Below are 55,364 nucleotides of genomic sequence, written 5' to 3'. Positions count from 1 at the left end.
TGCTGGCGTTCACCTTCAGCTTCGACGATTTCATCATCGCCTTCTTCGTCGCCGGCTCGGAAACCACGCTGCCGATCTACATCTTCTCGTCGATCCGCCGCGGCATCACGCCGGAGATCAACGCCATCTCCACGGTGATCATCTGCGCCTCGCTGGCGCTGCTGTTCACCTCCCGCTACCTGCAGAACCGCCGCACCGGCGTTCAGGCCGCCTGAGGGCCGACTTCAAGGAGACTCGAGGATGCGCGAGCAGCTCTACATCAACGGGCAGTGGGTCAGGCCGGACCTGGGCGGCCGTTTCACCAGCTACGACCCGGCCACCGGCCAGCCGCTGCGCGAAGTGCCGGCGGCCACCGAGGAAGACGTCGACCACGCGGTGCGCGCGGCGCGTACCGCGTTCAATCGTGGCTGGGGGCAGAGCCGTGGCAGCGAGCGCGCCGAATGGCTGGAGGCGCTGGCCGAGGAGCTTGCGCGCAACCAGGACTCGCTGGCCGAACTGGAAGTGCGCGACAACGGCAAGCCGCTGCCCGAGGCGCAGTGGGATGTGGCCGACGCCATCGGCTGCTTCCGCTACTACGCCGAGCTGGCGCGGGAACTGGACGAGCGTCAGGACCAGATTCTGCCACTGCCCGACGAGCGCTTCCGCTGCCGTATCCGCCAGGAACCGGTGGGCGTGGCCGGGCAGATCATCCCCTGGAACTACCCGCTGCTGATGGCGGCCTGGAAGGTCGCGCCGGCCCTGGCGGCAGGCGCCACCTGCGTGCTCAAGCCGTCCGAGCTGACGCCGTTGAGCGCGCTGGAACTGGCCGCTGCCGCAGATGCCATCGGGCTGCCGGCCGGCGTGCTGAACGTGCTGCCAGGGCTGGGCGCGGAGGCCGGCGGGCCGCTGAGCCAGCATCCGGGCGTGGACAAGCTGGCCTTCACCGGCAGCGTGCCGACCGGCTCGCGGATCATGTCGGCGGCGGCCCAGGACATCAAGAACGTCAGCCTGGAGCTGGGCGGCAAGTCGGCCTTCATCATCTTCGATGACAGCGATGTCGAGGCGGCGGTGGAATGGATTCTCTTCGGCATCTTCTGGAACCAGGGCCAGGTGTGCAGCGCCACCTCGCGCCTGCTGGTGCAGGAGGGCATTGCCCCGCGCCTGATCGAGCGGCTGGTGGAAGCCTCCCGTGCCATCAGCATCGGCAACGGCATGGAGCCGGGCGTGCTGCTCGGCCCACTGGTCAGCCAGGGGCAGCACGAGAAGGTGCTCGGTTTCGTCGACAAGGGCCGCGCCGGTGGCGCTCGTTTGCTCACCGGCGGCAAGCGCCCGGCGGGGCTGGAGCAGGGCTGGTTCATCGAACCGGCGATCTTCGACGAGCCGGCCGAGGACGCGTTGATCTGGCGCGAGGAAATCTTCGGCCCGGTGCTCTGCGTGAAGCGCTTCAAGACCGAGGCCGAGGCCCTGCGCCTGGCCAACGACAGCCGCTTCGGCCTGGCCGGCGCGGTGATGTCCGGCGACCCGCAGCGCGCCGCGCGGGTGGCGGACGGGCTGCGGGCGGGGATCGTCTGGGTCAACTGCTCGCAACCCACCTTCACCCAGGCGCCCTGGGGCGGCATGAAGCACAGCGGCATCGGCCGCGAGCTGGGCGTGTGGGGGCTGGAGAACTACCTGGAGGTGAAGCAGGTGACCGAGTACATCTCCGAGCAGCCCTGGGGCTGGTACTTGAAGTGATCGCTTCAGGTCAGGAGCAACTGTCTTTCTCGGGAAGCTCGTGCCGATGCTTTCCCCTCACCCCAGCCCTCTCCCAGGGGGAGAGGGAGCCGTCCGTGCCGACTGTTGCCGACGTTTCATCCTGCGCCGAACCGTCCCCTCTCCCCTAGGGAGAGGGTTAGGGTGAGGGCCGACGCAAGCGCAGAAGTGTCTTGTAGGAGCGGACTCTGTCCGCGATGGTTTCAGGCCGGCCTTGCGGCTGGATCGCGGATGAATCCGCTCCTACAGGAACACCGCGTGCGAACGCGTCAGTCGAGGTTATGCCCGATCCGCCAGAGCACGCCGCTCGGGTCGTGCAGGGTGAAATCGCGCATCTTCCACGGCTGGTCTTCCGGCGTGCCGAGGCGCACGCCGTAGCGTTCGGCCAGGCCGGCGTCGCGCACCCTGGCGTACCAGGCGTCGGCGTCTTCCACCAGCAGGTGCAGCATCAGGTTCTCGGCGAATTCCTTGACGTAGTAGTTCTGCAGCAGGAAGGCGCAGTGATCGCCATGGTGGAAGTAGGCGAGTTCCTCGGAGTTCCACGGCGAGAGGAATCCCAGGTCCTTGTAGAACTGCTGGGAGAGCGCGAAATCGCGGGCGGGGACGAAGACTTTCAGTTCAACGCTGGCAGTGCTCATGGGCAACCTTCCTGGTAAGTCGTGAGCAGGCTTCTCGACGGTGTTCTCTACGGGATCCGGGCGCCTCTGGCGGGCGCCTGGCCGCGAGTCTAGCTCAGAGCTGGCGCTGCATGTAGCGATGGCTGGAGACCCCCGGCAGCGTCGAGACACGCTCCACCTGTACCGCGAAGCCGAAACGCTCGTAGAGTGCCTGGGCCTTGGGGTTGGCCACCGAGACATCCAGCGCCGCCATGGGCAGGCCATTGCTGCGGCCGATCTGCAGGAAGTGCTCGATCAGCTGGCTGCCGAGGCCTTCGCCGCGCAGGCTGGGGGTCACCCCCAGGTGCGCGAGATAGAGCGTCCGCCGGGGCGGCGGGCAGATGATTTTTTCCAATTGCAGGCCGCGGCGGATCACCCCCGCCGAACCCAGCCCGAAGTAACCGAGAATCTGCCGCGTAGCGGCCAGCAGGTAGCCCAGGTTCGTTTCGCCGCCGAACACCGTGCCGGCCGCGACCACTTGCCCGTCCTGTTCGCCGACCCAGTGCTGGCGCCAGCCGAACTGCCCGCCGCCCTGGACGAAGGCGTAGCGCAGGAAGTCCTGCGCGCTATTGCGGCCGGGGCGGGCGAAGGCGTAGTCGAAGGCGTCGGGGCCGGCGCTGTAGATCAGCGGGATGGCGGCGTCGACGTCATCGGGGCGGGCGCGGCGGAAGGTCAGCGGCATGCAGGCGACTCCTGAGTGGGAGTCGAGAATCTAGCACTATGGTTCCAGGAAGTGCAGCGCTCAGTCTTGTGCTTCGAGCCAGTCCAGCGCGCCGCGCCCGGCCGCGCGACCGCTGGCGAAGCAGGCGGTGAGCAGGTAGCCGCCGGTGGGCGCTTCCCAGTCGAGCATTTCGCCGGCGCAGAACACGCCCGGCAGTGCCTTGAGCATCAGGCAGTCGTCCAGCGCCTCGAAGGTCACGCCACCGGCGCTGCTGATGGCTTCGTCCAGCGGACGGGGGCGCACCACGCTCAGCGGCAGCGCCTTGATCAGGCCGGCAAGGCGCTGCGGGTCGGCATAGTCGGCGGCTGTGGACAACTCTCGCAGCAGCCCGGCGCGCACACCGTCCAGGCCCAGGCGGCCGCGCAGGTGATTGGCCATGGACTTGGAGCCGCGCGGCTGCGCCACGGCTTTCGCCACCTGTTCCAGGCTGCGGTTGGGCAGCAGGTCCAGCTTCAGCGTGGCGCTGCCGGCCTGCTCGATTCGCTCGCGAATGGCAGAGGACAGCGCATAGACCAGGCTGCCTTCGATGCCGCCGGCGGTAACCACGAATTCGCCCTGGCGCGGCGCGCCGTCATCCAGCGAGAGCGCCACCGGCTTGACCGGTGCTCCCGCGAACTTGTCGCGGAAGAACTCGCTCCAGCCTTGCACCTCGAAGCCGCAGTTGCTCGGGCGCAGCGGCGCGATATCCACAGCCCGTTCGGCCAGCAGCGGCACCCAGGCGCCGTCCGAGCCCAGGCGCTGCCAGCTGCCGCCGCCGAGGGCGAGCACGGTGGCGTCGGCCGTCACGCTGCGTTGGCCTTCCGGCCCTTCGATCAGCAGCGCGCCGTTGACCTCCCAGCCCAGCCAGCGGTGGCGGGTATGGATGACCACGCCGGCTTCGCGCAGGCGCTTGAGCCAGGCGCGCAGCAGCGGCGCGGCCTTCATGTCGCTGGGGAAGACGCGGCCGGAGGTGCCGACGAAGGTGTCGATGCCCAGGCCATGAATCCACGCGCACAGCGCCTGGTTGTCGAATGCCTCGATCAGCGGCGCCAGGGTTTGCGCGCGCTTCCCGTAGCGCGACAGGAACGGCTCGCGCGCTTCCGAGTGGGTGATGTTCATGCCGCCGACGCCGGCCAGCAGGAACTTGCGCCCGACCGAGGGCATGGCATCGAACAGTTCCACCTGCACGCCGGCACTGGCCAGGACTTCGGCCGCCATCAGGCCGGCGGGGCCGCCGCCGATGACGAGGGCGGTACGGGAGGCGAGGGGGCGCGATACGGTCATGCAGGGGCCAGGCGAAGGTGTGCGGGAAAGGGCGCAATTCTAGCGCAGGGGCGCTGCGGGGCGGTTGCGCATTTTTTGTCCGGCCCTGCGGAAGCCTGTGCGGGCGGGCGCGGCAGGCGCTTCTCCGGCGCTTATCCACAGTCCGCTGCAGCGTTGTCGTGGAAAATCCGCAGGCCTGGGGAAGTGGATTTCCGCACCCTGAATGATGGGGGTTGCGAGAATTCCTACAGGTTATCGGGATTGCGCCGATGTTGGCGCTTTTGTGAATCCATCAGCATGCGGGCCTCTTGCAACCTTGGTCCGATTGTCGATGAAAGTCCGTGATTACCTTCGCTCTCATGAGGCCCACCTGTGGGTGGAGGGCAGCGACACCCGCGTGCGCGTGAATGGCCTCGACATTGTCATCCGCAGCCTTCCCAGCGAGGAGATTCGCACCCTTCTCAACGAGGCGGTGGCCCACATGGTGGTGCGACTGAACAAGAACCTGCAGGGTTCGAAAGTGAAGTTCGAGCAACGGATACTCGAGTTGCTGTCGATACAGATCGCGCTGCACAACCTCTATGTGTTCACCAACTGGAGCCGCCTGCTGCCGCGCTACCTGCAGTATGCAGGTCCGCTGCGTGCCCAGGAGCTGCTGCAGCACCACGTACCGGAGCAGGTGGCGCGCTTCTGCGAGAAGCACTACGCCGCCGATAGCCGTTCCCGGACCGCTGCGCTGCTGGGCTACTCGGAGCATGAACTGCTGCGCTGGGAGCAGCAGCGCCTGCCGTCGCGGATGGACACCAACAATTCGCGCTACCGCAGCAGCTGAAGCTCGCGTGCCACTCGCGCGGCGCTGTGGTGCAGGATGCCGTGGCGCCGGGCCAGCGCGTGGCGGTCCTTGTCATAGCCGCCGCCGATTACGCCGAGCACCGGGATGTCGCTGGACAGGCAGCGGCGGATGACGTGCTCGTCTCGCGCGGCCAATCCCGCATCGGTGAGCTGCAGGTAGCCCAGGGCATCGTCCTTGTGCACGTCGACGCCGGCGTCGTAGAGCACGATATCCGGCTGGTACAGCGGCAGCAGATAGTCCAGCGCTTCCTGCACCACCTTCAGGTAGTCCGCGTCGCCCAGGTGCAGCGGCAGGGGAATGTCCCAGTCGCTGTGCGCCTTGCGCGCGGGGAAGTTCTTCTCGCAGTGCAATGACACCGTGACCGCGTCCGGCACGTTCTCCAGGATGCGCGCGGTGCCGTCGCCCTGGTGCACGTCGCAGTCGAAGATCAGCACGCGGTTGGCCCTGCCGCTTTCCAGCAGGTAGAGGCTGATCACCGCCAGGTCGTTGAAGATGCAGAAGCCCGAGGCGTGATCATGGTGCGCGTGGTGCGTGCCGCCCGCGAGGTGGCAGGCCAAACCGTTCTGCAGCGCCAGTTCTGCCGTCAGCAATGAGCCGCCCACCGCGCGTACCGTGCGCCGCGCCAACGCTTCGCTCCACGGCAGGCCGAGGCGGCGCAGCTCCTCGCGTTCCATCGCGCCGCTGCAGTAGCGCTCGATGTAATCGCGGTCGTGGGCCAGGGCGAGGATATCCACCGGGCAGAGTTGCGGGCGCAGCAATTGCTCGTCAGTGACCAGCGCACTGTCCACCAGGTGGTCGCGCAGCAGGCGGAACTTCTCCATGGGGAAGCGGTGATTGTCTGGGAAGGGCGGACTGTAGTCGTCGTGGTAGACCAGGGGCAGCGGCATGGCGTCGGCGGCTCGGGAATATGCTGCACAGGGTACGTCGGCGCGGCGCGCAGACGAAAGGGCCGGCATCGCGCCGGCCCTCTGCTTTTCAGCCTTCGCTGGAGGCCGTGGCGTTGCGGCTCGCCGCACGGCTGCTGGCCACCGACACCGACCACAGCACGAAGCCGCCGATCGCCAGCAAGCTGCCGACCCAGCCCGGCGAGGTCCAGCCGTAGCCGGCCGCCAGGGCCAGGCCGCCGAGGTACGGGCCCAGCGCATTGGCGAAGTTGAAGGCCGAGTGGTTCAGCGCTGCCGCCAGGCCCTGGGCGTCTTCGGCGACGTCCATCAGGCGGGTCTGCAACACGGTGCCCAGGGCGCCGCCGAAGCCGACGAAGAACACGCAGATCGAGATGGTCCAGATGTTCCCTGCGGTGAACGGGAAGATCGCCAGTACCACCGCACTCCACACCAGCAGGCCGCCGGCGGTGGGCATCACGGCGCGGTCGGCGAGCACCGGGATGAACAGGTTGCCCAGGGTCATGCCGATGCCGAATACCGCCATTACCAGCGGCACGATGCTCGGCGAAACGTGGGTGACGGCGCCGAGGATATCGGCCAGGTAGGTGTACACCGCGAACAGCCCGCCGAAGCCGATGGCGCCGATGCCCAGGGTCAGCCAGACCTGGCCGCGCTTGAGCGCACCCAGCTCGCGCAGCGGGCTGGAATCCGGCTCGGCGGGCGAGTAGGGCGCCAGCAGGCGCACGCAGATCATGGTCAGCACGCCCAGCGCCGCCACCAGGGCGAAACTCCAGCGCCAGCCCACGGCCTGGCTCAGCCAGTTCGCCACGGGCACGCCGATGATGGTGGCAACGGTGAGGCCGAGGAACATCCGCCCGACTGCCACGGTACGCCGGTGCGGCGGCACGATGGAGGCGGCGACCAGCGCGGCGATGCCGAAGTAGGCGCCGTGGGGCAGGCCGCTGATGAAGCGGAACAGCAGCATCCAGTGGTAGGTCGGCGCCAGGGCGCTGAGGCCGTTGCCGACCGCGAACAGTGCCATCAGCAGTACCAGCAGGGTGCGCCGTGGCAGGCGCGCGCCGAGCACCGCCAGCAGCGGCGCGCCGACCACCACGCCAAGGGCGTAGGCGCTGATCACGTGGCCGGCGGTGGGGGCATCGATGCCCAGCGCCGGGGCGAAGTAGGGCAGCAGGCTCATGGTGGCGAATTCGGTGGTGCCGATGGCGAAGCCGCCGACAGCAAGGGCGAAAAGCACCAGAGCCGTACTGCGTTGCAGTCCGGTGGTGGAGGTCGTCATTGGGTTTCCTTGGTCTTTTTCGAGGTGCGCCCGGGCGGCGCGGCTGTCTGCGTGAGCACGGTCAAGGCAGTGACCGACAGCGAAGGTAGGAGAAAAATACCAGATGACGGCGCTCGATGCTGAATCGATTGCGCCTGGTCTGACGGATTGCCTCCTACTGGCCCGTGGCCGGGTATCATGCTCACCTTTGCTGACGCGTGGTGCCGACCATGGATATCCCGAGCCTGACTACCGAGCGCCTGCTGCTGCGCCCCTGGCGTGCGGAGGACCTCGTACCCTTCGCTGCGCTGAACGCCGACGCGCAGGTGATGCGCCACTTTCCCGCCTGCATGAGCCGCGAGGAGAGCGACCAGCTGGCGGGACGCATCCTCGTGCACTTCGACGAGCATGGCTTCGGCCAGTGGATCGTCGAGCGCCGCGAGGATGGCGCATTCATCGGCGTGCTCGGGCTGGCGCGGGTGTCCTTCGAGGCCGCCTTCACGCCGGCGGTGGAGATCGGCTGGCGCTTCAACGTCGCCTACTGGCGCCAGGGCTATGCGCTGGAAGCGGCCCGCGCCGCGCTGGCGTTCGCTTTCGAGCAGTTGCAGCTGGAGGAAGTGGTGGCCTTCACCGTACCGGCCAACCTGCCGTCCCGGGGCTTGATGCAGCGCCTGGGGATGATTCGCGATGAAGCCGGCGACTTCGAGCACCCGCGCCTGCCGGAAGGCCACGCCTTGCGACCCCATGTGCTGTACCGGATTCGCCGCCCATGAAGGCGGAAGACGGCGTGCGCGCCTATCACCAACTGAGCAGCCATCGCCCGGAGCGCTTTGCCCCCGGCCCCGGCCAACTCGACTGGGCGACCCAGCCGGCCGCCTTTCGCCGCTATGCCGGCGCGCGCTGCATCGAGTTGCTGCAGCGGCCGCAGGAAGAGTCGCCGGGGTATGACGACGCCTTCTCCGGCCCCATCGGCCAACCGGCGCCGCTGAACCTTGCCAGCGTTTCGCAGCTGCTCTACGACAGCCTGGCGATCTCGGCGTGGAAGGAGGCCGGCGGTAGTCGCTGGGCGCTGCGGGTCAACCCCTCCAGCGGCAACCTGCACCCGACCGAAGCCTATCTGCTGCTGCCTTCCGGGGCTGTGGATAACGCCGCACTGCTGGCGCATTACAGCGCCGATGAACATGTGCTGGAGGTGCGCGCCGAACTGCCCGCGCCGCTGGCCGATCAACTGAACGGCGCCTTGCCCACGGGCGGCTTCCTGCTGGCACTGGCCAGCATTCCCTGGCGCGAAGCCTGGAAGTACGGCGAGCGCGCCTATCGCTACTGTAATCACGACCTCGGCCATGCGCTGGCCGGCCTGGGTATTGCCGCGGCGATCCAGGGTTGGGAGGTACGCCTGCTGCGTTGCATTGCCGAAGCGCAGCTGGATGCGCTGATCGGTCTCGACCGTGAAGGCTTCAGCGAGCATGAGTTCGCCGACGCACTGCTATGGATCGGCCCGGCGCAGCCGGCCGAATTCCCATTGCCCGATACCCTGCTCAAGGGCCTTGCCGAGTTGCCGATGGAAGGCACGCCCAATCGCCTGTCCCGCGACTATCGCCACTGGCCGGAGCTGGAGCGCGTGCACCAGCTGTGCCGCGCGCCCGTGTTGCCCGCCGGCCAATGGAGCGCCGCGAACGCCGATCCAGCTGTGGATAACCCCGGCCTGCCATTGCGCCCGATTCTGCATCGTCGGCGCAGCGCGCAATCCATGGACGGCCGCAGCGGCATTCACGCCGAGCTGCTATATGCCTGGCTGCGCCGCCTGATGCCCGAGCGCTCGCCGGTCCCCTTGGCCTGCACCGGTGAGCCGGCGCGAATCGACCTGCTGCTGTTCGTCCACCGCGTCCAGGGCCTGGAACCGGGCCTGTACTGGCTGGGCCGCAGCGGCCGAGCGGCAGGCGGCTTGCGTGAGGATTACCTGTGGCAGGCGCTGGAGGAGAGCGGGTTGCCGCTGTACCGCCTGCTCTCCGGCGATGCCCGCGGGCTGTCGGCGTTCCTTTCCTGCGGGCAGGACATCGCCAGCGACGGCTGTGTTGCCTTTGCCATGCTGGCCGACCTCGACGCCGCGCTGACCGAGGGCGCCTGGACTTACCCGCGTCTGTACTGGGAAGCCGGCCAGCTCGGCCAGTTGCTCTATCTGGAAGCTGAAGCGGCGGGCCTGTCGGGCACCGGCATCGGCTGCTATTTCGATCCGGCAGTACACCAACTGCTGGAAGGGGGTCCGGACTGCCCGGTCAGCCTCTATCATTTCACCATCGGCCGCGCGGTCTGGGATGAACGGCTCACCAGCCTTCCCGCCTATCCGTCGCCACGCCGACCCCCACTTCAGCAAGACCGCAATTGAGGAAACAACGCGCATGACCCAGATCCTGGACAACCTGGTGGCTCTGCTGAGCCTGGAGCAGATCGAAGAAAACCTGTTCCGCGGCACGAGCCAGGACCTCGGGTTCCGCCAGCTCTACGGCGGACAGGTGCTCGGCCAGGCGCTGTCGGCGGCCAGCCAGACCGTCGAGCCGGAACGCCATGTGCACTCGATGCACGGCTACTTCCTGCGCCCGGGCGATGCCAGCAAGCCGGTGGTCTACCAGGTCGACCGCGTGCGCGACGGCGGCACCTTCAGCACCCGCCGCGTCACGGCGATCCAGAAGGGCCAGCCGATCTTCGCCCTGAGCACCTCGTTCCAGACCGACGAGGAAGGCTTCGAGCACCAGATCAGCATGCCCGACGTGGTCGGCCCGGAAAACCTGCCCACCGACCTCGAACTGAAGAAGGCCGGGGCGGAGAAATTTCCCGAGCGCATCCGCGACAAACTGCTCTATCCCAAGCCCATCGAGATCCGCCCGGTCACCCAGAACGACCCCTACGAGCCCACCGTCGGCGAGCCGATCAAGTACCTCTGGCTGCGCGCCGACGGCAAGCTGCCGGACGTCCCGGCGCTGCACAAGTACATCCTTGCCTACGCCTCGGACTTCGGCTTCCTCACCACCTCGCTGCTGCCCCACGGTCGCTCGGTTTGGCAGAAGGACATGCAGGTCGCCACCATCGACCATTCCGTGTGGTTCCACCGCGACCTGCGCGCGGACGAATGGCTGCTGTATGCCATCGACAGCCCCTGGGCCGGCAATGGCCGTGGCTTCGTGCGCGGCAGCATCTTCAACCGTGACGGCCAGCTGGTCGCTTCCTCGACCCAGGAGGGCCTGATCCGTCGCCGCGAGGACTGGGCATGACGCTCGCCCTGCCACTGGGAGAGATTCGCCACTGGGTGTTCGACATGGACGGCACCCTGACGCTCGCGGTGCACGATTTCCCGGCGATCAAGCGGGCGCTGGGGATACCCCAGGAGCATGACATCCTCACCCACCTGGCTGCGCTGCCGGAGGATGAGGCAGCAGCCAAGCACGCCTGGCTGCTGGAGCACGAGCGCGAGCTGGCGGTGGCGTCCAGGGCGGCGCCGGGCGCCGTGGAACTGGTGCGCGCGCTGCATGGCGCCGGTTATCGCCTGGGCATCCTGACGCGCAACGCCCACGAGCTGGCGCTGATCACGCTGGCAGCCATCGGCATTGGCGATTGCTTCCTCACCGAGGATGTTCTCGGCCGTGGCGAGGCCGATCCCAAGCCCAGCCCGGACGGCCTGCTGCGCCTGGCCGCGCGCTGGGACGTGGCGCCGCAGAAGATGCTGATGGTCGGCGACTACCGCTTCGATCTCGATTGCGCGCGGGCTGCTGGGGCGCAGAGTGCGCTGGTGAATCTTGCTGAGAATCCCTGGCCGGAGCTGACCGACTGGCACGCGCAGGACTGCGCGGAGCTGGGGCGGATGGCGGGGGTACTGGCGTAACCCGAACGCTCACTGTAGGAGCGCCGATAGGCGCGATCGCGGGCATCGCCCGCTCCTACAGTCTCCGGGGAGCTTGATCGTAGGATGGGTGGAGCCTAGGCGATACCCATGCTGGCAGTGCCAGGCACGATGGGTATCGCTTCGCTCCACGCCATCCTACGAAATGCCTTGCGCCCTACAGCTCCGGCGTCCAGGTCACCGCCAGCAGCGCGGTGCGGCCGGGTTCGCGGTAGGGGCGGGCTTCGCCCATGAAGTCCATCGGGCTGGTCGGGCGCAGGTAGTCGCCCAGGGTGTAGTTGCGGTCGAGGGCGTTATCCAGCTTCAGGTCGAAGCGGATTTCATTGCTGGCCAGCCAGCTGCTGCGCAGGTCGAGCACGCCGTAGCCGGAGAGTTCGCGGGTGTTGGCTGCGTCGTCGTAGCGCTGGCTGACCGCGCGCCAGGTGCCGCCGACGCCGAAGGCGCCGAACTGGCGATCCAGGTCCAGGCTCAGGGTGCGGCGCGCGCGATAGGGCAGGGTGTGCCCGGTATCGCGGTCGCGCGGGTCGATCAGGCTCAGGCCGAGGGCGGCCTGCCAGCCCAGCACGTCGCGCGCAACGCTGGCCTCGAAGCCATTGATGCGCGCCTTGTTGATGTTCTCCGGCTGATTGCTGGTGCTGTCCCAGGCGATCAGGTCGTCGATCTCGGTGCGGTACAGCGAGGCTTCCAGGTGTGTGCCTTCGATGTCGCCGCGCCATTGCAGCTCATAGGTCTTCGAGGTCTCGGCCTTCAGGTCCGGGTTGCTCGCGCCGGGGTAGTAGAGGTCGCTGAAGGTCGGCGCGCGGAAGCCCTCGCCGTAGCTGGCGATCCAGGTCTGGTTGTCGCCGACCGGCAGGCTGAAGGCGGCGTTCCAGCTGTTCTGGCTGCCGTAGGCCTGGTTGTTGTCGTGGCGGATGCCCAGCTCGGTGCCGAAGTTGTCGCCCTTGAAGCTGTGCTGGGCGAAGAACGCGCGGTTGCTGCGCTGGTCGTCGGCGAAGGCGGTGCTGCCGTCGACCTTGTCCTGGTACCAGTCGGTGCCCAGGGCCAACTGATTGGCCTCGTCGAGCTGCAGGCGGTTGATCCAGCTCGCCGAGTGGCGGGTGGTTTCCAGGGTGCCGTTGTTCCAGCTATCGGCGGCGCCCACGGCCTTGTTGCGGTCGAAGCTGCGGCCGAGTTCGAGGCGGCTGTTCCACATTTTTGTGATCTGGCCGTCGAGGTAGGCGCTGTAGCTGCTGACGCGGAATTCGTCCTGCGGCGTACCGGGCTCGAAGTTGTAGGCGTCGTCGTATTCGTTCTTGCCGCGCTGGTCGTTGAGATTCAGGCCGGCTTTCCAGTCCTCGCTGAAGCGATGGTCCAGGTTCAGGTGCAGGGCCTTGTTGCGCTGGGCGTCGTGGTCGTTGTCGGCGCCGACGTTGTCGCTGGTGCGGTCCCAGCCCTGGCTCTCGTCGAGGCTGCCACCGAGGTTGTAGCGGGTCTGCTCGTTGCCGCCGGAAAGGCTCAGGCTGCGCTCGAAGGTACCGTGGCTGCCTGCGGCCAGGCGCACTTCCGGATGCAGCCCGGCTTCGCCGCGGCGGGTGAAGATCTGGATGACCCCACCGATCGCATCGGCGCCATACAGCGCGGAGCGCGGGCCACGGGTGACCTCGACGCGTTCGATGCTGTCGACGCTCAGGTAATCCAGGCGGGCGATGCCGCTGCTGGCCGAGGCGATGCGCTGGCCGTCCACCAGTACCAGGGTCTGCGCGGTGCTGGTGCCGCGTACGGAATAGGACACCACGCCGCCGGAGCTGCCCATCTGCACGCCGGGCACGCGGGCGAGCAGGGCGGGGACGCTGCGCACCTGCAGGCGTTCGATATCGGCGCGGGTAAACACGCTGTTGGCCGAGGTGGCTTCGGCGCGCGGCTGGGCCTGGCGGGCGGAGGTGATCACCTGGTCGGAGAGCGTGTAGATGTCGCCAGCGGCGAAGGCCATGCCGGGCAGCAGGCTGGTGGCCAGGGCGAGTCGGGTCAGTTTCATGGAGCGTCCTCAAAAGCGGTCGGATGACTTTCGAGGAGGGCGTGACAAGGGCGGACGATGCAGCACCGCGCTTGACGGTGCGGCCCTCCGCAACACCTGTCGGGGCGTGTCGAGGGCGGTCTCCGGGCTGCCGGCATCACATCGCCGCCTTCCCGCGTTCATGCAGTGGCGGATGGCGATGTTGCACCCCCGCAGGGAGTGCGCCGGTTACCGTTGCGGGGGCAGCGCAGGTCTTTCACCTGCTTCCCGTTACCTCGAACGAAAACGGGGCGAACCTTACGAGCTAGTTCCGGTGCGGGCAAGTACCAGCAGTCCCCCCATTGCCAGGCGGGCAACCCGGGCAGGCGCCTTCGCGCCGCATTGAAAGCTGCGCCACGGCAGGGCCCGCCTCGCTTTCCCGAACTGCGACGAAATCGCTCAGACGGCGTGACGATCAGCGCGAAAGTTGACCGGGCGCAAGGGTGCCGCGGCAGCGCTGCAGATTTGCCGGAAATAGATAGGGCCTGTCGATCCTTGCTCCTTAGCCTTCGGGTCAAGTCAGGAGGGCCAGGCAATGTCCAGAGAGCGAATCATCCAGGAGTTTGTACCGGGGAAGCAGGTCACCCTGGCGCACCTGATCGCCCATCCGCAGGAAGACCTCTCGAGCAAAATCGGCGTCCCCGGCGCTCAGGCCATCGGCATCATGACGCTGACCCCCGGAGAGACCGCGATGATCGCCGGTGACTTCGCCACCAAGGCGGCCGACGTGCAGATCGGTTTCCTCGATCGCTTCAGCGGCGCCCTGGTGTTGCACGGCAGCGTCGGCGCGGTGGAAGAGGCGTTGCAGCGGACCTGCGAGGCGCTGGGCCGGCTGCTCGACTACAGCGTCTGCACGGTCACCCGGAGCTGATGATGAGCACCTTGCGATACGCCCTGGTGGGTGGCGTCGGAGCCGGCAAGACCACCCTGTTCAATGCACTGCGCGGGCGCGACGAAGCCGCCCGCAAGACCCAGGCGCTGGATTACGACCCCTGTGGCGCGCTGGATACCCCCGGCGAATTCGTCAGCCATCCGCGTCTTTATCGCGCGCTGATCACCAGTACCGATGACGTCGACGTGCTGGTCTACGTGCACCCGGCCGACTCGAACGAATGCCGGTTGCCGCCGGGCCTGCTGGACATCCATGCCGGCAAGCGCGTGCTCGCGGTGATCAGCAAGTGCGACCTGCCCGGTGTCGATCTGCCCGCCGTCGAGAGCCTGCTGCGGCGCCACGGCATCGAAGGCCCCTTTGTCCATACCACGCGCGACGACCCCGCCAGCATTGAACGCTTGCGCCAACTGCTGAGCGAAGGCCATCGGATCGAGGAAGAGTTGAAATGAAGAAGCTGATTACCGCCGGGACCATCCGCGAGGCCGTCGCTGCCGGCCAGACTGCGCTGCAGGTCGAGTTGCCGCACTGCATCGTCACACCCGAGGCGCGAATGATCGCCGAGGAAGCGGGGCTGGCACTCATCGAGCGGGTGGTCGGCGTGACCGCGCAACCCGCGATGACCGTCGAGAAGCAGGAGACCCCAGGGATTGCCGGTGAAAACGACCTGGCACAGATTCGCGCCGCGGTCATGGCGCGGCTGCCGGCCGGTGTGGATGAAGCCCTGGTGGAGCAATTCGTGCGCAAAGCCGCCCAGGCTGGCCCTGCCCAGGCCAGCGCCGCGCAGGCCGGGTTCGAGGCCCGCACCGGTTCGGGCGGGATCAAGCTGGTCAAGGGTGACTCGGTGCGCTTCGGCCTGCTGGATGGCGTCGAGGGCGGTGGCCAGATCGGTATCACCGACGTGGTCGGCAGCGAAGATGGCAGCAGCATGGGCGCCGGCTTCATGCAGTGGGAGAACGCCTTCTTCCCCTGGACGCTGAACTACGACGAGGTTGACCTGGTGCTTGAAGGCGAGCTGCACATTCGCCAGAACGGCGAGACGCTGATCGGCAGGCCAGGCGATGTGCTGTTCATTCCCAAGGGCAGCCACATCGAGTTCGGTACGCCCAGCCGCGTGCGCTTCCTTTATGTGGCCTGGCCGGCCAACTGGCAGGAACAGTGAGGCAGCCATGAGCACCTTCATCACCGAAACCTGGTTGCGCGAGCGCCACGGCCTGAGCGAGGGCACCGAGCTGCGCCTGCCGGCCGACGCGAGGCTGACGCCGGCCGCCCGCACGCTGATCGAAGAGCGGCGGCTTTCGGTGAAGTTCCTCGATGAGCAGGGGCGCCTCTACCGTGAAGTACAAGGCGAGGAGGGCGCCCAGCTGCAACCCGTGCACGGGCTCACCGGCAGCGCCGAGAAACCGCGCGCTTGCTGCCAGCTGTGTGGCCACGCCCCCGAGCGCAAGCCGGCGGGAATGACGCACCTGAGCGCCACCGAGCTGGTTGCCAAGAGCGACCCGCGCCTGCGTTTTCGCGCTGAGCTGGATGCGGCGATCGCGCTGGCCGTCTGGCTGCAGGTGGAGTTGCGCGAGCCGAGCGAGCTGGCCCTGTGGCTCGCCGATATCCGCTCGGTGCTGGGGCAACTGATGCGCGCCGACGCCGTCGATGAACCCTTGGCCGGTTTCACGGTGGGCGGGCTGGACGACGCGCTCATCCACCGGATTTCCCACGCGCCGCTGAAATACCTGGGGCATGACCATGTCGTCCCCGAACTGGGCCTCGGCCGTCCGGCGGCCTTGCTCAACCTGTTGCGCGCCAAGGTGCGTGAAGTGGAAATCAGCGCGGCCCAGGTGTTCACCGCACCCGGTTTCCAGGTCCGCCGCGCGGACCTGCTGCACGTGCTGAACCGACTCTCCAGTGCCCTCTATGTGGCGATGCTGATGAGTGCAATGAATCTGCGTGGCAAGCCCTGGCCGAACAGCCAGACGCTGCGCGAGCGTGTCGAAGGAGAGCGGCCGTGAGCCTGATCGATGAGTGTCGCCGGGCTGCCCGGCTGAATCCGCCGCGGGTGGTTTTCCCCGACGCCCTGGACCGCCGGGCTATCGAGGCCGCGCAGTACCTCAAGTCCGAAGGGCTGGCCGAGCCATTGCTGGTCGCGGACCCCTTCGCCCTGCGCAGCTATTGCCTGGAGCGGCGTATCCATCTCGGCCAGGTGCCGGTGCTCGATCCGCGTCACTCGCCGTGGCGCCAGCGTTTCGCCGAAAGCCTGGCGCAGCGTCAGAGCCGCCTGACCCCGGAGCAATCGCTGGAGCAGCTGGGCAATCCGCTGTGGTTTGCCGCGGCGATGCTGGAGGCCGGGCAGGTCGACCTGTGCATTGCCGGCAACCTGAGTTCCACCGCCGACGTACTGCGCGCCGGGCTGCGCGTGGTGGGCCTGGAGCCGGGCAACCGGACACTGTCCTCGGTGTTCTTCATGTTGCCTCCGGGCGACGGCCAGGTACTGGGCTTCGCCGATTGCGGCGTGGTGCCACGGCCGACGGTGGAGCAACTGGCGGACATCGCCATCAGCTCGGCGGCCAGCTTCGAACGCGTGACCGGCGAGCCGGCGCGGGTGGCGATGCTGTCGTTCTCCAGTAATGGCAGTGCGCGGCATCCCGATGCCGATGCGGTTCGCGAGGCCTGTGCCCTGGTACGCCAACGCCAGCCCCGGTTGTGCATCGATGGCGAGCTGCAGTTCGACGCCGCCTTCGTCCCGCAGGTAGCTGCGCTGAAGGTACCGGACAGCCCGCTGGGCGGTGCGGCCAACGTGTTCGTCTTCCCCAGCCTGGAGGCGGGAAACATCGGCTACAAGATCGCCCAGCGACTGGGTGGGATGAGCGCCATCGGCCCGATGCTGCAGGGCATGCGCGCGCCATTGCATGACCTGTCGCGCGGTTGCACGAGCGAAGAAATGATTCAGACGGTTCTGCTGGCCAGCAAGATGGGCGGCGGTTCCACGGAGGTGGAGCGCGTCGCCTGAGCGACCGTTCCGAAGCAGACGGTGCCCCCGCCGTTCCGGGGGTGAGGCGAGTGGTCAGCCACTCGATTGAAGTCCGCAAGGGCTGTCGATTGTGAGGAGTGAGTTATGGAAGCTTTAGGCATGATTGAAACCAAGGGCCTGGTGGCGCTGATCGAAGCGTCCGACGCCATGGTCAAGGCTGCCCGCGTCAAGCTGGTGGGCGTCAAGCAGATCGGTGGCGGCCTGGTGACCGCGATGGTCCGTGGCGACGTTGCCGCCTGCAAGGCCGCTACCGATGCCGGCGCCGCCGCTGCCCAGCGTGTGGGCGAAGTGGTTTCGGTGCAGGTGATCCCGCGTCCGCACTCGGACCTGGAAGAAGTGTTCCCGATCAAGCTGACCAGCGATCGCCTGGTGGATTGACCGGCCGTTCGCGAAGTCCCGTGCAAGGGGCGCTTCGCGCCTTGTACCGGATAACGCGCCGCGTACTTCCCGCCGCCTCTCCGCGTCGGTGGCCCACGACGGGCACCGACGCTGGCGAGCGGCCTAGCAAGGATATTGGCAATGAAACTGGCAGTGGTCGTGGGACAGGTGGTCTGCACCGTCAAGCACCCGGGGCTCGGGCTGGATCGCTTGCTCCTGGTGCAGGGCATCGGTGCCGATGGCCAGCCCGCCGGCGAGCAGCAGGTCGCGACCGACACCATTGGTGCCGGTAACGGCGAATGGGTGCTGTTGGCCAGCGGCAGTTCCGCGCGCCAGACCAGCGCCGATGGACGCGCACCGATCGATCTGTGCGTGGTCGGCATCGTCGACGAGGCGGTGATCGACGGCGGAGTGTTCTACCGCAAGTAGCGGTTGCACCCCACAACACGAGCGCCGACAGGCGCCGACATTTTCTGGACGCTCTCTCTGCTGGCCCTCGCCGGACGGAGTGGGCCGACTCATCCCTGAATTCTGTGAGGCATGACGTGGATATCAACCCGAAGGAAATCGAACAGGTGGTCAAGGCGGTACTCGCTTCGATAGGGGCGAGCTCCGCGACCGACGCGACGCCCGCACTGGGCGAGACCTGCGCGCCGGGCGTTTTCCTCGAGCTGGATGACGCCGTCGCCGCTGCCACCCAGGCACAGAAGTCGCTGCATTCGGTGGCGCTGCGTGATCGCGCCATCGCCGCGATTCGCGCGGCCGGCGAGCGCCATGCCCGCGAGCTGGCCGAGCTGGCGGTGGAGGAGACCGGCATGGGCCGTGTCGACGACAAGACCGCCAAGAACATCGCCCAGGCTCTGCATACGCCCGGCACCGAGTGCCTGCAGGCGCAGGTACTGACCGGCGACCACGGCCTGACCCTGATCGAGAACGCGTCCTGGGGGGTGATTGCCTCGGTGACGCCATCGACCAACCCCGCGGCCACCGTGATCAACAACGCCATCAGCATGATCGCCGCCGGCAACAGCGTGGTGTTCGCCCCGCACCCGGCTGCCAGGCGCGTGTCGCAGCGCACCATCAGCCTGCTCAACGAGGCGATGGTTGCCGCCGGCGCACCGGCCAACCTGATCACCACGGTGAAGACCCCCGACATCGAGACTGCCCAGCGCCTGTTCCGCTATCCGGGTATCGGCCTGCTGGTGGTCACCGGCGGCGAGGCTGTGGTGGAAGCCGCGCGCAAGCACACCGACAAGCGCCTGATCGCGGCCGGCGCCGGCAACCCGCCGGTGGTCGTCGACGAGACTGCCGACCTTGCCCGCGCCGGCCGCGATATCGTGCGGGGCGCCTCGTTCGACAACAACATCATCTGCGCCGACGAAAAGGTGCTGATCGTGGTCGACAGCGTGGCCGACCGCCTGAAGGCCGAGATGCTCAAGCACGACGCGGTCGAGCTGAGCGCCGAGCAGGCTCGCCAGTTGCTGCCCCTGCTGCTGCCGAAAATCGACGAGCACGGCCGCGGCTCGGTGTCCCGCGACTGGGTGGGCCGCGACGCCGTGAAGATTGCCGCGGCCATCGGCCTGCAAGTGCCGGCGACGACCCGCCTGCTGCTGGTGGAAACCCCGGCCGAGCATCCCTTCGCCATCACCGAAATGATGATGCCGGTGCTGCCGCTGGTGCGCGTGACCAACGTCGACCAGGCCATCGACCTGGCGGTGAAGCTCGAAGGCGGCTGCCACCACACCGCCGCCATGCATTCGAGCAACCTGCGCAACCTGGACCGCATGGCCAACGCCATCGACACCAGCATCTTCGTCAAGAACGGCCCGTGCATCGCCGGCCTGGGCTTTGGCGGCGAAGGCTGGACCACCATGACCATCACCACGCCCACCGGCGAAGGCGTGACCTCGGCGCGGACCTTCGTGCGCCTGCGTCGCTGCGTCATGGTCGATCAACTGCGCATCGTCTGAGGCCGCCATGCAACGCGATCTGCAGCAATGGCTGCTGCCACGCCTGCGGCGTGCAGCCTTCTACCTGTCCGAGCCCGAGCAGGCCGTCGTCGAGCCGGGGCCACTGACCCTGGGCATCGACCTGGGCACCTGTGACGTGGTGTCGATGGTGCTCGACGCCGATGGCCTGCCGGTCGCGGTGCGCCTGGACTGGGCCGACGTGGTACGCGACGGCGTGGTCTGGGACTTCTTCGGCGCGGTGAACATCGTGCGCCGGCAACTGGACAGCCTGCAGGAGCAACTGGGCGTGCGTTTCACCCAGGCAGCGACTTCCTATCCGCCGGGCACCGAGCCGCGCATCTCGATCAACGTGCTGGAAGCGGCGGGCCTGGATGTCAGCTGCGTGATCGACGAACCCTCCGCCGTCGCCCGCATGCTGCAGCTGGAAAGTGCCGCCGTGGTCGACATCGGCGGCGGCACCACCGGCGTGGCCATCGTGCGCGATGGCAAGGTCATCCACTCCGCAGACGAACCCACCGGCGGGCATCACATCAGCCTGGTGCTGGCCGGCCATCTCAAGGTGTCGCTGGAGGAAGCCGAGCAGCGCAAGCGCGCGGACGGCGAAACGCTCTGGCCGCTGGTGCGGCCGGTGTTCGAAAAGATGAGCGACATCGTCCGCGAGCATCTGACGGGTTTCGAGGTGGCGGAAATCTACCTCTCCGGTGGTTCCTGCGCCCTGCCCGGCGTGCAGTCGTTGTTCGCTGCCGCTTTCCCCGCCCAGCGCGTGGTGCTGCCCGCGCCGCCACTGTTCACCACGCCATTGGCCATTGCCAGCTGCGGCCTGCGGGAAACACAAGGAGCTTCGCGATGAATGCTCAGGATGTCGGGCGGGTCATCTACCGCGCCCTCGATATGCTCAATGCTCGCGCCGTGCGCGAATTCCGTGTGCCGCCCAGCACCTACATCGGCTCCGGCGCCATCGTGCGCGCCAGCGAAGCGATCCAGGCCTGCGGCATCAGCCGGGTCTTCGTGATGGTCGATGGCCTGCTGCACGAGCACGGCCTGGACCAGGGGCTCTTGCGCTCGCTGGAAGATGCCGGCGTGGTCTGCGAATACCTGATCTATCCCGGCGGCGAGCCGCACAGCGAAACCGTGGAAGCCGCCAGCCGGCAACTGCTCGCCGCCCATTGCGATGGCGTGCTGGCCTTCGGAGGCGGTTCGGTACTGGACGCGGCGAAGGTCACCGCCATGCTCGCCGCCAACCCGGGCCACGACCTCGGCAGCCTGGGCCAGGATGGCCGTGCGGTGCGCCGCCGCGTACCGCTGATCGCGGTGCCGACCACGGCCGGCACCGGCTCCGAGGCGACCAATGTCGCGGTCATCACCGACAGCCTGCGCCAGGTGAAGCAGGTGCTGGTCCACAGCGACCTGATTCCCGACCTGGCGATCATCGACGCCTGCCTGACCATAGGTGTGCCGCCGGGCGTCACCGCCACCACCGGCATCGATGCCTTGACCCATGCCATCGAGGCCTACGTCTCGCCCACGGCCACACCGCTGACCCAGGGCCTGGCCTTGCGCGCCGTGGCACTGATCGGCGAGGCCCTGCCGCTGGCGGTGGGGCAGGGCGGCAACATCGCCGCCCGCGAGTCGATGATGCTCGCCTCCTACATGGCCGGCATGGCGTTCGCCAACTCCGGCCTGGGCCTGTGCCACGCCACCGCCCACCCGCTCGGCGCGCGCTACGGCATTCCCCACGGGCAGGCCAACGCGCTGATGTTGCCGGCGGTGATGCGCTTCAACCAGCTGGTCTGCAAGCGCGCCTACGGCGAGATCGGCCACGCCCTGACCCGCGACACGCTGGATAGCGAAGCGAGCATCGCGGCGGTGCAGCAGTTGATCGACGAGGTTGGCGCCGGGCGCGCCCTGGCCTCCTTCGGCGTGCTGCGCGAAGACTTCGCCGCCCTTGCCGAAGTAACCCTGCAGGACCTTTGCCTGGCCGGCAACCCGCGCTCCGCCAGCGCGCCACAGATCATCGGGATTTACCAGGATGCCTGGCAGCGCTGAGGCGGCTGCCGCGAAGGAATTAAAAGTCGTTCAGGAGCAGTAGCAGTCATGAGCATCAATGAAATCATCATGGTCGTCATGATGGTCTTCCTGCTGATCGCAGCGGTTGACCGGATATTCGGCCAGTTCGGCGGATCGGCGAAGGTCCTCGGCCTGATCGGCCTGGGCAAGGTTGGCCGGAGCATCGAGGGGGCCGGCTCGCAATTCGAGGAAGGCTTCATGGCCATGGGCGCCCTGGGCCTGGCGATGGTTGGCATCACCGCGCTGGCGCCGGTGCTCGCCACGCTGCTCGGGCCGCTGGTGATACCGCTTTATGAAAGCGTCGGCGCCAGCCCGGCGATGTTCGCCGGCACCCTGCTGGCCAACGACATGGGCGCGTTCTTCCTGGCCAAGGAACTGGCGGGCGGCGATACCGCGGCCTGGCTGTACTCGGGCCTGATCCTCGGCGCGATGATGGGACCGACCCTGGTGTTCATCATCCCCGTGGCGCTGGGCATCATCGAGCCCTCTGACCGGCGCTTCCTCGCCATCGGCACGCTGGCCGGCATCGTCACCATTCCGCTGGGCTGCATCGCCGGCGGGCTGGTGGCGATGGTCTCGAACATCGAGGTCAACGGGCTGCCGGTGGAGTTCACCGTGGCGATGATCTTCATCAACATGGTGCCGGTACTGATCGTCGCCGGGCTGATCGCCCTGGGCCTGAAGTTCTGCCCGGAAAAGATCATCGCCGGCTTCGAAGTCTTCGCCAAGATCCTGGTCGGCCTGATCACCGTCGGCCTCGCCGCCGCCGTGGTGCAGTACACCGTCGGCTGGACGCTGATCCCCGGCATCGACCCGATCTTCATGAGCAAGGGTGACCAGCCCGGGGAAACCATGCGCGCCATCGAGGTGATCGGCTCGATCGCCTGCGTGCTGCTGGGCGCCTATCCGATGGTGATGCTGCTGACCCGCTGGTTCGGCACGCCGCTGATGAAGGTCGGCAACCTGCTGGGCATGAACAAGGACGCCGCGGCCGGCATGGTCGCGAGCTTGGCCAACGTCATCCCGATGTTCGGCATGTTTGGCAAGATGGACAACCGCGGCAAGGTCATCAACTGCGCTTTCGCCGTGTCCGCCGGCTTCGCCCTGGGCGACCACCTGGGTTTCACCGCGGCGAACATGTCCGCGATGATCTTCCCGATGATCGTCGGCAAGCTGATCGGCGGCATCACCGCGGTGATCGTGGCGATGATGATCGTGCCCAAGTCCGAGCCGGCCACCCTGACCGCCGATGCCCCGGCATCGCTGCCGGCCAAGTAGGAGGCGCGGCGATGAGCAGGAAGGAGTTGCGCAGCGTCGGCATCGACATCGGCACCACCACCACGCAGGTGATCTTCTCCCGCCTGGTGCTGGTCAACCGCGCCTCGCTGTCGCAGGTTCCGCACTACGAGTTCGCCTCGCGGGAGGTCACCTACGAGAGCCCGGTGACCTTCACCCCGATCGATTTCGAAGGGCACCTGCGCGAGGAGGAACTGCTCGCCTTCATCCTCGGCCAATACCGTGCTGCCGGGCTCTCGCCGGAGGATATCGAGTCCGGCGCGATCATCATCACCGGCGAAACCTCCAAGGCGCGCAATGCGCGCCCGGCAGTCCTGAAACTGGCCGAACGGCTCGGCGATTTCGTCGTGGCCAGTGCCGGCCCGCACCTGGAATCGGTCATCGCCGGGCGCGGAGCGGGCGCCGCCGAGCTATCCAGCGCCACGGCCGGTCGCGTGCTGAACATCGATATCGGCGGCGGCACCGCCAACTATGCGTTGTTCGAAGCGGGACGGGTGGTGGCATCGGCCTGCCTGAATGTCGGCGGCCACCTGGTGGAAGTCGAGGCGAACGGGCAGATCAAGCACCTGCACGCACCGGCTCGGGCCATCTGCGAGGAACTCTTCGGCCACGTCGACGAAGGCCGGGGGCTGTCCATCGAGCAGTTGCGCAGGGTGGCGCAGCGCATGGCGCGGTTGTTGTTCGAGGTGATCGACGGCGACCTGTCGCCGCTGGCCCGGCAACTGCTGATGACCGAGCCGTTGCCGCCGCTGATGCCGTTGTACGCGGTCACTCTCTCCGGCGGCGTCGGCCAGTGCTACTACCAGGACCGTGGCGAGGCTGCATTGCGCTTCGGCGACATCGGCCCGCTGCTGGCGACGGCGCTGCGCGAGGATGCCGGATTCGCCGGGCTGCCCATGCGCGAGCCGAGCCAGACGGTGCGCGCCACGGTGATTGGCGCGGGCGCCCACAGCCTGTCGCTGTCGGGCAGCACCATCTGGCTGCGCGACCTGCAACTGCCGCTGCGCAACGTGCCGGTCGTGCATGGCATGGCCGGCCGGACCGCGGTCGATGCCTGGCTTGCACGCCTGCAGCAGATGGACCTGCGCGCCGGCGAAGACCTTTACGCCCTGGCGCTCCCGGCCGACCTGCCGGTGGCCTACCAGGCCCTGCAGCGCTGCGTGGAGCAGCTCGCCGAGTTCCAGCGGCGCTATCCCAACCCCTATCCATTGCTGGTCGTCGCCAGCCAGGACCTTGGCAAGGCGCTCGGCATGTTGCTGCAGCCGCACCTGGCCGGACGCGCCCTGGCAGTGATCGACGAAGTGGCGACCAGCGATGGCGATTACATCGATATCGGCAGCCCGATCTTCGACGGCGAGATCCTCCCGGTCACCGTCAAGTCCCTGGCTTTCCCTTCCTGAGCTTTCTGATTGAGGCAGTGCGATGAAACTCAAGACCCAGTTGTTCGGCAAGATCTACCAGTTCGGCAGCGTCAAGGAGGTTCTGGCCAAGGCCAACGAACCGCGCTCGGGCGACATCCTTGCCGGTGTCGCCGCCAGTACCGCCCAGGAACGCGTGGCGGCCAAGCAGGTACTGTCGGAGCTGACCGTTGCTGATATCCGCATGAACCCGGTGATTCCCTACGAGGAAGACTGCGTCACGCGCCTGATCCAGGACGGCATCAATGAAACCGCCTATGCCCGTGTCGCCAACTGGAGCATCGGCGAGCTGCGCGAATACATCCTCGCCGACAGCACCGACACCGATGCCATCGCCTTCCTGCGCAAGGGCCTGAGCTCCGAAGTGGTCGCGGCGGTGGCGAAGATCTGTTCCAACACCGACCTGATCTACGGCGCGAAGAAGATCCCGGTGGTCAAGCGCGCGAACAACACCATCGGCCTGCCGGGACACTTCAGCGCCCGCCTGCAGCCCAACGACACCCGCGATGACGTGAAGAGCATCGCCGCGCAGATGTACGAAGGCCTGTCCTACGGCATCGGCGATGCGGTGATCGGGGTCAACCCGGTGACCGACAACGTCGAGAACACCACCCGTGTACTCAACACCGTCTACGAGGCCATCGACAAGTTCGACATCCCGACCCAGGGCTGCGTGCTGGCCCACGTCACCACCCAGGTCGAGGCGATCCGCCGCGGCGCGCCGGGCGGGTTGATCTTCCAGAGCATCTGCGGCAGCGAGAAGGGCCTGCGCGAGTTTGGCGTGGAACTGGCCATGCTCGACGAGGCTCGTGCCGTGGGCGCCGAGTACAACCGCATCGCCGGCAGCAACTGCCTGTACTTCGAAACCGGCCAGGGCTCGGCGCTCTCCGCCGGTGCGCACTTCGGTGCCGACCAGTTGACCATGGAAGCGCGCAACTACGGCCTGGCCCGGCACTACGACCCGTTCATGGTCAACACCGTGGTCGGCTTCATCGGCCCGGAGTACCTCTACAACGATCGCCAGATCATCCGCGCCGGCCTCGAAGACCATTTCATGGGCAAGCTCAGCGGCCTCTCCATGGGCGTCGACTGCTGCTACACCAACCACGCCGATGCCGACCAGAACTCCAACGAGAACCTGATGATCCTGCTCGCCACCGCCGGCTGCAACTTCATCATCGGCATGCCGATGGGCGACGACATCATGCTCAATTACCAGACCAGCGCCTTCCACGACACCGCCACCATCCGCCAGCTGCTCGGCCTGCGCCCGGCACCGGAGTTCGAGCAGTGGCTCGAGCGCATGGGGCTGATGCACAACGGCCGGCTGACCCCGCGCGCGGGCGATCCCTCCATTTTCTTCTAATAGGTGAACTGACATGCATCAGCAGCAGATCGAGGACATCGTTCGCTCCGTGCTGAACGAACTCAAGGGACGCCCGGCCAATGCACCCCAGGCGGAGCCGGTGAGCGTGCAGGCGGGCGTCGAGGATGGCCTGTGCTCCTGGGACCTGGGCTCGGCCGAGGCCCGCCAGTGGATCGGCATCGACAACGCGCAGCGCCCGGAAGTGCTCCAGGAATTCCGCAAGTCCACCGCCGCGCGCGTCTGCCTTGGGCGCGCCGGTGTGCGTCCGCGCACGCAGGCGCTGTTGCGCTTCCTGGCGGACCACTCGCGCTCCAAGGACACCGTGCTCAAGGAGGTGTCCGCCGATTGGGTGAAGCAGCAGGGCCTGCTGGAAGTGCAATCGGAAGTGGAGTCCAAGGACCAGTACCTGACCCGCCCGGACATGGGCCGTCGCCTGGGCGAGAAGGCCGTGGCCACGCTGCTGGCGGAGTGCAAGAAGAACCCGCAGGTCCAGGTGGTGATTTCCGATGGCCTGTCCACCGATGCGGTGACGGTGAACTTCGACGAAATCCTTCCGCCGCTGCTGCAGGGCCTGAAGAGCGCCGGGCTGGATGTCGGCACGCCGTTCTTCGTGCGCTACGGCCGCGTCAAGGTCGAGGACCAGATCGGCGAGCTGCTCGGCGCCCAGGTGGTGATCCTGCTGGTGGGCGAGCGTCCGGGCCTTGGGCAGTCGGAAAGCCTGTCCTGCTACGCCGTGTACAAGCCGACCCTGGCCGGCACGGTGGAAGCCGACCGCACCTGCATCTCCAACATCCACCGTGGCGGCACCCCGCCGGTGGAAGCGGCGGCGGTCATCGTCGACCTGGCCAAGCGGATGCTGGAGAAGAAAGCCTCCGGTATCGCCCTGAATCGTTGAGAGAGTAATCCTGATGAGCATCCTTGATCCGATCAAACCCAGCGTTACCGCGATGCGCCTGATCGCTTCGCTGCAGGACGATTTCCGTCGCGAGCTGAAACTCCCCGACGATATCCGCAGCCTCGGGCTGATCAGCGTCGACTCCGACGATGTCGCCTACATCGCCGCCGACGAGGCCACCAAACAGGCCCTGGTCCAGGTGGTGTATGGCCGCTCGCTCTATGCCGGCGCTGCCAATGGCCCGTCGCCCACCGCCGGTGAGGTGTTGATCATGCTGGGCGGGCCGAACCCGGCCGAGGTGCGCGCCGGCCTCGACTCGATGGTTGCCACCATCGAAAACGGCCCGGCATTCCGCTGGGCCAACGAGGCGCAAAGCATTGCCTTCCTCGCCCACGTGGTATCGCGTACTGGCAGCTACCTGGCACAGACCGCCGGGATCAGCGAAGGCGACCCTATCGCCTACCTGGTCGCCCCGCCGCTGGAAGCCACCTTCGGTATCGATGCCGCGCTCAAGGCCGCCGATGTGCAACTGGTGACCTACGTGCCGCCGCCCTCCGAGACCAACTACTCGGCCGCGTTCCTGAGCGGCAGCCAGGCCGCCTGCCTGGCCGCCTGCAACGCGTTCCGCGAGGCGGTGCTGGACGTGGCGCGGCAACCGATCCAGTTACGCTGAGGAGGTAAAGCTCATGCTCAATGCCATCGGTTTACTGGAGGTCCGGGGGCTGGTCATCGGCATCGAAGCCGCCGATGCCATGCTCAAGTCGGCCTCGGTACGGCTGCTGCGCCAGACCATCACCAACCCGGCGCTGGTCAGCCTGGTGGTGGAAGGAGACCTCGCCGCCTGCCGGGCCGCGCTGGATGCCGGTGCGGCAGTGGCGCTGCGGGCAGGGGCGCTGGTCAGCCGCAAGGAGATTGGCCGGCCGGAAGACGACACCGCCGAGCTGGTGACTCGCCTGCTGGCGCCGGAGCCGCCGAAAGCGCCGCGTGCGCCGATGGCCGTCGCCGAGGCGATGTCGCCGGTAGCTGAGCGCCCTTCGTTGCCGACTGTCGATGTGCCGGTCGAGGCGCTGCTGGCGTTGCTCGCGCGCAACCGCCAGGGCTGCAGCGCCAGTGAAGTATCGGCGGCCTTCGACGTACCGGTGGAGACCGCGCGCGCCTTGCTGGATCGGCTGTGTGACGAGGGGCGCCTGCGCAAGCGCGGTAGCCGTTACCGGCGAGCGGGGGGCGCCAGCGCATGATCGACATCCGCAGCCCGGGGCGCGAGGAGATCCGCCGCCGGGTATTCGAGGCGGGCGTGGTGGGGGCCGGCGGCGCCGGCTTCCCGACCCACGTCAAGCTCAACGCCGAAGCCGAGATCTACCTGGTCAACGGCGCCGAATGCGAGCCACTGCTCAAGGTCGACCAGCAGATGGCCGACGAGCAGGCCGAGTGGCTGCTCAAGGGCTTGCTCTATGGCATGGCTGCCACGGGTGCCGCGCAGGGCATCATCGCGCTCAAGGCGAAGTACCAGGCCGCCATCGATCGTCTGACCCCCTTGCTCCCCGAGCGCGTGCGCCTGCACATCCTGCCGGACATCTACCCGGCCGGCGATGAGGTCATCACCATCTGGCTGGCCACTGGCAGGCGCGTACCGCCCGCACAACTGCCGCTGTCCATCGGCGTGGTGGTGAGCAACGTGCAGACCCTGATCAACGTCGCGCGCGCGGTGGAGCTGGAGCAACCGGTAACCCACCGCACGCTGACGGTGAATGGCGCGGTTGGCGAACCACTGACCGTCAGCCTGCCGCTGGGCACGCCGCTGCGCGAAGCCCTGGCGCTGGCGGGCGGGCCGAGCGTGGCCAACCCGGCCTACATCAATGGCGGGCCGATGATGGGACGCCTGGTGGACGATCTGGACGAGCCGGTGACCAAGACCACCGGTGGCCTGCTCGTACTGCCGGACGATCACCTGCTGGTGCGCCGTCGACGGCAGAGCATGAGCACCGTCCTGAGCATGGCGCGCAGCGTCTGCGAGCAATGCACCCTGTGCACCGAGTTGTGCCCGCGGCACCTGATCGGCCATGAACTGCCGCCGCACCTGATCGTGCGCGCGACCAACTACCAGCACCTGGCCCAGCCCAGCGTGCTGCTCTCGGCACTGACCTGTTCGGAGTGCGGCATCTGCGAGGCCTACGCCTGCCCGGTGGAAATCTCGCCGATGCGCCTGAACCAGGCGCTCAAGGCGCGCCTGCGCGCCGAAGGTGCTCGCTACGAAGGCACGTTGCGCGATGCCGACCCCATGGCCGAGTACCGCTTGTTGCCGGTCAGCCGGTTGATCTCTCGGCTGGAACTGAAACCGTTCAATCACAAGGCGCCCATGCGCGCTGCCGCCCATGCCCCGCGTGAAGTCAGCCTGCCTCTGCGCCAGCACATCGGCGCCGCCGCGCAGCCCTGCGTCGTGGCCGGGCAGCAGGTACGCCTGGGCGAATGCATCGCCACGCTGCCCGACGGCCAACTGGGCGTCCCGCTGCACGCCAGCATCGACGGACGGGTGGCCGAAGTCGGCGCCGACGTCATACGCCTGGTTGCCCATGCCACCGAACCGAGTCTCACAGGAGTGCCGCCATGCACCACGCCATCGGCTTGATCGAACTGACCAGCATCGCCCGCGGCGTCCAGGTTGCCGACCTGATGCTCAAGAGCGCCGATGTGCAATTGCTCTCGGCCAAGACCATCTGCCCCGGCAAGTACATCGCCATGGTCGGCGGGCAGATCGCCGCGGTGCAACAGGCCGTGGCGACTGGCGAGGAAGCGGGTGGCCACATGCTGGTCGACCGCTTTGTCCTGCCGAACATCCACGAGTCGGTGCTGCCGGCGATCAGCGGCGTCACCCAGGTCGAGCGCACGCAGGCGCTGGGCGTGGTGGAAACCTTCAGTGTGGCGGCCTGCATCGAGGCCGCCGATGCGGCCGTCAAGGCGGCCAATGTGGTGCTGGTGCGGGTGCACATGGCCTTCGGCATTGGCGGCAAGTGCTACCTGGTGCTGACCGGGGATGTCGCCGATGTGGAGACAGCTGTGCGGGTCGCCTCGCAGAGCGCTGGGGAAAAGGGCCTGCTGGTTCACAGCATGACGGTGCCGAGACCTCACATTGATCTGTGGCAGCACCTGCTTTAGCGCCAGATCCCAGGCTGGTCAGGCGGCCGCAGAGTCGCCCCCCGTGAGTCCGAGACGTTGTGCCTTGCATGAGAAGTTGGCGTTTCGACGCCTGATTTCGTTGTTGCCCCGTGTGGGGGCGTGGCAAGGCAAGCATGTGTAACAAGAAGCGCGATATCGATCTGCACCACCTCTGGCTGGCGCGACAGGCCGGCGAATCCTCCGAGGCTCCCCTGGGCCGCAGCGACAGCGTCAGGTTGCGCCGCACCGAGGATGTCTATGCGCATGCCTGCCACATCACGGCCTGGCAGCAACTGTATGACCAGCTCAAGCCCGGTACCTTCCAGGGCGAACTGAACGAAGTCTGGCTGAAAGGCCTGCAGTTCTTCCGTGAATACACCAGCCACGCACTGCACCAGTCCTGCATGGTCTGGCCGGATGCCTTCTGGTTCGGCATTCCCTGCGCCACTCAGGCCCTCGGCTACATCGGCCGGCGGCAGATCGACACCCAGTCCATCGCGGTGCGCCCCGGCGGCCGTGAGTTCGAGCTGAGCACTCCGGACGACTACAGCATTCTCGGCCTGGTGGTGAACAAGCAACTGTTGCAGGAACAGGCGGAATTCCAGGGGCTGCCGAACCTGGCGAGCCGGCTGGACGACAACACCCTGCTGCACATTGACCCTGCACTCAAGCAACGCCTGTGCGCCTTCGTCGACGAGGCGCTGCGGGTCGCCGCGGCCGCGCCGGCGAGCATGGCGGCGCCGGCGGTCGGCAAGCAGCTCGGTCACGAACTGCTGCTGGGCCTGCTGCTGGCGTTGCAGGGCGCCGAAGTGGTTCGCCAGGAGTGCTCGGCGACCCTGCTGCGCAAGCGGCAGGTCGTTTCCCGGGCACGCGAGTACGTGCTCGACAACCCCAGTGAATCGGTAACCGTGCTCGACCTCTGCCAGCGCCTGCATGTCAGCCAGCGCACATTGCAGAACTGCTTCCTGGACGTGATCGGCAGGAGCCCGATCGCCTATCTCAAGGCGGTGCGCCTGAACGCCGTGCACCGCGAACTGGGCAGCCCGTACTCGTCGTTCCACACGGTGCAGGACGCTGCCATGGCCTGGGGCTTCTGGCACATGGGCCAGTTCGCCCGCGATTACCTGATGCATTTCGGTACCCGGCCCTCGCACACCCTTGCCGAGCGTGATCGGCTCTGCGGCGCCTGGTAGCCACTGGTTTTCCCTCTTCCACCTCTCTGCCCGACTCGCGCCTGCCCCGCAGGCGTGATGGGGCGCCTTTAATCCAGGAACCACCGATGTCCACGCGAAATATCCTTGTCATCAACTGTGGCAGCTCTTCCATCAAGTTCGCGCTGGTCGCGGAGGGTCGCAGCCAGTTCAGCGTCTCGGGGATCGCCGAGCGCCTTGGCTCTCCCGAAGCGCTCTTGCGGGTACGCGAACAGGCCAGCGAAGAGTGCCTGGCAATCCCCAACGCCGGGCATGCCCAGGCCCTGGGGCGACTGCTGCCGCTGGCGCGGCTGGCGGCAGGAGGGGAGCTGCACGGCGTCGGCCACCGCGTCGTGCATGGTGGCGAGCATTTCACCCGCGCCTGCCGGATCGATGGCGCGGTGGTGGACACCATCCGCGCCACCATCGATCTTGCACCGCTGCACAACCCCGGCGCGTTGGCAGGTATCGAGGCGGTACTGGAGTTGTTCCCGGCGCTGCCCCAGGTCGCCGTGTTCGATACTGCTTTCCACCAGACATTGCCTGCGCACGCCTATCGCTACGCCGTGCCGGATGCGCTGTATAGCGAGCATGGCGTGCGCCGCTACGGATTCCACGGCACCAGCCATCGCTGCGTCAGCCAGCGTGCCGCGATGCTCTGCGGACTGCCCATCGATGACAGTTGCTGGCTCTCGGCGCACCTGGGCAACGGCAGCTCCACCTGCGCCATCGTCGATGGCTACAGCCGCGATACCAGCATGGGCATGACGCCCCTGGAGGGGCTGGCGATGGGCACCCGTAGCGGCGACGTCGATCCCAATCTGCACATCCACCTGATGCGCACGCTGGGCTGGTCGATCGAACGGGTCGAGCGCCTGCTCAACCATGAAAGCGGCCTGCTTGGCCTGTCCGGATTGTCCAACGACATGCGTACCCTGGAGCAGGCCCGTGCCGACGGGCATGAAGGCGCGACGCTGGCCATCGAAGTGTTCTGCTACCGCCTGGCCAAATCGCTGGCGGCAATGAGCTGCGCCATGCCCCGTGTCGACGGCTTGATCTTTACCGGCGGTATCGGTGAAAACTCCGCGCTGGTGCGCTCGCGCACCGTGGCACACCTGCGTGCGCTGGGCTTCGTCCTCGACGAACAGGCCAACGAGGTGCGCGGCGCGGACGGCGGGCACCACATCCACGCGGCAGGCAGCCACCGCGTACTGGTGATTCCGACTGCCGAGGAGGAAATGATCGCCATGGATACGCTGATGCTCCTCGGCTGAGGAGCATCAGGCGCGGCCAGCGCCGCTTGCCGGCGCTGGCTTACAGCAGGTTCAGGCGCTGCTCGACCGCCAGCCGGATGCCGGCCTCGTCCAGGCCGCATTCGGCCAGCATCTGCGCGGGCTTGGCGTGCTCGACGTAGTAGTCCGGCAGGCCCAGGTGCAGGATCGGCTGCAGCAGGTTCTCGCGAGCGAGGAACTCGCTGACGGCGGCGCCGGCGCCACCCATCACCGAGTTTTCCTCGATGGTCACCAGCAGGTCGTGGCTGGCCGCCAGCTGGCGCACCAGTTGCTCGTCCAGCGGCTTGACGAAGCGCATGTCGGCGACCGTGGCGTCGAACTGCTCGGCGACTTTCAGCGCTTCTGCCAGCTGCACGCCGAACACCAGGAAGGCGACCTTGCCGGCCTTGCCTTCACGGCGCACCACGCCCTTGCCGATTTCCACCGGAGCCAGTTCGGCCTCGATGGCGGCGTTGGGGCCGGTGCCGCGCGGGTAGCGCACCGCCGCCGGGCCTTCGAAGTGATGGCCGGTGGTGAGCAGCTTGCGCAGTTCGTTCTCGTCGCTGGGGGTCATCACCAGCATGCCGGGGATGCAGCGCAGGTAGGAGAGATCGAAGCTGCCGGCGTGGGTCGGGCCGTCTTCGCCCACCAGGCCGGCGCGGTCGATGGCGAACAGCACGTCGAGGTTCTGCACCGCGACGTCGTGGATCAGCTGGTCGTAGCCGCGCTGCAGGAAGGTGGAGTAGATCGCCACCACCGGCTTGGCGCCGTCGCAGGCCATGCCGGCCGCCAGGGTCACGGCGTGCTGCTCGGCGATGGCGACGTCGAAGTAGCGCTCCGGGAACTTGTCGGCGAAGGCCACCAGGTCGGAGCCTTCCTTCATCGCCGGGGTAATGCCGACCAGGCGCGGGTCCTGGGCAGCCATGTCGCACAGCCATTGGCCGAACACGCTGGAGTACTTCGGCCCGCCGGCCTTTTTCGGCACGGCGTGGGCGGGGGCGCCCTCGGGTTCCAGCTTGGTGATGGCGTGGTAGCCGATCGGGTCGATCTCGGCGGGACCGAAGCCCTTGCCCTTCTTGGTCACCACGTGGAGGAACTGCGGGCCCTTGAGGTCGCGCATGTTGCGCAGGGTGGCGATCAGGGTCGGCAGGTCGTGGCCATCAATGGGGCCGATGTAGTTCCAGCCCAGTTCCTCGAAGAGCGTGCCGGGGACCAGCATGCCCTTGGCGTATTCCTCGGTGCGGCGGGCGATTTCCCAGGCGCCGGGCAGGCGCGAGAGCACCTTCTTGCTGCCTTCGCGCATGCTGCTGTAGGTACGGCTGGAAAGGATCTTGGCCAGGTAGTTGGACAGGCCGCCGACGTTGTTGGAGATCGACATGTCGTTGTCGTTGAGGATCACCAGCATGTCGGCCTTGACCTCCGACGCGTGGTTGAGTGCCTCGAAGGCCATGCCGGCGGTCAGCGCGCCATCACCGATCACCGCCACCGACTTGCGGCCCGAGCCCTGCATGCGCGCGGCGATGGCCATGCCTAAGGCGGCGCTGATGGAGGTGCTGGAGTGGCCGACGCCAAAGGTGTCGTATTCGCTTTCCGAGCGGCGCGGGAAGGCGGCCAGGCCGTCCTTCTGGCGCAGGCTGCCCATGCGCTCGCGGCGCCCGGTGAGGATCTTGTGCGGGTAGGCCTGGTGGCCGACATCCCACACCAGACGGTCATCCGGGGTGTCGAAGACGTAATGCAGGGCGACCGTCAGCTCGATCACGCCGAGCCCGGCGCCGAAGTGGCCGCCGGTCTGGCCAACGCTGTACAGGAGGTACTGGCGCAGTTCGTCAGCGAGGGTCAGCAGCTCCGCTTCCCCGAGCCGACGCAGTTCGACCGGCGTGCTGGCGCGGTCGAGCAGGGGCGTGGCAGGGCGCTCGCGGGGAATCTCGTGGAACGTCGTGGGCATCAGGCTGATCGTTATGAAAGGCAAAGATGCGGAAGTTTACCTGATGCTCCGGATTGGCCCAAGCAACGTAGGGCCAATCCTTCGGACGACCGGATGGTCGGGATCTGGTCGCCAGGCTGTGCCGAAATCGTCGTCGCCCCTGCCGATTGCAGGCAAGCCAGCCCCGGCGCCAGGCGCCACTGTAGGCACGATGACCGACCGGCGGCGGATTGCCGCAGCCTTTTGTAGCAATCGAGGAGGATGGCGTGACCCGACTGAGCCTGGAAGAACTGCGCGAATTGTCCGAGGCGATCCTGCGTCGCCACGGTTTCAGCGAGCCCCACGTGCAGGGCGTGAGCGAGACGGTGCTGGCCGGCGAGCGCGATGGCTGCACCTCCCACGGTGTCTGGCGCCTGCTCGGTTGCATCCATACGGCGCGCGCCGGCAAGGTCTCGCTGGATGCCGTGCCAGAGCTGTCGGAACCGGCTCCGGCGCTGGTGCGGGTGGACGCCAAGGGCGGCTTCTCGCAGTGCGCCTTCGACCTGGGCCTGCCGACACTGGTGGAAAAGGCGCGCAGCCAGGGCATTGCCGCGCTGGCGGTCAACCATTGTGTGCACTTTTCGGCGTTGTGGGTGGAGATCGAGCGGATCGTCGCCCATGGCCTGGTGGCCCTGGCCGTCACTCCGGCCCAGGCCTACGTGGCGCCGGCGGGCGGCACGCGGCCGCTGTTCGGTACCAACCCCATTGCCTTTGGCTGGCCGCGTGTCGGGCAGAACCCCTATGTGTTCGACTTTGCCACCACGGTCGTGGCGCGCGGGGAAATCCAGCTGCACGAGCGCGAAGGCAAGGCGATTCCGCTGGGCTGGGGGATCGATGCGCAGGGCAACCCCAGCACTGACGCAAGCGCCGTGCTCGACGGCGCCATGCTCACCTTTGGCGGGCACAAGGGCTCGGCGCTGGCGACCATGGTCGAACTGATCGCCGGCCCGCTGATCGGCGACCTGACCAGCGCCGAGTCGACGGTATTCGACGAAGGAACGAAATCCTCGCCGTACCACGGCGAACTGCTGATCGCCATCGACCCGGCGCGCTTCCTCGGTGCCGAAGCGCCGCAACACCTGGCGCGGGCCGAGACGCTGTTCGAATCCATCCTCGACATGGGCGCGCGCCTGCCGTCCCAGCGGCGTTTCACGGCACGTGAGCGCAGCCTGAAAGAGGGCGTGGAGATCAGCGATTCGCTGTATGCCGATCTGCGCGCGCTGCTGGCGTAAGTCTGTAGGAACGAGGGGGACGCCTGGTTCCAGCTCGCGAACCGACCTCCGCGGCGGGGCTCATCACGTAGGGCGAATAACCTGGAACAGGTTATCCGCCATTGGCTGGTCGGCGGATAACGCTGACGCGTTATTCGCCCTACGTAAGGCGGGATCGCTGTGGCCGCCCTGCAGGAACGAGAGGGACGCCTGTTTCTTGCTCGCGAACCGACTTCCGCGGCGGGGTTCATCACGTAGGGCGAATAACCTGGAACAGATTATTCGCCGCAGGTTCGGCGGCGGATAACGCTGGCGCGTTATGCGCTCTACGTAAGGCGGGATTGCTGTGGCCGCCCTGTAGGAGCGAGGGGGACGCCTGGTTCTTGCTCGCGAACCCAAGTTCCTCTGCGGATGCCGGTTCGCGAGCAAGCTCGCTCCTACGAAAAGCACCACATAAAAAAGCCCCGGCGCAAGGCCGGGGCTGAGCATCGGCGCGGGACTGGCCGACAGTTCACTCCCGCGCCGACGAACCTTCAGCGGGAAACCGAATCCCGCGTCGTTTCGCCGTCCACCAGCCGGGCGATGCCCAGCGGATTGGCGTCCTTCAATGCGTCGGGCAGCAGAGTGTCGGGGTAGTTCTGGTAGCACACCGGGCGCAGGAAGCGGTCGATGGCCAGGCTGCCGACGGATGTGCCGCGCGCATCGGAGGTCGCCGGGTAGGGCCCGCCGTGAACCATCGCGTCGCAGACTTCCACGCCGGTCGGGTAGCCGTTGATCAGCAGGCGCCCGGCCTTGCGCTCCAGCACCGGCACCAGGGCGGCGAAGTGCGAGAGGTCGCTCGCTTCGGCGATCAGCGTGGCGGTGAGCTGGCCGTGCAGGCCGTCCAGCGCACGGCGCAGTTCGGCCTCGTCAGCCACTTCGACGACGATGGTGGTCGGGCCGAAGACTTCTTCCTGCAGCAGTTCCTCGCCCTCCAGCAGCAGGCTGGCCTTGGCCTGGAACAGTTGCGGGAACGCCTGCCGGCCCTCCTGCGGGTGCCCGGCGAGGTGGCGCAGGCCGGGGTGGGTGAGCAGCTTGGCGATGCCCTTCTCGTAGCTTCGCAGGGTGCCGGCGTTGAGCATGGTCTGCGCCGGGCGCTGGCCGATTTCGGCGATCAGGTTGGCGGTGAACAGGCTGAAGGCCGGCGAAGCGATGCCAATCACCAGGCCGGGGTTGGTGCAGAACTGGCCGCAACCCATCACGACGGAATCCACCAGCTCGCGGGCGACCTTTTCGCCGCGCGTTTGCAGGGCGGCGGGCAGCACCAGCACCGGGTTGATGCTGCTCATCTCGGCGAACACCGGGATCGGCTGCGGGCGCGCGGCAGCCAGGTCGCACAGTGCGCGACCGCCCTTGAGCGAGCCGGTGAAACCGACCGCCTGGATCGCCGGGTGCCTGACCAGCGGCTCGCCCACGCCGGCGCCATAGATCATGTTGAACACGCCGGCGGGCATGCCGGTGGATTCGGCGGCGCGGACGATGGCTTCGCCGACGAGTTCGGCAGTCGCCATGTGGCCGCTGTGGGCTTTCACCACCACGGGACAGCCGGCGGCCAGCGCGGCGGCGGTGTCGCCACCGGCGGTGGAGAAGGCCAGCGGGAAGTTGCTGGCGCCGAACACGGCTACCGGACCGACGCCGGTGCGGTACTGGCGCAGGTCCGGGCGGGGCAGCGGCTGGCGTTCGGGCAGTGCGCGGTCGATGCGCGCGCCGAGGAAGTCGCCACGGCGCAGGACCTTGGCGAACAGGCGCATCTGGTTCGCCGTGCGGCCACGCTCACCCTGGATGCGTGCGGCGGGCAGGGCCGTTTCGCGGCAAACGATGGCGATGAACTCGTCGCCGAGGGCTTCCAGTTCGCTGGCGATGGCGTCGAGGAACTGCGCGCGGCGTTCCGGCGACAGCGCGTTATAGACAGGGAAGGCGGCTTCGGCGGCGCGGGCGGCGGCGTCGACTTCGGCTTCGGTGGCCTGGAGGAATTCGCGCGGCAGGGCTTCGCCAGTGCTGGCGTCGAGGCTCTGCAGGCGGGTGGTGCCGGCGCCTACGCGCTGGCCGGCGATGAAGTTCTGGGCGGTCATGGGTGGGCTCTCCGGTGGAAAAGTGCAGGCGAGGAACGAAAACCCCTCACCCCAGCCCTCTCCCGGAGGGAGAGGGGCCAGACCGAGCGACCGGAGACGCTGGAGTCGGCCGGCCATACAGTGCTCGGAAACCGCGACCGTACCGGCGAGCACCAGGGTTCGAGCCGGCACGTACGGTCCCCTCTCCCCTTGGGAGAGGGTTAGGGTGAGGGTGGTTCAATCGCCACTCAGAGTCCGACGTCAGGCAGCTTCGGCCGGTTCGCCAGCGCCTTGGCCATGATCGTCTCCACGTGCTCGCGATCCGCGCCTTGCAGCGCCAGGCGCGGCGGGCGGGTGAGGGCGGTGCCGCGGCCGGCGATCTCTTCGCAGAGCTTGATGCATTGCACCAGGTCCGGGCGTGCGTCGAGGTGGAGGATCGGCATCAGCCATTCGTAGATCGGCATGGCCTCTTCGTAACGGCCGGCCTTGCACAGGCGGAAGATGGTCTCGCCTTCCTGCGGGAAGACGTTGGACATCCCCGAGATCCAGCCTTCGGCGCCCACGGCGATGCTCTCCAGCACCACGTCGTCGAGACCGGCGAAGAGGATGAAGCGGTTGCCTACTTGATTGCGCACGTCGATGAAGCGGCGGGTGTCGCCGGAGCTGTCCTTGAAGCAGACGATGTTCTCGCAGTCGGCCAGGGAGATGAGGATGTCCGGGGTGACGTCGTTCTTGTAGATCGGCGGGTTGTTGTAGACCATCACCGGCAGGTCGGTGCTGGTGGCCACGCTGCGGAAGTGCGCGGCGGTTTCATGGGGCTTGGAGGAATAGACCAGCGCGGGCATCACCATGATGCCGTCGACGCCGACCTTCTGCACCGCCTTGGCCACCTGCGAGGCGCCGTGGCTGGTGAACTCGGCGATGCCGCAGATCACCGGCACGCGGCCACCGGAGGCGTCCTTGGCGACTTCGGTGACGGCCATTTTTTCCTCGATGGACAGCGAGGTGTTCTCGCCCACGCTGCCGCACACCACCAGGCCTGAGACGCCGTCGCGCACCAGGTTGGAGATCACCTTGTGGGTGGCTTCCAGATTGACCGAGTAATCGTCGTTGAACTGAGTGGTCACCGCGGGGAACACGCCACTCCAATTGACCTTCTTGCTCATGTTTTTCTCCAATTGTCGTATTTCGTATACGAAACGTCTGAAGGAAATCCCGCAGCATTTCGTCGTCGGGTGCCGCTACGCGGCGAATCAGGGGTGAAAGGGGAAATCAGTAACCGTTGGGCCAGGTGTCCGAGAGCCGGTAGCCTTCGGGCCAGGGATCGCTCGGGTCGAGCAGGTGCTGGTGGGTGCCGGTGATCCAGGCGCGGCCAGAGATGCACGGGTGGATCGCCGGTTTGCCGCCGACGCTGGTGAGGCCGTCGATGCGACAGTGGAACTGGGAATCGATGATCGAGTGGCCGACGAAGCGCTCGCCGTCCTTCAGCTGGCCCTTGGCATGCAGCACCGCCATGCGCGCCGAGCAGCCGGTGCCGCAAGGCGAGCGGTCGATCTTGCCGGGGCGGATGACCACGGCGTTGCGGCCGTGCAGCACGCCGTCGATGCGCTCCACCGGCGCGGTCAGCTGGCAGAAGGAGATGTGCGCCCAGTCGTGGTTTTCCGGGTGCTTGAAGCCCAGTTGCTGGTTCGCCGCCTGGGTGATCTTCAGGCCGGTGGCGACCAGGTCGGCGGCCTCCGAGGCGTGCAGGGTGAAGCCCAGTGCGTGGGCGTCGGCCAGCACGAAGCTGTCACCGCCGTAAGCGGTATCCACCTGCAGCGAGCCCAGGCCTTCCACTTCGATCCAGGCGTCGAGCTTGTCGGCAAAGGAGGGCAGGTTGCGCACTTCCACGCGCTGCACCTTGCCGTCCTTGCAGTCGGCCACCGCTTCGATCAGCCCGCCCGGCGCTTCCAGGGTCAGGCGCGTCTGCGGTTCCTGCATCGGCAGGATGCCGCTGTCGAGCAGCACGGTGCTGACGCACAGCGAGTTGGAGCCGGACATCGGCGGCACGTCGGCCGGCTCCATGATGATCCAGGCCATCTGCGCGCGCGGGTCCTTCGGCGGCACCAGCAGGTTCACGTGGCGGAACACGCCGCCGCGTGGTTCGTTGAGGACGAAGTTGCGCAGCACGTTGTCGCTGGCGATGAAGCGCGACTGCGCCCACACGGTGTCGCCCGGCGGCGGGGCGACGCCGCCGACGATGACGTCGCCGACTTCGCCTTCGGCGTGGCAGCTGACGACGTGGATGATCTTGCTCGAACGCATTGTCTTTCTCCCTACGTTGTGGAGCCCGGCCTCCCTCACCCCAGCCCTCTCCCAGAGGGAGAGGGGGCAGGCCGTGCCGGCTGACGCTGTGGTTTTGTCCTGCACCGCTCGGTCCCCTCTCCCCTTGGGAGAGGGTTAGGGTGTGGGGCTCTTGTTTCCCGTTCGCCGACGGCCTAGTTCACCGACCTCAGAAACTCCGCCGTCTCCGCCCGCTGCGGGTTGCCGATCACCTGCTCCGGCGAGCCGATCTCGTGGACCAGCCCGTCTCGGAAGAACGCCACGCGGTCGGACACATCGCGGGCGAAGCGGATCTCGTGGGTCACCAGGACCATGGTCATGCCCTCTTCGGCGAGCAGGCGCATGGTGTCGAGCACCTCGCCCACCAGTTGCGGGTCGAGTGCCGAGGTGGCTTCGTCGAACAGCATGTAGTCCGGCGACATCGCCAGTGCGCGGGCGATCGCCATGCGCTGCTGCTGCCCGCCGGAGAGCTTTTGCGGGAACACCTTGAGCTTGTCGCCCAGACCGACGTGCCTGAGTTGCTTCACCGCCATCGCCTCGGCTTCTTCCCTGGACAGGCCGAGCACCTTGCGCGGGGCGAGCATGACGTTCTCCAGCACGGTCAGGTGCGGGAAGGCGTTCCACTGCTGGAAGACGATGCCGATCTTCTGCCGCAGCTTGTTCAGGTCGGTGGTCTTGGCGTGGACCTCGATGCCGTCGACGCGGATCTTGCCGCGCTGGATCGGCTCCAGGCCGTTGATGCACATCAGCAGGGTGGACTTGCCCGAACCCGAGCCGCCGATGATCGAGACTACCTCGCCCTTCTTCACGGTCAGGCTGACGCCCTTGACCACTTCCAGATCGCCGTAGGCTTTGTGCACGTTGTCGATTTCAATCATTTTCCTGCCACCTTTTTTCCAGCCGGGCACCGAGGCGCGCCACGACCCAACTCATGAGGTAATAGATGACCCCGGCGACGCACAGCACCAGCAGGGGTTCCTGGATGCGCGTCACGATGGTCTGCGAGGCGCGGAGCAGTTCGACGATGCCGATCCACATGACCAGCGCGGTGTCCTTCATCACCCCCAGCACCAGGTTCAGCCAGCCGGGGAAGGCCACCCGCGCGGCCAGCGGCAGCACGATGTAGCGCAGGTCCTGCCAGTAGGTCAGGCCCAGCGAGCGGCTGGCGCGGCGGATGTTCGGGCCGACGGCGAGGATGCCGCTGCGGATGATCTCGGTGCAGAACGCCGCCGCGTACACGCCCAGTACCAGGCAGCCGACGGTGAAGGCGCTCCAGTTCAGGCCGACGATGCTTTTCAGCGAGTTGAACAGCACGAACTGGATCAGCAGCGGCACGCTTCTGAAGATGTCGAGGAACCAGCCGACCGGCATCGTCGCGCGCGGCAAGGTGGCGCGCAGCCAGCCGAGCACGATGCCGGCGAGGGTGCCGATGAGCATGGCGCCGACGGTCAGCTTGACGGTGACCCAGGCCCCTTGCAGCAGGAACATCAGGTCGTTTGCGGTGAAGCTCGTGGAAAACATGCGTGCTTCTCCTAGTAGCGGAACAGTCGCCAGCTCAGCAGGCGGGCGACCACCACGATGACCTTGGCGATGAGGTAATAGAGCACCGCGGCCAGGGCGAAGTACTCGAAGGTGCGGAAGGTGCGCACGTTGAAGTCCTGGGTCACGCCGGTGAGGTCGTTGTTCAGGCCCACCACCACGCCCAGCGAGGTCATCAGCACCGCCCAGACCATTTGGTTCGTCAGCGGGTAATAGACGATGCGCAGCAGCTGCGGAACGATGATCATCCGGTACGCCTGGAAGGCGCTCATGCCCAGCGAGCGCGCGGCGCGCATCTGGGTGTCCGGCACGGCCTTGAGGCCGCCGCGGAAGTTCTCCGCGAGGTAGCCGGCGTTGTTGAAGGTGATCCCCGCCAGCAGCGCCACCCAGGAGCTGACATGCAGGCCGAAGGAGCCCAGGCCGAAGTACAGGATGTAGATCTGGAACAGCGACGGGGTGTTGCGCGCGATGGATACCCAGGTGTCGGCGAAACCCTTGAGCAGCGGATTCTTCATCTGCCGCATGACGGTCAGCAGCAGCGCGATGAGCACGCCGAGGATCATCGACAGGGCGGCGGTTTCCAGCGTTACCCAGGCGCCGCCGAGCATGTCCGGCAGGGCCTTGAAGGCGGAGCGCCAGTGGAAGCTGTAGTTGAACATCAGCGCACCCCTTCGCTCAGCCAGCGCGGCACACCAGCGTCACCGCGCCCGCTGCAGGCCGCCTCGACGCACGCGGCCAGGCTGCCGAAATGCACCTGGCGCCCGGCCAGGCCCGGACCGTAGTGGGCGTACTTCGCCGAGTTGGTGATCAGTGTGGTGCAGTCCGGCGGGATCACCGGCTCGCCGATCATGCACCAGCAGGTGTCGTTGAGCAGTCGCGCGCCGAAGTCTTCCAGCACCTTCACGTCACCAGCGGCGCGGGCCTTTTCCTGCACGGCGCGGCCGAGGGCGACGACCAGCGCGACGCCCGGATGCTTGCGGCGCCCGGCGACCAGCCTGGCCAGCTCGGCACACTCGCTGGCGGAGAAGTGCGGGTTGCCGAGGGACACCAGTTGCACGCTGGGTTCTGCCGCGTGGTCCAGCTCGCGCCAGGAGGCGATCAGGTCCGCCGGGGTGACGCGCAGGTGTTGCTGCGGGGCCTTGCCGCCCTGCGCGGTAGTGACGTCCGGCGCTTCCGGGGTGACGCCGGCGATGTGGAACATCGGCGCAGCGGAGGTGGTGGCGAAGGCCGCGCCGAAGGCTTTCAGCGCGTCGCTGTCCGGCGCCAGCGGCTGCAGGCCGTCGACCACCGGGATGCGCGAGCCGCACAGCTCGCCGATGTGATAGCCGAGCAGTGGGAAGATCGATTCGTCATGTTCGGCCGGCAGCTCGACATCGATCCGCAGCACGGCCAGCCGGCCTTCGTCGCGGTGGCTGCCGACGTTCGGCGCGCGGCCGGTGAGGGCGATGCAGATATCGAGGTAGTCCGGGTATTTAAGGGTCCGCGCGCCGAGCACGCTGTTGGCGTAGACCACGGCGTTGGACTCGGCCCACACGACCTGTTCGCCGAGACTCGGCTTGCTGTCCAGCAGGTAGGGCGCACAGGTGTAGCTCATCTGCGCGCCCATCTCCATGTAGGCATCGCCCAGCGCGGCAGCGGGCTCGCCGAAGGCCTTGTCGACGCCCAGTTCGCGCCAGCGGCGGTGATCCACGGAGATGGAATTGAGGGTGGTCGGCACCTTCACCTTGCCGCCCCAGTCCGCCAGTTGGCGGGCGAAGCGCAGGCTGGCGGGGCCGGTATAGATGCAGCCGTCGATGTGCGCCTGGGCGATGTCCAGCAAGTCCTTCGCGCCTTGCAGCGCGGCCATGCGCAGGACGATCTGCATGGCGGCCTGGGCGGCCTTGCCGTGCTGGCCATCGAGCAGTTCATGGTCGCCGGCGCTGAGCGCCAGGCCTTCCGGCAGCGGGCCGGCATCGCTGGCCATCACGCCCTGCCAGCCATCGGCAGGGCGCTCGGCGGTGAGTGTTACCTGTCCGTCTTCGATACGGGCCCAGCCGCCCGCGGACAACTGCTCGAAGCCCTCGCTCCCCAGGCACAGCACCGGGATGGAGCGGCCGAACAACGCCTGCGCCACCAGCACGCCGAGGGTGAGGATCTCGTCCGGCTCGGCCAGCAGCAGGGCTGCCGGCGCGTGGCCGTTGAGCAGTATTTCCAGCATCACGCTGCTGCCGGTACAGGAGCCGCGTCCGCTGGGAATCGCCAGCACCCGTCCGGGCAGGAAGCTGCCGGAGAGCGGATGGTGGCGGTCGATGACCTCGCCCGTGAAAGGCTCGACGCCTCCCCAGAAGCTCAGCCCGGTGTCGGCATGGAGTAGCGCCCCTTCGGCGCTACCCCCCATCAGGACCCGCCCTGTCAGGCGTGAGTCCCGCACCCTTGAAGCCTGCATCGAAGACATGTCGCACCCGCTGTCAGTAGTACACGTGGGGAACGGTGAGATCGACCGGGGCGCCGCCCACCCACTTCTCGTACAGCTCGGCGTAACGGCCGGTGCGGACCTGCTGGTTGACGAAGAGGTTGAGGTAGTGGATCAGCCCGTACTCGTTGCGCGCGGCGGCCAGCGACACGTAGTCGATCACGTAGGGTGCGTTGCCGACGACCTTCAGGCCCTTGTACTTGCCGGACTTGAGGGTGGAGGCGGCGACGGTGTTGGTGACCACGGTGGCGTCGATGTGGCCCTGGGCGACGGCGAGGATGGTGTCGTTCTGGCTCTGGTAGGCGCGGAAGGAGCCCTTGCCGGCCCATTTCTTCACGTCCTTCTCCAGCGCGATGGCTTCATAGGTGCCGCTGGTGTTGCCCACCGGGCGGTCCTTGAGGTCGTCGTACTTGGTGATGCCGGTGTCCTCGCGGGTCAGCACCACCATCTGGAAGGCGAAGTAGGGGATGGTCATGGCGACCGTCTTGGCGCGCTCCAGGGTGTCGGAGGTGGAGGCGACGATCACGTCGGCGCGGCCGGAAACCAGTGCGGGGATACGATCCGGGAAGGGCGTCTCGACCACTTCGGCGGTAACACCGAGGACTTTCGCCAGGTCGTTGCAGTAATCCACGTCGAAGCCGACCGGGTTGTTCTGCGCATCGCGCGAGCCCATGGGCGGGAAGTCCAGGGTGACGGCGCAGCGCAACTTGCCGGATTCGATGATGTCGTCGAGCTTGTCGGCCTGGGCCTGGCCGGCGAGGAACACAGCGGTGAGGGCTAGAGCAATTCGGGTGAATTTCATGGGGGCCTCTCTGAGTCAGTGTTGTGCAGCGATTTTTGTATTATGGATTTCGTATACGATATTTCTTAGAGCAAGGCATGTGCCAGAAACCACCCGGGCGTGACTCATGGGTCGCAGGGCCCGGTGTTTGGGGGATTGCTGGCAGAGAGCCTGCCTAATCAACTGTAGGAGGGTTCCGCGCGCTGTTACCAAATGAAGCAGGAGCGTGTTCCGCTGCCCCGTATGGGAGCACTCACGTGCCGCACGCTGATCGGGGCTGACGAGTGTTCGCGAGCAAGCTCGCTCCTACGAAGAGCCGCCGCCGCGCAGGCCTTCTGTAGGAGCGAGCTCGCTCGCGAACCGCCCAGGCACAAACTTTCAGGACGTGTAGTCCCGTAGGGCGAATAAAGCGACACGCTTTATCCGCCGTTTGCGCATTCGTGCCTTGGCTGGCGGCGGATAACGCCACAGGCGTTATTCGCCCTACGCGGAGGGAAGTGTTCAGTTGGGCGAGGTTTGTGACTCGCGATACTGCGTCGGCGACAGCCCGGTCAGCGCGCGGAACTGCCGGCTGAAGGCGCTGTGGTCGGTATAGCCGCAGCGCAGGGCGATCTCGGTGATCGGCAGGTCCTCGCCGAGCAGCCGCGTGGCTGCACCCAGGCGCGCCTTGTGGATCATCTGCCGGGGCGTGAGCTGGAAGATGCGCTTGCAGTGGCGCTCCAGCTGGGCAACGGAGAGGCCGGCCAGCTCGGTCAGTTCGGCAAGGTTGATCGGCTTGTCGAAGTGCTCGCGAATATAGGCGTCCACCGCTGCCAGACGTTGATACGCCGGGTGCGTGGATTGCGCCGCCTGCAGGTCGCTGGAAATCCCCGCCATGCCGATCACCACGCCTTGCGCATCGCGCAGCGCCAGCTTGTGGGTCAGGCACCAGCCCGGCAGGCGGCCGGGGTAGAGGTGCAGTTCCAGCTGATCGCTGAGCTGGCCGCCGCTTTCCAGTACGCGGCGATCCTGCTCGGTATAGATCGGCCCGAAGCGCGACGGGAAGACTTCCTCGGCGGTGCGTCCGAGCAGCTCGCGGGCATCCTTCACGCCGCAGCGTCGCGCCAGGGTCTGGTTGACCAGCACGTAGCGCGCCGCGGTGTCCTTGATGAAGAACACCACGCCGGGCATGGCATCGAGCAGCGGGGATATCTGCGCAAGGGTCTGCAGCAGGCTGTCCAGGTCGCGGGCGTCCTGGGGGATCAGGTCGTGCATCGGGAGGCGAGTCGGCTGTCGGAACATGGAGAATACGGGGCGAAGGGCCTTCGTGGTAGGGCGAATAACGCCTCGGGCGTTATCCGCCGTGGTCAATTTGCAGAGGCAAAGGCGGCGGATAAGGCGTGCCGCTTTATGCGCCCTACGGAGTGTGATGCGTAGGGCGCATAACGCCCCAAGCGTTATCCGCCATCCTTCAGTCTTCGGCGAGCTGCAGCAGGGTTTCCACCCGCGCCGGGCTGAACGGCGGGCGCGGCGCTGGCGGTTGCCAGCCGAACAACTGCTTGGCCGCCGCGCCGCACACGCGGCCCTGGCAGGCGCCCATGCCGCAGCGGCTGGCAAGCTTGGCGGCGGTCCAGTCCGGTTTGCCGGCGAGCGCGGAGTACGGCACGTCTTCGCAACGGCAGACGAGGGTGTCCGCTTGGGCGAGCTGGTTCAGGCGCGGGTCGAGGGCAAAGTCCTTTTTCAGTGCGCCGGCGAAGCCCTGCCAACGCTGGCGCTGCGACCAGAGTTCGCGGGCGCGGTCGTGTTCTCCCACGGCGGCATGGCCGGCGATGCGGCCTTCCACCAGGGCTTTCTCCGAGCCGCCGAAGCCGGTGCATTCGCCCGCGGCGTAGATACCGTCGCGGCTGCTTGCCTGCCAGGAGTCGACGCGGATTGCGCCGTCGTCCACCGCGCAGCCCAGCGCCTGGCCGAGTTGCACGTTGGGGATCAGGCCGAAGCCGCAGGCCAGCCGGTCGCATTCGATTTCCTTCAGCTTGCCACCCTGGCTGATTCGCACGCCTTCCAGGTGCTCGATCCCCAGGGCGGCGATGACGTGGCTGTCGGCACGGTAGGCCGGGTCGTACAGGCCGAAGGACTGCAGCAGCTTGTTCGGCCAGCGTGGCAGCTTCACGGCGAAGCTGGCCAAAGCGGCCCACGAGGCCTGCTCGGCGATGCGCACAATCCTTGCGCCGTTGGCGCGGGCGGTGGCGGCGCTGGCCAGCAGCAGCGGGCCGCTGCCGGCGATCACTACACGCTGGCCGTCCACCGGCACGCCGCCTTTTACCAGAGCCTGCAGCCCGCCTGCACCGGTGACGCCGGGCAGCGTCCAGCCGGGGAAGGGCAGCAGCAGTTCGCGGGCACCGGTGCAGAGGATCAGTTTGCGATAGTCCAGCCGCCAGCCACGTTCGAAGTCTTCCAGCAGCAGGCCGCGTTCGCCGGCCAGGGCCACCACACGGGTGGCGTTGTGAATCCTGATGTTGGCGCAGGCGGCGACCTTTTCGCGCAGCTCTAGAGCGGCGCGCGGCAGGTGCGCATTGGGCCCGTCGCGCCAGATCTGCCCGCCGGGCAGCGGGTTGTCGTCGAGGATGACGATGCTCGCGCCGCTGGGCGCGGCGGCGAGGGCGGCGGACATTCCCGCCGGCCCGGCACCGATGATGAGGATATCGACGGACTCGCTCATGGGCGCGTCTCCACCTGCATGCCGTCGCGGCACAGCGTCTGGCAGGCCAGGCGGCGCTGGCCATCGATGGTCACCCGGCACTCCTGGCAGACACCCATGCCGCATAGCGGCGCGCGGCGCTGGCCACTGACCGAGGTGCGTGTAGTGCCGTCGCCACCGAGGGCAAGCGCGGCGGCCACCGTGGTGCCGGCGACGACACGCAGTGGGCGGCCGTCAAGAATCAGCTCAGGCATGGACGGTGGCTCCGAGGAAGCGGCGCGGGGAATAGGGTTCGGCCGGCAGCGGCAACGGCTCGTCGCACAGCTGCGCGGCGAGCAGGTCGGCGGTTCCCGGTGCGGTGGTCACGCCCAGGCCTTCGTGGCCGACAGCGAGCCACAGGCCGGGGCGCTGCGGATGTTCGCCCACCAGCGGCATGCCGTCCGGGCTGGCGGCGCGGAAGCCGGCCCAGCTGCGGATCACGTTGAGGTTGGCCAGGCCGGGCATGTAGTCGACGGCACGGCGCAGCATCTTCGCCAGCATCCAGCCTTCCACCTGTGGGTCGGTGGTGCCGAACTGCCGGGATGCGCCGATGAACAACTGGCCGGTGGGGCGCGGCTGGATGTTGCAGGCCACCGAAGGCCCGCTGGCGTTGTGCGCGCTGGTCACGTAGCCCAGCTCCACCAGGGTGCGGCGCACCTTGCCGGGGTAGCGGTCGGTAATCAGCAGGTGGCCTTTCTTCGGTTCGATGGGCAGGTCGGCGCAGAGCTGCGTGGCCTGGATGCCATTGGCCAGGACGATGGCCTTGGCGCTCAGCCACTGGCCGTCGTCCAGGCGCACGCGGGGTTCGTCGATTTCCACCACCTTGGCCTGGCGCTGGCGGATCGGTTTCAGCGCCGACTCCAGCAGCCAGGCGGCGGCGCGCGGCGCGTAGAGAATGCCGTCGCCGGTGATCTCCAGCCCGCCGTGCAGGTCGTTGCGCAGCGCGGGTTCTTCCTGCTGCAGCTCCGCGCTGTTCAGCAGTCTTGCGGCGACGCCGTGCTCGCGCAGCACGGCAAGCTTGCGCTCGGCTTCGGCTATCTCTTCGTCATTGGCCGCCAGCCACATCGTGCCGTTGCTGCGGTACGCGCATTCGGCGGGCATGTCCTGGCCCCACTCGCGCCAGCGCTGCAGCGAGTAGTTACTCAGCGCCAGTTCGGCGGCATTGTCGTCGAGCACCAGCAGGTGGCCCATGCCGACGGCGGTGGCGCCGGGCAGGCGCGCGTCCAGCACCAGCACATCCAGGCCGCGGCGGGCCAGGGCGTGGGCGCAGGCGGCGCCGACTATGCCGGCGCCGATGACGATGATGTCCGCATCGCTCACGAACGGATGCCCCAGGCGAACGGGTCGTCTTCTTCCAGCAGCAGGATGGCCTCGGCGCTGATGTTGGCGCGCCCGCGGATGGTCGGGATGATGCGCCCCTCGGCAGGCTCGCCGAGCCACTCGAAGCGGCCCTCGAACTGGCTGCCGATCACGCTGGCCTGGCGCCAGGCGGCGCCGGCGGCGAGTTTGCCGTCAGCGGCCAGGCACGCCAGCTTGGCGCTGGTACCGGTGCCGCAGGGCGAGCGGTCGTAGGCCTTGCCGGGGCAGAGCACGTAGTTGCGGCTGTCTGCTTCGGGGTCGTCGGCGAACAGTTCGATGTGATCGATCAGGCCACCGTCTTCGCCGCGGATGCCCTGGTCTTCCAGCGCCTTCTGCACGGCGACGGTGTAGGCAGTCAGCTCGTCCAGGTTGTCGCCGGCCACGCGCAAGCCGTGATCGGCGATCAGGAAGAACCAGTTGCCGCCCCAGGCGATATCGCCGTGTACCAGCCCGTGGCCGGGCACTTGCACCGGTACCTGCTTGCGGTAGCGATAGGAGGGGACGTTGCGCACGCTCACCGAGCGGTCGTCGTGCAGGGTTGCTTCGACGGTGCCCACCGGCGTCTCGATCTTGTGCGTGCCGGGACCGATGCGCCCCAGGTGCGCCAGCGAGACCACCAGGCCGATGGTGCCGTGGCCGCACATGCCCAGGTAACCGGTGTTGTTGAAGAAGATCACCCCGGCACAGGCGCTCGGGTCCACCGGCTCGCAGAGCAGCGCGCCGACCAGCACATCGCTGCCGCGCGGCTCCAGCACGGTCGCGGCACGCCAACTGTCGTGCTCCCTGGCCAGCAGCGCGCGGCGCTCGGCCATGCTGCCCTTGCCCAGATCGGGAAAGCCGTCGAGCACCAGGCGCGTGGGTTCGCCGCCGGTGTGGGAATCGAGAACCTGGATGCGTTTCATGCTGCCCCCTGAGGTGGTCTTGTGGTTGACCCTAGGGTGGCGCGGGGCGGGAATCGGAGCTTGAGGGTTTTCCGCCGGGCCGATGATGAAATCGGCACAGCGGGCCTTTTCGATCAGCTCGGCGTTGGCCGGTTCGGCAGGTGCTCGTAGAGCGTGCGGCAGACGCCGTTGATGTGCTCTTCCAGCAGGCGCGCCGCACGATCGGCATCGCCGGCACGGCAGGCGTCGAGGATGTCGTGGTGCTCGTGGTCGGCGCGTTCCTTGCCGTCGGACATGCTCATCTGCAGGCGCAGGTAACGCTCCACCTTGTCGTGGATCGAGCGGATCAGCCCGACCAGGTATGGTCGCTGCGCCGGTTCGTAGAGGCAGGCGTGCAGCTCCCAGTTCAACTCGGCCCAGCGGCCGATGTCATCCTCGCCGACGAACTCGGCACAGATGCTCTCGGCGCGGGCAAAGGTCTGCGCGCTCATGTTGGGGATCGCCAGGCGCAACGCCTGGACCTCGAGGACCACGCGCACTTCGAACATCTGCGCCAGTTCAGGCTCGGAAATCTTCGTCACCAGCGCACCCTTGTTGCGCTGGAACTCCACCAGCCCCTCGGCCTCCAGACGCTTGAGCGCCTCGCGCACAGGGATCTTGCTGACGTTGAAGATCTGCGCGATGTCGTCCTGGCGGATCGGCTCGTGTTCCGCCATCTGGCCGGAAATGATCGCCTCGCGCAGGTGCTTGGCGATGGTCTCCGAGGCGGAGGGGACGATACCCAGGTTGGGGGCGTTGCGTAGCGGCACGATGCTGTCCGGTCAGGTGGCTAGTGTCGGATATGGTATACGAAATCCCTGCAATGCAGTGAAGCACCGGCAAGCGCTCATCGCAATCGGCGTATCACGGGATTTGCACACGCAATGCGCGTGCCGGGGAATCAGTTGCGGCGTTCGACGATGTAGCGGGCGAGCGCACGCAGCGGTTCGGCGGTGTCGCCAAAGCCTTCCAGCGCGGCCAGTGCCTGGTCGCGCAGGGCGAGGGCGTAGGCCTTCGCCGCGTCGAGGCCGAGCAGCGCGGGGTAGGTCGGCTTGTCGTGGGCCTGGTCCTTGCCCTGGGTCTTGCCGAGGGTGGCGGTATCGCTTTCCACGTCGAGGATGTCGTCCTGCACCTGGAACGCCAGGCCCACGGCCTCGGCGTAACGGCGCAGGGCTTCCAGCGCGTCGGCGTTGGCGCGGCCGCTGGCCAGGGCGCCGAGCTGCACGCTGGCTTCGATCAGCGCGCCGGTCTTGTGCCGGTGCATGGTTTCCAGCGCCGTCTGGTCGATCCTGCGGCCCACGGATTCCAGGTCGATCGCCTGTCCGCCGACCATGCCGGCGGAACCGGCGGCGCGGGTGAGGATCATCAGCATGTCGAGACGGGTCTGGGCATCCTGCGGATTGAGCTGGGCGTTACCGATCACCTCGAATGCCAATGCCTGCAGGCCGTCACCGGCGAGAATCGCGCAGGCTTCGTCGAAGGCAATGTGGGTAGTCGGCTGGCCGCGGCGCAGGGCGTCATCGTCCATCGCCGGCAGATCGTCGTGTACCAGGGAGTAAGCGTGGATCAACTCCACCGCGCAGGCCGCGCCGTCGGCACGTTCGGCTTCGCCCCCGAGGGCTTCGCAGGCCGCGTAGGCCAGTAGCGGACGCACGCGCTTGCCGCCGTTGACCACGCTGTAGCGCATGGCGGCGTAGATGCGGGTGAGTTCTTCGCGGGGGGCGACGAAGAGTTTTTCCAGCGCAGCATCGACACGCGCCTGGCAGCGCGCCTGGTAGGCCGAGATCATGCGTCTTCGCCTTCCGGATCGAAGGGTGCTTCGCTCAGCTCGCCATCGCGTTCCAGCAGGATCTGCACCTTCTGCTCCGCCTGGGTCAGTGCCGCCTGGCAGTCACGGGTCAGGCGAATGCCCTGCTCGAAGGCACCCAGCGAGTCCTCCAGCGACAGCTCGCCGCTTTCCAGGCGCTCTACCAGCGTTTGCAGCTCGGCGAGGGACTGTTCGAAGTCGAGGGAAGCTTTCTTGCGGGCCATGCGGACATCTCGGCGGGGGTATTCGGAAACCTCGCGACACTAGCAGAGACGGGCCTTGCGGGCAAATCCCCGGTCAGCCGACAGCCCGCCGTGCAAGCAACGCGGGCGGCTTTCCGGGGCCGGCTGTCTAGTCGCCGGCGTCGCGGACGCCCTGATGTTCCGCCACCAGTTTCAGCATGCGCAGCGATTCGAAGGGAGCGTCCACCACGAACTGGTTCGCCAGCCAGGACGGCACGCTGCCGCCGGGTTCGCCACGCATTTCATAGGTGACTTCGGTGAGCTTCGGGCCCTTCGGGACCATCTGCCAGGTGCCGGAAACACTGGGTACGCGGATGCGACCCTGCACCGGCGGGATGTAGTCCGGTGCGGCCTGCAGGTGGCGGATCATGCCGCCGTCCGGGGTCTGCTCGGTGCTCACCTTCAGCACCAGGTCACGCGGGGCGGCGGGCCAGGGGAGCTTGGTGTCGAGGTAGACCCAGATGGCTTCGTCGCTGTACTTGAGCAGGCGCATCTGCGCGCAGGCATAGAGCCACGCGCAGGAAACGCGCAGGTTCTCCTGCAAGTGGCCGAGCGTGGCGACATCGGCCTTCACCAGCGTCACGCCACGGAAGCTCTTGTAGCGCGAACCAGGCACTTCGCTGAGGTAGACCCGCACGCCGTCCTGGTCCTTGGCGAGCTGCCAGTCGCTGCCTTGGGCCTGGACGAACAGAGGCGTCATGAACGGTATGGCGAGTAACAGCAGAATAGATTTCATGACGAGGTCACCACGAAAGACGTTGGTCGACTCCAAGTGCGTACCCTGGCAACTGCGTGCATGAGAACTCTAACCTGCAGTCGGGGCCCTCTGCGCTGTGCCGGGCTTTCTTCAAGGTCGGAAGTCATGTGTAATGGCCGGCTATTCGTGCTGGTTTTCGCATGTGTCTGTGCGGCGCAGGCTCGGTGTCTCTATTCGAATGGCGGTCCGTATCCTGTGTCGACTCTATCCCCACTGTATCGCCGATTTCGGCGTAGTGCCTGGATGATTCCGCTGCTGGCACTGCTGGGGGTAGTGGCGGTGAATCTGCTTTGCCTGTTTGGCGCCAGACTGCTGGCAAGCTATGGGTTCTGGCAAGAGAACAAAGTGTGGAAAGGGCTGCTGCTCGACGTTCAGAGTCCGCCGCCCGACGTCGTAATAGTCGGTTCATCGCGGACGTTGAACCAGTTCGATACTGTGCTGATGAACCGTTCCGGGATGCGCTTCTTCAATTTCGGCATACCCGAGGTTTTGCCCGATGAGATGCCCGGAGTATTGGAGCGGGCCGCCCGTCGTGCGCAACGAACCGTGGTTATCCCGGTACCGGCACAGTTTCTGTTCTCCGCTCCTTCATGCCCTCGGATGTGGACGTGGGACGATCTCCGCTTCTACGCATCCCATGCCCCGCAATGCGTCGGCTCGCTGTCGCTAACGGATTGGTTCGGGCTGCTGCCGATCAATACGCTGTTCACGGCGGTGACGCCGGATATACGAGCCCTGCCTTGCCGGAGAGCAGGGTTGGCCGATGAGTTGGCGCGCCTCGGCGCCATTCTTGGCGGTAACCCTTGTGACGATCCGCGCAGGCCGATGCTGCTGCGTGGTAACGCGCAGCGCAGCGTTGTGGTGTATGCCAACGGAGATGGTGTCATCGTTTCCACGAGCACTACTGACTGGCAGCGGCAGGTCGTTTGGAGAGATCGCCGGGATGAGGCCTATGACTTCGAACGGGTTGCGCAGTTGCGCAACCTGATTGCGATCGTTCGCGGGCATGGCAAGGAACCGGTACTGCTCATCGAGCCTGACCCGATTGAGCATTCACTCATTCGTCAGGATCTTGGGGCACTGTTGGGCGTTCGGACGCTTTATCTGAACGAGTGGACCTTCGGCAACGACGAGATTGCCGATCTCCATCACCTCAACCGCAAGGGCGGTGTGCGAGTAAGCCAATACGTTGCCAATGAACTGTTGCCTTAGCCGATAGGCGAGGTCTCCAGTTCCCGGAGCGGAATCAACTGTCTGCTCATTACCGGCGTGTGATCGAAGCGGGCTGGCAGATCGCCCCAGAACAACTGGTGCCACAGCTTCCACAATTGCAGCCACTGATCGAAATCCTTGCCCCGCCGGGAGCTGCGAGTCTGCCGTTGCAACGCGCTCCCCAGCGACTGCGCATACAGACGGCAAGATTGGCAGGCGATGTTGGGAGTGCAGCATTTCACTTCACCGGCGTCGCTGAGGTCGACGTGAAAGTGCCGATAGTGGTGGGTAACGCGGGCGGCGCAGTTGGTGGCGATGCCCGTCTGCGGGTCGATGTCATACAGGCTGTTCTGGTGGACCCACTGGTTGAACCGGGCGTTGTATAGAATGTGCCCGGGGTACTCTTCCAGCGCCTCTGCAATGAGCGATTGCGAGCGGGCGAGATGTTCCGGTTCGAGCAATAGATTGTCTTGGTCATCGCTGAACCGGAAATAATCGGAGCGCTCCCTGGCGCCTTGCTGCAAGCGGGTTAGATAGTCCTGGGTCGGGCTGTAGTGGTTGAAGCTGAGTCGGACGCCTTCATCCGCACAGAATCTGGCCATCTCGGGAATGCTGGAGATGTTCTGGCGCGTTACCGTGAAGACGAATATAGCTCGCGGGTCGTTGCGGTAGTTGCGCAGCTGCTTGCCGACGATATTGGCGCCGCGCAGCTTTCGGCTTTCCTCCGGCAGCCCCCAAAGCGAGATTTGCAGACGATAATTGAGTTCGTTGCTTAGCTTGCGTGTCCCGTTGGTATAGATCACGCCTCGCGGGATGTGTCTCGCCATGACCAGCAGCTTGTTCTCCACAAGAGCCGGCTCTGCACCGGCCACTTCCGCGTAGTTCACGCCGCGTGCCGCTTCCCCAGCGAAAAAACGGTCGACCTTGTCCAGATCATTTTCCGGTACATGACCGTCATGATCATCTCCCGCGAAGAACAGACAGCCCTCGCAGACAAGGTTGCAGGTATTCGACAGGTCGTACTGGGAAGGACGCAATGGAAGCACTTCAGCCCGCAGGTACTTGAAGAACGCGCGAGACCATTCACTCGAGTCCAGTGGTTGTTGTCTTTGTTGTTTCAGGCTCATGGGATAGCTCCGTCGAAGGCTTCAAACTGTCGACAGTGGAACGTGTGTCGGACATTTTTGTGCCGCCGATACTACGGGGCAATCTGGCATCCGGCCATTATATGAATGTTTCAACTCTGATACTTGGGCGTGAACGGGGGCAGAGCGGAAAACCGGGCTATTCATGTGTGCACCAATGGTGTGGAATACCCAGCTTTGGCTATGTGAGGCCGCCCTTGCAGTTTGCCGTGAACTTGTGTGGATGGTTCGACAAGGAACGTGGATGCTCTTCAATACCCTTCAGTTCATGCTGCTCGCGGCCTGCGCGCTCTCGCTCACACTCTTTGTACGTCGCGCCGGTCCGGCCGCGCCAAAATTCTGCTTGATAGCGGCGTCTGTTGGCTTCTATGGCTTGTGGAATCCGCATGACATCCCGGTCCTGCTGTTATCCCTGGCAGGGAATTATTGGCTTGCAGGGGTACTGTGTGGTGCGGCGAAAGAGCAGCGACGTTCCTGGTTGGCCATTGGAGTGGTGGCCAACCTGCTGCTGCTGGCATGGTTCAAGGTTGGCCATACCTGGGGTGGATACTTGGCCCTGGTTTGGCCGCAGTTCCCGGTGCCTGCGGAACGCGCTTTGCCGTTGGGAATTTCGTTCTTCACCTTCCAGCAGATCGCTTATCTG

General features: G+C 66.8%; 55 protein-coding genes and 1 riboswitch (2 of these 56 cut by a window edge). Of the genes, 30 read left to right on the top strand and 25 right to left on the bottom strand.

Annotation, left to right across the window (positions count from 1 at the left end):
• Together L6D89_RS16690 and L6D89_RS16685 are read left to right on the top strand one after the other, a co-directional pair.
• On the top strand, positions 1-215 hold the 3' end of the coding sequence (locus L6D89_RS16690; RefSeq protein WP_236172484.1) for an ABC transporter permease. The gene continues 604 nt to the left of window position 1, outside the view; the window shows 215 of its 819 coding nt (coding positions 605-819); its start codon lies beyond the left edge, outside the window; its stop codon occupies positions 213-215.
• A 25-nt stretch (positions 216-240) separates the two neighbouring features.
• Positions 241-1,713 carry an aldehyde dehydrogenase family protein gene (locus L6D89_RS16685; protein ID WP_236200543.1) on the top strand — a complete coding sequence of 491 codons (1,473 nt, stop codon included), beginning with the start codon at positions 241-243 and terminating at the stop codon, positions 1,711-1,713.
• A 287-nt stretch (positions 1,714-2,000) separates the two neighbouring features.
• On the opposite strand, the gene L6D89_RS16680 is transcribed toward L6D89_RS16685, so the two are convergent.
• The 3 genes from L6D89_RS16680 to L6D89_RS16670 form a co-directional block, all read right to left on the bottom strand.
• On the bottom strand, positions 2,001-2,369 hold the full coding sequence (locus L6D89_RS16680; protein WP_236172486.1) for a VOC family protein: 369 nt from the start codon (positions 2,367-2,369) through the stop codon (positions 2,001-2,003).
• A 94-nt stretch (positions 2,370-2,463) separates the two neighbouring features.
• Positions 2,464-3,069, bottom strand: a complete 606-nt coding sequence (locus tag L6D89_RS16675; RefSeq protein ID WP_236200542.1) for a GNAT family N-acetyltransferase — start codon at positions 3,067-3,069, stop codon at positions 2,464-2,466.
• Positions 3,070-3,129: 60 nt separating this feature from the next.
• Complete coding sequence (locus L6D89_RS16670) at positions 3,130-4,371, bottom strand: TIGR03862 family flavoprotein (protein WP_236200541.1); 1,242 nt, start codon at positions 4,369-4,371, stop codon at positions 3,130-3,132.
• Positions 4,372-4,681: 310 nt separating this feature from the next.
• Between L6D89_RS16670 and L6D89_RS16665 the strand changes: the two genes are divergently transcribed.
• Positions 4,682-5,182, top strand: a complete 501-nt coding sequence (locus L6D89_RS16665) for a hypothetical protein (RefSeq protein WP_236172489.1) — start codon at positions 4,682-4,684, stop codon at positions 5,180-5,182.
• Here the strand turns inward: L6D89_RS16665 and L6D89_RS16660 are convergent.
• Positions 5,167-6,090, bottom strand: a complete 924-nt coding sequence (locus tag L6D89_RS16660; protein ID WP_236172490.1) for a histone deacetylase family protein — start codon at positions 6,088-6,090, stop codon at positions 5,167-5,169. The genes L6D89_RS16665 and L6D89_RS16660 overlap by 16 nt on opposite strands.
• An 88-nt stretch (positions 6,091-6,178) precedes the next feature.
• Positions 6,179-7,384: an MFS transporter gene (locus L6D89_RS16655; RefSeq protein WP_236200540.1), complete on the bottom strand. Its 1,206-nt coding sequence runs from the start codon at positions 7,382-7,384 to the stop codon at positions 6,179-6,181.
• Positions 7,385-7,593: 209 nt separating this feature from the next.
• Here L6D89_RS16655 and L6D89_RS16650 point away from each other — a divergent pair, with 209 nt between their 5' ends.
• The 4 genes from L6D89_RS16650 to L6D89_RS16635 are packed head-to-tail and all read left to right on the top strand — an operon-like array spanning position 7,594 to position 11,240.
• Positions 7,594-8,136, top strand: coding sequence for a GNAT family N-acetyltransferase (locus L6D89_RS16650; RefSeq protein ID WP_236200539.1), 543 nt, complete (start codon positions 7,594-7,596; stop codon positions 8,134-8,136).
• The gene (locus L6D89_RS16645) at positions 8,133-9,749 is read left to right on the top strand and encodes a nitroreductase family protein (protein ID WP_236200538.1); all 1,617 of its coding nucleotides are present in this window, start codon (positions 8,133-8,135) and stop codon (positions 9,747-9,749) included. The genes L6D89_RS16650 and L6D89_RS16645 overlap by 4 nt, the downstream gene beginning before the upstream one ends.
• Before the next feature lie 13 nt (positions 9,750-9,762).
• Entirely contained in the window at positions 9,763-10,632 is an 870-nt protein-coding gene (gene tesB, locus L6D89_RS16640; protein ID WP_236200537.1) for an acyl-CoA thioesterase II, read from the top strand.
• Positions 10,633-10,640: 8 nt separating this feature from the next.
• A complete protein-coding gene (locus tag L6D89_RS16635) occupies positions 10,641-11,240 on the top strand; it encodes an HAD family hydrolase (protein WP_236200637.1) in 600 nt (199 codons plus the stop codon).
• A gap of 175 nt (positions 11,241-11,415) precedes the next feature.
• Here L6D89_RS16635 and L6D89_RS16630 read toward each other — a convergent pair whose 3' ends face one another.
• Positions 11,416-13,272 (bottom strand): TonB-dependent receptor domain-containing protein, encoded by a 1,857-nt coding sequence (locus L6D89_RS16630; protein ID WP_236172495.1) that lies wholly within the window; start codon positions 13,270-13,272, stop codon positions 11,416-11,418.
• Between the two features lie 98 nt (positions 13,273-13,370).
• Positions 13,371-13,561, bottom strand: a riboswitch (cobalamin riboswitch).
• A 264-nt stretch (positions 13,562-13,825) separates the two neighbouring features.
• Between L6D89_RS16630 and eutS the strand changes: the two genes are divergently transcribed.
• The 20 genes from eutS to L6D89_RS16530 all read left to right on the top strand — a co-directional run bounded on the left by eutS (position 13,826) and on the right by L6D89_RS16530 (position 32,208).
• On the top strand, positions 13,826-14,161 hold the full coding sequence (eutS, locus tag L6D89_RS16625) for an ethanolamine utilization microcompartment protein EutS (RefSeq protein ID WP_236172496.1): 336 nt from the start codon (positions 13,826-13,828) through the stop codon (positions 14,159-14,161).
• A 2-nt stretch (positions 14,162-14,163) separates the two neighbouring features.
• Positions 14,164-14,631 carry a EutP/PduV family microcompartment system protein gene (locus tag L6D89_RS16620; RefSeq protein ID WP_236172497.1) on the top strand — a complete coding sequence of 156 codons (468 nt, stop codon included), beginning with the start codon at positions 14,164-14,166 and terminating at the stop codon, positions 14,629-14,631.
• Positions 14,628-15,341, top strand: coding sequence for an ethanolamine utilization acetate kinase EutQ (gene eutQ, locus L6D89_RS16615; protein ID WP_236200536.1), 714 nt, complete (start codon positions 14,628-14,630; stop codon positions 15,339-15,341). The genes L6D89_RS16620 and eutQ overlap by 4 nt, the downstream gene beginning before the upstream one ends.
• A gap of 7 nt (positions 15,342-15,348) precedes the next feature.
• Positions 15,349-16,182 (top strand): ethanolamine utilization cob(I)yrinic acid a,c-diamide adenosyltransferase EutT, encoded by an 834-nt coding sequence (gene eutT / locus L6D89_RS16610; protein WP_236200535.1) that lies wholly within the window; start codon positions 15,349-15,351, stop codon positions 16,180-16,182.
• Positions 16,179-17,180, top strand: a complete 1,002-nt coding sequence (locus tag L6D89_RS16605; protein WP_236200534.1) for a phosphate acetyltransferase — start codon at positions 16,179-16,181, stop codon at positions 17,178-17,180. The genes eutT and L6D89_RS16605 overlap by 4 nt, the downstream gene beginning before the upstream one ends.
• A 105-nt stretch (positions 17,181-17,285) precedes the next feature.
• Positions 17,286-17,579 (top strand): ethanolamine utilization microcompartment protein EutM, encoded by a 294-nt coding sequence (gene eutM / locus L6D89_RS16600; RefSeq protein WP_236172501.1) that lies wholly within the window; start codon positions 17,286-17,288, stop codon positions 17,577-17,579.
• A 141-nt stretch (positions 17,580-17,720) separates the two neighbouring features.
• Entirely contained in the window at positions 17,721-18,008 is a 288-nt protein-coding gene (eutN, locus tag L6D89_RS16595; protein ID WP_236172502.1) for an ethanolamine utilization microcompartment protein EutN, read from the top strand.
• Positions 18,009-18,124: 116 nt separating this feature from the next.
• Positions 18,125-19,549, top strand: a complete 1,425-nt coding sequence (locus tag L6D89_RS16590; RefSeq protein ID WP_236200533.1) for an aldehyde dehydrogenase family protein — start codon at positions 18,125-18,127, stop codon at positions 19,547-19,549.
• 7 nt (positions 19,550-19,556) lie between these two features.
• A complete protein-coding gene (gene eutJ / locus L6D89_RS16585) occupies positions 19,557-20,399 on the top strand; it encodes an ethanolamine utilization protein EutJ (protein ID WP_236200532.1) in 843 nt (280 codons plus the stop codon).
• On the top strand, positions 20,396-21,595 hold the full coding sequence (locus L6D89_RS16580; RefSeq protein ID WP_236200531.1) for an iron-containing alcohol dehydrogenase family protein: 1,200 nt from the start codon (positions 20,396-20,398) through the stop codon (positions 21,593-21,595). Before eutJ ends, L6D89_RS16580 begins: the two co-directional genes overlap by 4 nt.
• Positions 21,596-21,643: 48 nt before the next feature.
• Positions 21,644-22,894 (top strand): ethanolamine utilization protein EutH, encoded by a 1,251-nt coding sequence (eutH, locus tag L6D89_RS16575; protein ID WP_236172506.1) that lies wholly within the window; start codon positions 21,644-21,646, stop codon positions 22,892-22,894.
• A gap of 11 nt (positions 22,895-22,905) precedes the next feature.
• Complete coding sequence (locus tag L6D89_RS16570) at positions 22,906-24,312, top strand: ethanolamine ammonia-lyase reactivating factor EutA (protein ID WP_236200530.1); 1,407 nt, start codon at positions 22,906-22,908, stop codon at positions 24,310-24,312.
• Between the two features lie 22 nt (positions 24,313-24,334).
• Entirely contained in the window at positions 24,335-25,696 is a 1,362-nt protein-coding gene (locus L6D89_RS16565) for an ethanolamine ammonia-lyase subunit EutB (RefSeq protein WP_236172508.1), read from the top strand.
• Between the two features lie 13 nt (positions 25,697-25,709).
• Positions 25,710-26,591 (top strand): ethanolamine ammonia-lyase subunit EutC, encoded by an 882-nt coding sequence (eutC, locus tag L6D89_RS16560; protein ID WP_236200529.1) that lies wholly within the window; start codon positions 25,710-25,712, stop codon positions 26,589-26,591.
• 13 nt (positions 26,592-26,604) lie between these two features.
• Positions 26,605-27,264, top strand: a complete 660-nt coding sequence (eutL, locus tag L6D89_RS16555) for an ethanolamine utilization microcompartment protein EutL (protein ID WP_236172510.1) — start codon at positions 26,605-26,607, stop codon at positions 27,262-27,264.
• Between the two features lie 13 nt (positions 27,265-27,277).
• Positions 27,278-27,829: a BMC domain-containing protein gene (locus L6D89_RS16550; RefSeq protein ID WP_236200528.1), complete on the top strand. Its 552-nt coding sequence runs from the start codon at positions 27,278-27,280 to the stop codon at positions 27,827-27,829.
• A complete protein-coding gene (locus L6D89_RS16545) occupies positions 27,826-29,217 on the top strand; it encodes a 4Fe-4S dicluster domain-containing protein (protein WP_236200527.1) in 1,392 nt (463 codons plus the stop codon). Before L6D89_RS16550 ends, L6D89_RS16545 begins: the two co-directional genes overlap by 4 nt.
• Entirely contained in the window at positions 29,196-29,744 is a 549-nt protein-coding gene (locus tag L6D89_RS16540; protein WP_236172513.1) for a BMC domain-containing protein, read from the top strand. Before L6D89_RS16545 ends, L6D89_RS16540 begins: the two co-directional genes overlap by 22 nt.
• Before the next feature lie 134 nt (positions 29,745-29,878).
• On the top strand, positions 29,879-30,937 hold the full coding sequence (gene eutR, locus L6D89_RS16535) for an HTH-type transcriptional regulator EutR (RefSeq protein WP_236200526.1): 1,059 nt from the start codon (positions 29,879-29,881) through the stop codon (positions 30,935-30,937).
• 86 nt (positions 30,938-31,023) lie between these two features.
• Positions 31,024-32,208, top strand: a complete 1,185-nt coding sequence (locus tag L6D89_RS16530) for an acetate/propionate family kinase (protein WP_236200525.1) — start codon at positions 31,024-31,026, stop codon at positions 32,206-32,208.
• A 40-nt stretch (positions 32,209-32,248) separates the two neighbouring features.
• Here the strand turns inward: L6D89_RS16530 and dxs are convergent, their stop codons facing one another.
• On the bottom strand, positions 32,249-34,150 hold the full coding sequence (dxs, locus tag L6D89_RS16525; protein WP_236200524.1) for a 1-deoxy-D-xylulose-5-phosphate synthase: 1,902 nt from the start codon (positions 34,148-34,150) through the stop codon (positions 32,249-32,251).
• A gap of 245 nt (positions 34,151-34,395) precedes the next feature.
• Between dxs and L6D89_RS16520 the strand changes: the two genes are divergently transcribed.
• Positions 34,396-35,400, top strand: coding sequence for an Ldh family oxidoreductase (locus tag L6D89_RS16520; protein ID WP_236200523.1), 1,005 nt, complete (start codon positions 34,396-34,398; stop codon positions 35,398-35,400).
• A gap of 512 nt (positions 35,401-35,912) precedes the next feature.
• On the opposite strand, the gene L6D89_RS16515 is transcribed toward L6D89_RS16520, so the two are convergent.
• The 17 genes from L6D89_RS16515 to L6D89_RS16435 all read right to left on the bottom strand — a co-directional run bounded on the left by L6D89_RS16515 (position 35,913) and on the right by L6D89_RS16435 (position 52,343).
• A complete protein-coding gene (locus L6D89_RS16515; RefSeq protein WP_236200522.1) occupies positions 35,913-37,490 on the bottom strand; it encodes an aldehyde dehydrogenase (NADP(+)) in 1,578 nt (525 codons plus the stop codon).
• Between the two features lie 227 nt (positions 37,491-37,717).
• Positions 37,718-38,635 carry a dihydrodipicolinate synthase family protein gene (locus L6D89_RS16510; protein WP_236200521.1) on the bottom strand — a complete coding sequence of 306 codons (918 nt, stop codon included), beginning with the start codon at positions 38,633-38,635 and terminating at the stop codon, positions 37,718-37,720.
• 106 nt (positions 38,636-38,741) lie between these two features.
• On the bottom strand, positions 38,742-39,773 hold the full coding sequence (locus tag L6D89_RS16505) for a trans-3-hydroxy-L-proline dehydratase (RefSeq protein ID WP_236200520.1): 1,032 nt from the start codon (positions 39,771-39,773) through the stop codon (positions 38,742-38,744).
• 173 nt (positions 39,774-39,946) lie between these two features.
• Positions 39,947-40,669 carry an amino acid ABC transporter ATP-binding protein gene (locus L6D89_RS16500; RefSeq protein WP_236172520.1) on the bottom strand — a complete coding sequence of 241 codons (723 nt, stop codon included), beginning with the start codon at positions 40,667-40,669 and terminating at the stop codon, positions 39,947-39,949.
• Positions 40,662-41,312 (bottom strand): amino acid ABC transporter permease, encoded by a 651-nt coding sequence (locus L6D89_RS16495; RefSeq protein ID WP_236200519.1) that lies wholly within the window; start codon positions 41,310-41,312, stop codon positions 40,662-40,664. The genes L6D89_RS16500 and L6D89_RS16495 overlap by 8 nt, the downstream gene beginning before the upstream one ends.
• Before the next feature lie 11 nt (positions 41,313-41,323).
• On the bottom strand, positions 41,324-41,989 hold the full coding sequence (locus L6D89_RS16490; protein ID WP_024764661.1) for an amino acid ABC transporter permease: 666 nt from the start codon (positions 41,987-41,989) through the stop codon (positions 41,324-41,326).
• Entirely contained in the window at positions 41,989-43,707 is a 1,719-nt protein-coding gene (gene lhpI / locus L6D89_RS16485) for a cis-3-hydroxy-L-proline dehydratase (protein ID WP_236200518.1), read from the bottom strand. The genes L6D89_RS16490 and lhpI overlap by 1 nt, the downstream gene beginning before the upstream one ends.
• A gap of 70 nt (positions 43,708-43,777) precedes the next feature.
• On the bottom strand, positions 43,778-44,584 hold the full coding sequence (locus L6D89_RS16480; RefSeq protein ID WP_236200517.1) for an ABC transporter substrate-binding protein: 807 nt from the start codon (positions 44,582-44,584) through the stop codon (positions 43,778-43,780).
• 480 nt (positions 44,585-45,064) lie between these two features.
• Positions 45,065-45,817, bottom strand: coding sequence for an AraC family transcriptional regulator (locus tag L6D89_RS16475; RefSeq protein WP_373874961.1), 753 nt, complete (start codon positions 45,815-45,817; stop codon positions 45,065-45,067).
• A gap of 196 nt (positions 45,818-46,013) precedes the next feature.
• Positions 46,014-47,261: an NAD(P)/FAD-dependent oxidoreductase gene (locus tag L6D89_RS16470; protein WP_236200515.1), complete on the bottom strand. Its 1,248-nt coding sequence runs from the start codon at positions 47,259-47,261 to the stop codon at positions 46,014-46,016.
• The gene (locus tag L6D89_RS16465; RefSeq protein WP_236200514.1) at positions 47,258-47,494 is read right to left on the bottom strand and encodes a (2Fe-2S)-binding protein; all 237 of its coding nucleotides are present in this window, start codon (positions 47,492-47,494) and stop codon (positions 47,258-47,260) included. The genes L6D89_RS16470 and L6D89_RS16465 overlap by 4 nt, the downstream gene beginning before the upstream one ends.
• On the bottom strand, positions 47,487-48,599 hold the full coding sequence (locus tag L6D89_RS16460) for an NAD(P)/FAD-dependent oxidoreductase (protein ID WP_236200513.1): 1,113 nt from the start codon (positions 48,597-48,599) through the stop codon (positions 47,487-47,489). Before L6D89_RS16460 ends, L6D89_RS16465 begins: the two co-directional genes overlap by 8 nt.
• Positions 48,596-49,540, bottom strand: a complete 945-nt coding sequence (locus L6D89_RS16455; RefSeq protein ID WP_236200512.1) for a 4-hydroxyproline epimerase — start codon at positions 49,538-49,540, stop codon at positions 48,596-48,598. The genes L6D89_RS16460 and L6D89_RS16455 overlap by 4 nt, the downstream gene beginning before the upstream one ends.
• Before the next feature lie 113 nt (positions 49,541-49,653).
• Positions 49,654-50,328, bottom strand: a complete 675-nt coding sequence (locus L6D89_RS16450; protein WP_081517237.1) for a GntR family transcriptional regulator — start codon at positions 50,326-50,328, stop codon at positions 49,654-49,656.
• A gap of 131 nt (positions 50,329-50,459) precedes the next feature.
• Entirely contained in the window at positions 50,460-51,347 is an 888-nt protein-coding gene (gene ispA, locus L6D89_RS16445; protein ID WP_236200511.1) for a (2E,6E)-farnesyl diphosphate synthase, read from the bottom strand.
• The gene (locus L6D89_RS16440; RefSeq protein WP_024764669.1) at positions 51,344-51,589 is read right to left on the bottom strand and encodes an exodeoxyribonuclease VII small subunit; all 246 of its coding nucleotides are present in this window, start codon (positions 51,587-51,589) and stop codon (positions 51,344-51,346) included. Before L6D89_RS16440 ends, ispA begins: the two co-directional genes overlap by 4 nt.
• A 127-nt stretch (positions 51,590-51,716) precedes the next feature.
• Positions 51,717-52,343, bottom strand: a complete 627-nt coding sequence (locus tag L6D89_RS16435) for an START domain-containing protein (RefSeq protein ID WP_373874960.1) — start codon at positions 52,341-52,343, stop codon at positions 51,717-51,719.
• Positions 52,344-52,607: 264 nt separating this feature from the next.
• Here L6D89_RS16435 and L6D89_RS16430 point away from each other — a divergent pair, with 264 nt between their 5' ends.
• A complete protein-coding gene (locus L6D89_RS16430) occupies positions 52,608-53,576 on the top strand; it encodes a hypothetical protein (protein ID WP_236200510.1) in 969 nt (322 codons plus the stop codon).
• On the opposite strand, the gene L6D89_RS16425 is transcribed toward L6D89_RS16430, so the two are convergent.
• Positions 53,573-54,703: a hypothetical protein gene (locus L6D89_RS16425; protein ID WP_236200509.1), complete on the bottom strand. Its 1,131-nt coding sequence runs from the start codon at positions 54,701-54,703 to the stop codon at positions 53,573-53,575. The genes L6D89_RS16430 and L6D89_RS16425 overlap by 4 nt on opposite strands.
• Before the next feature lie 262 nt (positions 54,704-54,965).
• On the opposite strand from L6D89_RS16425, the gene L6D89_RS16420 reads away from it, so the two are divergent.
• Positions 54,966-55,364: the start of an MBOAT family O-acyltransferase gene (locus L6D89_RS16420; protein WP_236200508.1), read on the top strand. 1,188 nt of this gene lie beyond the right edge of the window; the window shows 399 of its 1,587 coding nt (coding positions 1-399); its start codon is at positions 54,966-54,968; the stop codon falls past the right edge of the window.

This window comes from Pseudomonas pseudonitroreducens, assembly GCF_021603645.1.
Lineage (GTDB): Bacteria > Pseudomonadota > Gammaproteobacteria > Pseudomonadales > Pseudomonadaceae > Pseudomonas > Pseudomonas pseudonitroreducens.
The sequence above is the reverse complement of the archived record's forward strand: the minus strand, read 5'-3'. Positions and strand labels throughout refer to the sequence as shown.

Excerpts from the sequence above, each read along its gene's own strand:
- L6D89_RS16540 (WP_236172513.1), top strand. The coding sequence starts at position 29,196 with ATGCACCACGCCATCGGCTTGATCGAACTGACCAGCATCGCCCGCGGC.
- L6D89_RS16465 (WP_236200514.1), bottom strand. The coding sequence starts at position 47,494 with ATGCCTGAGCTGATTCTTGACGGCCGCCCACTGCGTGTCGTCGCCGGC.
- L6D89_RS16550 (WP_236200528.1), top strand. The coding sequence starts at position 27,278 with ATGCTCAATGCCATCGGTTTACTGGAGGTCCGGGGGCTGGTCATCGGC.
- L6D89_RS16430 (WP_236200510.1), top strand. The coding sequence starts at position 52,608 with ATGATTCCGCTGCTGGCACTGCTGGGGGTAGTGGCGGTGAATCTGCTT.
- L6D89_RS16515 (WP_236200522.1), bottom strand. The coding sequence starts at position 37,490 with ATGACCGCCCAGAACTTCATCGCCGGCCAGCGCGTAGGCGCCGGCACC.
- L6D89_RS16435 (WP_373874960.1), bottom strand. The coding sequence starts at position 52,343 with ATGAAATCTATTCTGCTGTTACTCGCCATACCGTTCATGACGCCTCTG.
- L6D89_RS16650 (WP_236200539.1), top strand. The coding sequence starts at position 7,594 with ATGGATATCCCGAGCCTGACTACCGAGCGCCTGCTGCTGCGCCCCTGG.
- L6D89_RS16570 (WP_236200530.1), top strand. The coding sequence starts at position 22,906 with ATGAGCAGGAAGGAGTTGCGCAGCGTCGGCATCGACATCGGCACCACC.
- L6D89_RS16495 (WP_236200519.1), bottom strand. The coding sequence starts at position 41,312 with ATGTTTTCCACGAGCTTCACCGCAAACGACCTGATGTTCCTGCTGCAA.
- L6D89_RS16440 (WP_024764669.1), bottom strand. The coding sequence starts at position 51,589 with ATGGCCCGCAAGAAAGCTTCCCTCGACTTCGAACAGTCCCTCGCCGAG.
- L6D89_RS16675 (WP_236200542.1), bottom strand. The coding sequence starts at position 3,069 with ATGCCGCTGACCTTCCGCCGCGCCCGCCCCGATGACGTCGACGCCGCC.
- L6D89_RS16660 (WP_236172490.1), bottom strand. The coding sequence starts at position 6,090 with ATGCCGCTGCCCCTGGTCTACCACGACGACTACAGTCCGCCCTTCCCA.
- L6D89_RS16500 (WP_236172520.1), bottom strand. The coding sequence starts at position 40,669 with ATGATTGAAATCGACAACGTGCACAAAGCCTACGGCGATCTGGAAGTG.
- L6D89_RS16630 (WP_236172495.1), bottom strand. The coding sequence starts at position 13,272 with ATGAAACTGACCCGACTCGCCCTGGCCACCAGCCTGCTGCCCGGCATG.
- eutQ (WP_236200536.1), top strand. The coding sequence starts at position 14,628 with ATGAAGAAGCTGATTACCGCCGGGACCATCCGCGAGGCCGTCGCTGCC.
- ispA (WP_236200511.1), bottom strand. The coding sequence starts at position 51,347 with ATGATCTCGGCCTACCAGGCGCGCTGCCAGGCGCGTGTCGATGCTGCG.
- eutM (WP_236172501.1), top strand. The coding sequence starts at position 17,286 with ATGGAAGCTTTAGGCATGATTGAAACCAAGGGCCTGGTGGCGCTGATC.
- L6D89_RS16645 (WP_236200538.1), top strand. The coding sequence starts at position 8,133 with ATGAAGGCGGAAGACGGCGTGCGCGCCTATCACCAACTGAGCAGCCAT.
- eutT (WP_236200535.1), top strand. The coding sequence starts at position 15,349 with ATGAGCACCTTCATCACCGAAACCTGGTTGCGCGAGCGCCACGGCCTG.
- eutH (WP_236172506.1), top strand. The coding sequence starts at position 21,644 with ATGAGCATCAATGAAATCATCATGGTCGTCATGATGGTCTTCCTGCTG.
- L6D89_RS16505 (WP_236200520.1), bottom strand. The coding sequence starts at position 39,773 with ATGCGTTCGAGCAAGATCATCCACGTCGTCAGCTGCCACGCCGAAGGC.
- L6D89_RS16665 (WP_236172489.1), top strand. The coding sequence starts at position 4,682 with ATGAAAGTCCGTGATTACCTTCGCTCTCATGAGGCCCACCTGTGGGTG.
- eutJ (WP_236200532.1), top strand. The coding sequence starts at position 19,557 with ATGCAACGCGATCTGCAGCAATGGCTGCTGCCACGCCTGCGGCGTGCA.
- L6D89_RS16655 (WP_236200540.1), bottom strand. The coding sequence starts at position 7,384 with ATGACGACCTCCACCACCGGACTGCAACGCAGTACGGCTCTGGTGCTT.
- L6D89_RS16530 (WP_236200525.1), top strand. The coding sequence starts at position 31,024 with ATGTCCACGCGAAATATCCTTGTCATCAACTGTGGCAGCTCTTCCATC.
- L6D89_RS16670 (WP_236200541.1), bottom strand. The coding sequence starts at position 4,371 with ATGACCGTATCGCGCCCCCTCGCCTCCCGTACCGCCCTCGTCATCGGC.
- lhpI (WP_236200518.1), bottom strand. The coding sequence starts at position 43,707 with ATGGGGGGTAGCGCCGAAGGGGCGCTACTCCATGCCGACACCGGGCTG.
- L6D89_RS16475 (WP_373874961.1), bottom strand. The coding sequence starts at position 45,817 with ATGCACGACCTGATCCCCCAGGACGCCCGCGACCTGGACAGCCTGCTG.
- L6D89_RS16470 (WP_236200515.1), bottom strand. The coding sequence starts at position 47,261 with ATGAGCGAGTCCGTCGATATCCTCATCATCGGTGCCGGGCCGGCGGGA.
- L6D89_RS16425 (WP_236200509.1), bottom strand. The coding sequence starts at position 54,703 with ATGAGCCTGAAACAACAAAGACAACAACCACTGGACTCGAGTGAATGG.
- L6D89_RS16490 (WP_024764661.1), bottom strand. The coding sequence starts at position 41,989 with ATGTTCAACTACAGCTTCCACTGGCGCTCCGCCTTCAAGGCCCTGCCG.
- L6D89_RS16480 (WP_236200517.1), bottom strand. The coding sequence starts at position 44,584 with ATGAAATTCACCCGAATTGCTCTAGCCCTCACCGCTGTGTTCCTCGCC.
- eutC (WP_236200529.1), top strand. The coding sequence starts at position 25,710 with ATGCATCAGCAGCAGATCGAGGACATCGTTCGCTCCGTGCTGAACGAA.
- eutN (WP_236172502.1), top strand. The coding sequence starts at position 17,721 with ATGAAACTGGCAGTGGTCGTGGGACAGGTGGTCTGCACCGTCAAGCAC.
- L6D89_RS16620 (WP_236172497.1), top strand. The coding sequence starts at position 14,164 with ATGAGCACCTTGCGATACGCCCTGGTGGGTGGCGTCGGAGCCGGCAAG.
- L6D89_RS16685 (WP_236200543.1), top strand. The coding sequence starts at position 241 with ATGCGCGAGCAGCTCTACATCAACGGGCAGTGGGTCAGGCCGGACCTG.
- L6D89_RS16680 (WP_236172486.1), bottom strand. The coding sequence starts at position 2,369 with ATGAGCACTGCCAGCGTTGAACTGAAAGTCTTCGTCCCCGCCCGCGAT.
- eutS (WP_236172496.1), top strand. The coding sequence starts at position 13,826 with ATGTCCAGAGAGCGAATCATCCAGGAGTTTGTACCGGGGAAGCAGGTC.
- eutL (WP_236172510.1), top strand. The coding sequence starts at position 26,605 with ATGAGCATCCTTGATCCGATCAAACCCAGCGTTACCGCGATGCGCCTG.
- dxs (WP_236200524.1), bottom strand. The coding sequence starts at position 34,150 with ATGCCCACGACGTTCCACGAGATTCCCCGCGAGCGCCCTGCCACGCCC.
- L6D89_RS16510 (WP_236200521.1), bottom strand. The coding sequence starts at position 38,635 with ATGAGCAAGAAGGTCAATTGGAGTGGCGTGTTCCCCGCGGTGACCACT.
- L6D89_RS16580 (WP_236200531.1), top strand. The coding sequence starts at position 20,396 with ATGAATGCTCAGGATGTCGGGCGGGTCATCTACCGCGCCCTCGATATG.
- L6D89_RS16545 (WP_236200527.1), top strand. The coding sequence starts at position 27,826 with ATGATCGACATCCGCAGCCCGGGGCGCGAGGAGATCCGCCGCCGGGTA.
- eutR (WP_236200526.1), top strand. The coding sequence starts at position 29,879 with ATGTGTAACAAGAAGCGCGATATCGATCTGCACCACCTCTGGCTGGCG.
- tesB (WP_236200537.1), top strand. The coding sequence starts at position 9,763 with ATGACCCAGATCCTGGACAACCTGGTGGCTCTGCTGAGCCTGGAGCAG.
- L6D89_RS16565 (WP_236172508.1), top strand. The coding sequence starts at position 24,335 with ATGAAACTCAAGACCCAGTTGTTCGGCAAGATCTACCAGTTCGGCAGC.
- L6D89_RS16455 (WP_236200512.1), bottom strand. The coding sequence starts at position 49,540 with ATGAAACGCATCCAGGTTCTCGATTCCCACACCGGCGGCGAACCCACG.